This window comes from Silvania confinis (assembly GCF_025564085.1).
Taxonomy (GTDB): domain Bacteria; phylum Pseudomonadota; class Gammaproteobacteria; order Enterobacterales; family Enterobacteriaceae; genus Enterobacter; species Enterobacter confinis.
In genome coordinates this window covers 52,110-109,780 of sequence record NZ_JAMGZJ010000067.1, presented here as the reverse complement: position 1 = coordinate 109,780, position 57,671 = coordinate 52,110, and the positions used below count along the sequence as shown (strand labels likewise).

The 57,671-nt window shown below is 56.5% G+C and carries 49 protein-coding genes (2 of these 49 cut by a window edge); 28 read left to right on the top strand and 21 right to left on the bottom strand.

What is annotated here, in order from left to right:
* The 6 genes from asd to glgP all read left to right on the top strand — a co-directional run.
* Positions 1-348, top strand: the end of a protein-coding gene (gene asd, locus M8013_RS04295; RefSeq protein ID WP_271266575.1) for an aspartate-semialdehyde dehydrogenase. Its footprint begins 759 nt before the window's first position; only the last 348 of its 1,107 coding nucleotides appear in the window; its start codon lies off the left edge, out of view; its stop codon occupies positions 346-348.
* A gap of 252 nt (positions 349-600) precedes the next feature.
* Positions 601-2,787: a 1,4-alpha-glucan branching enzyme gene (gene glgB / locus M8013_RS04290; protein ID WP_271266574.1), complete on the top strand. Its 2,187-nt coding sequence runs from the start codon at positions 601-603 to the stop codon at positions 2,785-2,787.
* Positions 2,784-4,757 carry a glycogen debranching protein GlgX gene (glgX, locus tag M8013_RS04285; RefSeq protein WP_271266573.1) on the top strand — a complete coding sequence of 658 codons (1,974 nt, stop codon included), beginning with the start codon at positions 2,784-2,786 and terminating at the stop codon, positions 4,755-4,757. The genes glgB and glgX overlap by 4 nt, the downstream gene beginning before the upstream one ends.
* A gap of 18 nt (positions 4,758-4,775) precedes the next feature.
* On the top strand, positions 4,776-6,071 hold the full coding sequence (gene glgC, locus M8013_RS04280; protein WP_271266572.1) for a glucose-1-phosphate adenylyltransferase: 1,296 nt from the start codon (positions 4,776-4,778) through the stop codon (positions 6,069-6,071).
* Positions 6,071-7,504 (top strand): glycogen synthase GlgA, encoded by a 1,434-nt coding sequence (gene glgA / locus M8013_RS04275; protein ID WP_271266598.1) that lies wholly within the window; start codon positions 6,071-6,073, stop codon positions 7,502-7,504. The genes glgC and glgA overlap by 1 nt, the downstream gene beginning before the upstream one ends.
* Before the next feature lie 19 nt (positions 7,505-7,523).
* The gene (glgP, locus tag M8013_RS04270) at positions 7,524-9,971 is read left to right on the top strand and encodes a glycogen phosphorylase (protein ID WP_271266571.1); all 2,448 of its coding nucleotides are present in this window, start codon (positions 7,524-7,526) and stop codon (positions 9,969-9,971) included.
* A gap of 121 nt (positions 9,972-10,092) precedes the next feature.
* Here glgP and glpD read toward each other — a convergent pair whose 3' ends face one another.
* Positions 10,093-11,601 (bottom strand): glycerol-3-phosphate dehydrogenase, encoded by a 1,509-nt coding sequence (glpD, locus tag M8013_RS04265; protein ID WP_271266570.1) that lies wholly within the window; start codon positions 11,599-11,601, stop codon positions 10,093-10,095.
* A gap of 187 nt (positions 11,602-11,788) precedes the next feature.
* On the opposite strand from glpD, the gene glpE reads away from it, so the two are divergent.
* From glpE to M8013_RS04250, 3 genes are read left to right on the top strand one after another with little or no spacing between them, the layout of a single operon-like run.
* Positions 11,789-12,118 carry a thiosulfate sulfurtransferase GlpE gene (gene glpE, locus M8013_RS04260; protein ID WP_271266569.1) on the top strand — a complete coding sequence of 110 codons (330 nt, stop codon included), beginning with the start codon at positions 11,789-11,791 and terminating at the stop codon, positions 12,116-12,118.
* A 45-nt stretch (positions 12,119-12,163) separates the two neighbouring features.
* Entirely contained in the window at positions 12,164-12,994 is an 831-nt protein-coding gene (gene glpG / locus M8013_RS04255; protein WP_271266568.1) for a rhomboid family intramembrane serine protease GlpG, read from the top strand.
* An 18-nt stretch (positions 12,995-13,012) separates the two neighbouring features.
* A complete protein-coding gene (locus M8013_RS04250; protein WP_271266567.1) occupies positions 13,013-13,771 on the top strand; it encodes a DeoR/GlpR family transcriptional regulator in 759 nt (252 codons plus the stop codon).
* 64 nt (positions 13,772-13,835) lie between these two features.
* Here the strand turns inward: M8013_RS04250 and malT are convergent, their stop codons facing one another.
* Positions 13,836-16,541 carry an HTH-type transcriptional regulator MalT gene (malT, locus tag M8013_RS04245; protein ID WP_271266566.1) on the bottom strand — a complete coding sequence of 902 codons (2,706 nt, stop codon included), beginning with the start codon at positions 16,539-16,541 and terminating at the stop codon, positions 13,836-13,838.
* Between the two features lie 581 nt (positions 16,542-17,122).
* Between malT and malP the strand changes: the two genes are divergently transcribed.
* Together malP and malQ are read left to right on the top strand one after the other, a co-directional pair.
* Positions 17,123-19,516, top strand: coding sequence for a maltodextrin phosphorylase (malP, locus tag M8013_RS04240; RefSeq protein ID WP_271266565.1), 2,394 nt, complete (start codon positions 17,123-17,125; stop codon positions 19,514-19,516).
* Between the two features lie 9 nt (positions 19,517-19,525).
* Complete coding sequence (gene malQ, locus M8013_RS04235) at positions 19,526-21,613, top strand: 4-alpha-glucanotransferase (protein ID WP_271266564.1); 2,088 nt, start codon at positions 19,526-19,528, stop codon at positions 21,611-21,613.
* Between the two features lie 222 nt (positions 21,614-21,835).
* Here malQ and gntT read toward each other — a convergent pair whose 3' ends face one another.
* From gntT to gntX, 3 genes are all read right to left on the bottom strand, one after another.
* Positions 21,836-23,152 (bottom strand): gluconate transporter, encoded by a 1,317-nt coding sequence (gene gntT / locus M8013_RS04230; RefSeq protein WP_271266563.1) that lies wholly within the window; start codon positions 23,150-23,152, stop codon positions 21,836-21,838.
* Positions 23,153-23,456: 304 nt separating this feature from the next.
* The gene (gene nfuA / locus M8013_RS04225) at positions 23,457-24,032 is read right to left on the bottom strand and encodes a Fe-S biogenesis protein NfuA (RefSeq protein WP_271266562.1); all 576 of its coding nucleotides are present in this window, start codon (positions 24,030-24,032) and stop codon (positions 23,457-23,459) included.
* Positions 24,033-24,090: 58 nt separating this feature from the next.
* A complete protein-coding gene (gene gntX / locus M8013_RS04220) occupies positions 24,091-24,774 on the bottom strand; it encodes a DNA utilization protein GntX (RefSeq protein ID WP_271266561.1) in 684 nt (227 codons plus the stop codon).
* Between the two features lie 36 nt (positions 24,775-24,810).
* Here gntX and bioH point away from each other — a divergent pair, with 36 nt between their 5' ends.
* Both bioH and M8013_RS04210 read left to right on the top strand, forming a co-directional pair.
* Positions 24,811-25,584: a pimeloyl-ACP methyl ester esterase BioH gene (bioH, locus tag M8013_RS04215; protein WP_271266560.1), complete on the top strand. Its 774-nt coding sequence runs from the start codon at positions 24,811-24,813 to the stop codon at positions 25,582-25,584.
* 113 nt (positions 25,585-25,697) lie between these two features.
* Positions 25,698-25,967 (top strand): YdgH/BhsA/McbA-like domain containing protein, encoded by a 270-nt coding sequence (locus M8013_RS04210; RefSeq protein WP_106995218.1) that lies wholly within the window; start codon positions 25,698-25,700, stop codon positions 25,965-25,967.
* A gap of 40 nt (positions 25,968-26,007) precedes the next feature.
* Here the strand turns inward: M8013_RS04210 and feoC are convergent, their stop codons facing one another.
* The 5 genes from feoC to greB all read right to left on the bottom strand — a co-directional run bounded on the left by feoC (position 26,008) and on the right by greB (position 32,022).
* Positions 26,008-26,244, bottom strand: a complete 237-nt coding sequence (gene feoC, locus M8013_RS04205; protein ID WP_271266559.1) for a [Fe-S]-dependent transcriptional repressor FeoC — start codon at positions 26,242-26,244, stop codon at positions 26,008-26,010.
* A gap of 8 nt (positions 26,245-26,252) precedes the next feature.
* A complete protein-coding gene (feoB, locus tag M8013_RS04200) occupies positions 26,253-28,571 on the bottom strand; it encodes a Fe(2+) transporter permease subunit FeoB (RefSeq protein WP_271266558.1) in 2,319 nt (772 codons plus the stop codon).
* Positions 28,572-28,601: 30 nt separating this feature from the next.
* The gene (feoA, locus tag M8013_RS04195; RefSeq protein ID WP_271266557.1) at positions 28,602-28,829 is read right to left on the bottom strand and encodes a ferrous iron transporter A; all 228 of its coding nucleotides are present in this window, start codon (positions 28,827-28,829) and stop codon (positions 28,602-28,604) included.
* Positions 28,830-29,119: 290 nt separating this feature from the next.
* Entirely contained in the window at positions 29,120-31,447 is a 2,328-nt protein-coding gene (locus M8013_RS04190) for a Tex family protein (protein ID WP_271266556.1), read from the bottom strand.
* Between the two features lie 101 nt (positions 31,448-31,548).
* Positions 31,549-32,022, bottom strand: coding sequence for a transcription elongation factor GreB (gene greB, locus M8013_RS04185; protein ID WP_271266555.1), 474 nt, complete (start codon positions 32,020-32,022; stop codon positions 31,549-31,551).
* A 227-nt stretch (positions 32,023-32,249) separates the two neighbouring features.
* Here greB and ompR point away from each other — a divergent pair, with 227 nt between their 5' ends.
* Together ompR and envZ are read left to right on the top strand one after the other, a co-directional pair.
* Positions 32,250-32,969 (top strand): osmolarity response regulator transcription factor OmpR, encoded by a 720-nt coding sequence (ompR, locus tag M8013_RS04180; RefSeq protein WP_001157751.1) that lies wholly within the window; start codon positions 32,250-32,252, stop codon positions 32,967-32,969.
* A complete protein-coding gene (envZ, locus tag M8013_RS04175; RefSeq protein ID WP_271266554.1) occupies positions 32,966-34,315 on the top strand; it encodes a two-component system sensor histidine kinase EnvZ in 1,350 nt (449 codons plus the stop codon). The genes ompR and envZ overlap by 4 nt, the downstream gene beginning before the upstream one ends.
* Positions 34,316-34,382: 67 nt before the next feature.
* On the opposite strand, the gene pckA is transcribed toward envZ, so the two are convergent.
* The 5 genes from pckA to M8013_RS04150 all read right to left on the bottom strand — a co-directional run bounded on the left by pckA (position 34,383) and on the right by M8013_RS04150 (position 40,557).
* Positions 34,383-35,999, bottom strand: coding sequence for a phosphoenolpyruvate carboxykinase (ATP) (gene pckA / locus M8013_RS04170; protein ID WP_271266553.1), 1,617 nt, complete (start codon positions 35,997-35,999; stop codon positions 34,383-34,385).
* Positions 36,000-36,376: 377 nt separating this feature from the next.
* Positions 36,377-37,255: an Hsp33 family molecular chaperone HslO gene (gene hslO / locus M8013_RS04165; RefSeq protein ID WP_271266552.1), complete on the bottom strand. Its 879-nt coding sequence runs from the start codon at positions 37,253-37,255 to the stop codon at positions 36,377-36,379.
* A 23-nt stretch (positions 37,256-37,278) separates the two neighbouring features.
* Positions 37,279-37,680, bottom strand: coding sequence for a ribosome-associated heat shock protein Hsp15 (gene hslR / locus M8013_RS04160; RefSeq protein ID WP_271266551.1), 402 nt, complete (start codon positions 37,678-37,680; stop codon positions 37,279-37,281).
* Positions 37,677-38,357 carry a GMP/IMP nucleotidase gene (yrfG, locus tag M8013_RS04155; RefSeq protein WP_271266550.1) on the bottom strand — a complete coding sequence of 227 codons (681 nt, stop codon included), beginning with the start codon at positions 38,355-38,357 and terminating at the stop codon, positions 37,677-37,679. Before yrfG ends, hslR begins: the two co-directional genes overlap by 4 nt.
* A 64-nt stretch (positions 38,358-38,421) precedes the next feature.
* Complete coding sequence (locus M8013_RS04150) at positions 38,422-40,557, bottom strand: intracellular growth attenuator family protein (protein WP_271266549.1); 2,136 nt, start codon at positions 40,555-40,557, stop codon at positions 38,422-38,424.
* A 322-nt stretch (positions 40,558-40,879) separates the two neighbouring features.
* Here M8013_RS04150 and nudE point away from each other — a divergent pair, with 322 nt between their 5' ends.
* Positions 40,880-41,440: an ADP compounds hydrolase NudE gene (nudE, locus tag M8013_RS04145; protein ID WP_271266548.1), complete on the top strand. Its 561-nt coding sequence runs from the start codon at positions 40,880-40,882 to the stop codon at positions 41,438-41,440.
* A 42-nt stretch (positions 41,441-41,482) separates the two neighbouring features.
* On the opposite strand, the gene mrcA is transcribed toward nudE, so the two are convergent.
* The gene (gene mrcA, locus M8013_RS04140) at positions 41,483-44,035 is read right to left on the bottom strand and encodes a peptidoglycan glycosyltransferase/peptidoglycan DD-transpeptidase MrcA (RefSeq protein WP_271266547.1); all 2,553 of its coding nucleotides are present in this window, start codon (positions 44,033-44,035) and stop codon (positions 41,483-41,485) included.
* A gap of 120 nt (positions 44,036-44,155) precedes the next feature.
* Here mrcA and M8013_RS04135 point away from each other — a divergent pair, with 120 nt between their 5' ends.
* From M8013_RS04135 to trpS, 12 genes are all read left to right on the top strand, one after another.
* Positions 44,156-44,938 carry a type IV pilus biogenesis protein PilM gene (locus tag M8013_RS04135; protein ID WP_271266546.1) on the top strand — a complete coding sequence of 261 codons (783 nt, stop codon included), beginning with the start codon at positions 44,156-44,158 and terminating at the stop codon, positions 44,936-44,938.
* Entirely contained in the window at positions 44,935-45,474 is a 540-nt protein-coding gene (locus M8013_RS04130; RefSeq protein ID WP_271266545.1) for a PilN domain-containing protein, read from the top strand. Before M8013_RS04135 ends, M8013_RS04130 begins: the two co-directional genes overlap by 4 nt.
* A complete protein-coding gene (locus M8013_RS04125) occupies positions 45,458-45,919 on the top strand; it encodes a HofO family protein (protein WP_271266544.1) in 462 nt (153 codons plus the stop codon). The genes M8013_RS04130 and M8013_RS04125 overlap by 17 nt, the downstream gene beginning before the upstream one ends.
* The gene (locus tag M8013_RS04120; RefSeq protein WP_271266543.1) at positions 45,909-46,307 is read left to right on the top strand and encodes a HofP DNA utilization family protein; all 399 of its coding nucleotides are present in this window, start codon (positions 45,909-45,911) and stop codon (positions 46,305-46,307) included. The genes M8013_RS04125 and M8013_RS04120 overlap by 11 nt, the downstream gene beginning before the upstream one ends.
* The gene (hofQ, locus tag M8013_RS04115) at positions 46,222-47,457 is read left to right on the top strand and encodes a DNA uptake porin HofQ (RefSeq protein ID WP_271266542.1); all 1,236 of its coding nucleotides are present in this window, start codon (positions 46,222-46,224) and stop codon (positions 47,455-47,457) included. The genes M8013_RS04120 and hofQ overlap by 86 nt, the downstream gene beginning before the upstream one ends.
* Before the next feature lie 295 nt (positions 47,458-47,752).
* On the top strand, positions 47,753-48,274 hold the full coding sequence (gene aroK, locus M8013_RS04110) for a shikimate kinase AroK (RefSeq protein WP_006177873.1): 522 nt from the start codon (positions 47,753-47,755) through the stop codon (positions 48,272-48,274).
* Positions 48,275-48,331: 57 nt separating this feature from the next.
* Positions 48,332-49,420 carry a 3-dehydroquinate synthase gene (gene aroB, locus M8013_RS04105; RefSeq protein ID WP_271266541.1) on the top strand — a complete coding sequence of 363 codons (1,089 nt, stop codon included), beginning with the start codon at positions 48,332-48,334 and terminating at the stop codon, positions 49,418-49,420.
* 92 nt (positions 49,421-49,512) lie between these two features.
* Positions 49,513-50,820 carry a cell division protein DamX gene (damX, locus tag M8013_RS04100; protein WP_271266540.1) on the top strand — a complete coding sequence of 436 codons (1,308 nt, stop codon included), beginning with the start codon at positions 49,513-49,515 and terminating at the stop codon, positions 50,818-50,820.
* A 67-nt stretch (positions 50,821-50,887) separates the two neighbouring features.
* Positions 50,888-51,703 carry an adenine-specific DNA-methyltransferase gene (dam, locus tag M8013_RS04095; protein WP_271266539.1) on the top strand — a complete coding sequence of 272 codons (816 nt, stop codon included), beginning with the start codon at positions 50,888-50,890 and terminating at the stop codon, positions 51,701-51,703.
* A gap of 41 nt (positions 51,704-51,744) precedes the next feature.
* Positions 51,745-52,422: a ribulose-phosphate 3-epimerase gene (gene rpe / locus M8013_RS04090; protein WP_271266538.1), complete on the top strand. Its 678-nt coding sequence runs from the start codon at positions 51,745-51,747 to the stop codon at positions 52,420-52,422.
* Positions 52,415-53,176: a phosphoglycolate phosphatase gene (gene gph / locus M8013_RS04085; RefSeq protein ID WP_271266537.1), complete on the top strand. Its 762-nt coding sequence runs from the start codon at positions 52,415-52,417 to the stop codon at positions 53,174-53,176. The genes rpe and gph overlap by 8 nt, the downstream gene beginning before the upstream one ends.
* A complete protein-coding gene (trpS, locus tag M8013_RS04080) occupies positions 53,169-54,173 on the top strand; it encodes a tryptophan--tRNA ligase (RefSeq protein ID WP_271266536.1) in 1,005 nt (334 codons plus the stop codon). Before gph ends, trpS begins: the two co-directional genes overlap by 8 nt.
* A 59-nt stretch (positions 54,174-54,232) precedes the next feature.
* Here the strand turns inward: trpS and M8013_RS04075 are convergent, their stop codons facing one another.
* The 5 genes from M8013_RS04075 to nirB form a co-directional block, all read right to left on the bottom strand.
* A complete protein-coding gene (locus M8013_RS04075; protein WP_271266535.1) occupies positions 54,233-54,403 on the bottom strand; it encodes a YhfL family protein in 171 nt (56 codons plus the stop codon).
* Positions 54,404-54,537: 134 nt separating this feature from the next.
* Entirely contained in the window at positions 54,538-55,911 is a 1,374-nt protein-coding gene (gene cysG / locus M8013_RS04070) for a siroheme synthase CysG (protein ID WP_271266534.1), read from the bottom strand.
* Between the two features lie 11 nt (positions 55,912-55,922).
* The gene (nirC, locus tag M8013_RS04065) at positions 55,923-56,732 is read right to left on the bottom strand and encodes a nitrite transporter NirC (RefSeq protein ID WP_271266533.1); all 810 of its coding nucleotides are present in this window, start codon (positions 56,730-56,732) and stop codon (positions 55,923-55,925) included.
* A 78-nt stretch (positions 56,733-56,810) separates the two neighbouring features.
* Positions 56,811-57,137, bottom strand: a complete 327-nt coding sequence (gene nirD / locus M8013_RS04060; protein ID WP_271266532.1) for a nitrite reductase small subunit NirD — start codon at positions 57,135-57,137, stop codon at positions 56,811-56,813.
* Positions 57,134-57,671 carry the 3' end of a nitrite reductase large subunit NirB gene (gene nirB / locus M8013_RS04055; protein WP_271266531.1) on the bottom strand. Its footprint extends 2,006 nt past the window's final position, so only the last 538 of its 2,544 coding nucleotides appear in the window; its start codon lies off the right edge, out of view; it ends in the stop codon at positions 57,134-57,136. The genes nirD and nirB overlap by 4 nt, the downstream gene beginning before the upstream one ends.

Here is a 57,671-nt window from a genome sequence, read left to right as displayed (position 1 = left end):
CTGCGTACCGCCTCGCCAATCCCGGTTGATGGTCTGTGCGTGCGCGTGGGTGCGCTGCGCTGCCACAGCCAGGCATTCACTATTAAAATGAAAAAAGATGTATCCATACAAACTGTGGAGGAATTGCTCGCTTCGCACAATCAGTGGGCAAAAGTCGTCCCCAACGATCGCGACATCACGATGCGTGAACTGACCCCCGCCGCCGTCACCGGCACGCTAACCACCCCGGTTGGCCGCCTGCGCAAGCTGAATATGGGGCCGGAATATTTGTCCGCCTTCACCGTCGGCGACCAGCTTTTGTGGGGCGCCGCCGAGCCGCTACGCAGGATGCTGCGCCAGCTGGCGTAATAACTTGTTAATACTAAGGGGTGATTTGTCACCCCTTTTTTTGCGTAATAAAGGACTAAAACGCATTTGGTGGGTTTTTTTATCAGGAGTCATACACAGCGTTGGCTATGCTTTATGCGAGATGTCGTGCATCTCGTCTGGAAGTTGGATGGAACAGAGAGGATGCACATAGGTGCTGTTCCGTACAGGTCACATTAAAGCTGCACCCTGCGCGCGAAAGGGGGCGGCGAATAAAATAACAGGATGAACACCATGTCCGTTCGTATTGAGAGAGACGTGATTAATGCGCTTATCGCGGGTCATTTTGCCGATCCGTTTTCTGTACTTGGTATGCACCGCACAGAGGCAGGGCTGGAAGTCCGCGCATTGTTACCTGACGCGACGGAAGTCTGGGTGATTGAACCAAAAACCGGCCGCAAGGTGGGTCAACTTGAGTGTATCGACTCGCGCGGTTTCTTTGCTGGCGTGATGGCTCGTCGCAAAAACACATTCCGCTATCAGCTCGCCGTTTTCTGGCATGGTCAACAAAATCTGATCGACGATCCCTATAGCTTTGGTCCGCTGCTGAAGGAGATGGATGCCTGGCTGCTGTCTGAAGGGACGCACCTGCGCCCATATGAAACGCTGGGCGCCCATGCCGACACCATGGACGGCATCACCGGCACCCGCTTTACCGTCTGGGCACCCAATGCCCGACGCGTCTCAGTCGTGGGACAGTTCAACTACTGGGACGGTCGCCGCCATCCGATGCGCTTGCGTCGCGAAACCGGCATCTGGGAGCTGTTCATCCCCGGCGCGCAAAACGGTCAACTTTACAAATTCGAAATGATCGATGCGCATGGCAAACTGCGTATCAAAGCCGACCCGTATGCTTTTGAAGCGCAAATGCGCCCGGAAACCGCTTCGCTGATCTGCGGCCTGCCCGAGAAAGTCGCCCTGAGCGAGGAACGTATCCGCGCCAACCAGTTCGATATGCCGATTTCGATTTATGAAGTCCATCTCGGTTCCTGGCGTCGTCATACCGAGAACAATTTCTGGCTCAGCTACCGGGAGCTGGCCGATCAACTGGTGCCGTACGTTAAATGGATGGGCTTTACCCATCTTGAGCTGCTGCCGATTAACGAGCACCCTTTTGACGGCAGCTGGGGCTATCAGCCCACCGGCATGTACGCGCCGACCCGCCGTTTCGGTACCCGCGAAGACTTCCGCTACTTTATTAATGCCGCGCACGCCGCCGGTCTGAACGTGATCCTCGACTGGGTGCCGGGCCACTTCCCGTCCGATGATTTTGGCTTGTCGGAATTCGACGGCACCAACCTGTACGAGCACAGCGATCCGCGCGAAGGCTACCATCAGGACTGGAATACCCTGATCTACAACTACGGTCGTCGGGAAGTCACTAACTACCTGGTGGGTAACGCCCTGTACTGGATCGAACGTTTCGGTATTGATGCCCTGCGCGTGGATGCGGTGGCGTCGATGATTTACCGCGACTACAGCCGCAAAGAGGGGGAGTGGATCCCCAATGAATTCGGCGGGCGTGAAAACCTTGAAGCGATTGAGTTTTTACGCAGCACCAACCGTATTCTCGGTGAGCAAGTGCCCGGTGCGGTGACGATGGCGGAGGAGTCGACGGATTTCCCGGGTGTTTCTCGCCCGCCGTCGATGGGCGGTCTCGGTTTCTGGTACAAGTGGAACCTCGGCTGGATGCACGACACGCTGGACTACTTCAAGCTCGATCCGGTCTATCGCCAACATCACCACGACAAGCTGACCTTCGGCATGCTTTACAACAGCACCGAAAACTTTGTCCTGCCGCTCTCCCACGATGAAGTGGTGCACGGCAAAAAATCGATCCTCGATCGCATGCCGGGCGACGCGTGGCAGCGGTTTGCCAACCTGCGCGCCTATTACGGCTGGATGTTTGCCTTCCCGGGCAAAAAATTGCTGTTTATGGGTAACGAGTTTGCTCAGGGCCGCGAGTGGAACCACGACAGCAGCCTCGACTGGCATCTGCTGGAAGGCGGCGATAACTGGCACCACGGCGTCCAGCGTCTGGTCCGCGACCTCAACCAAACCTATCGTCACCACAAAGCGCTGCATGAGCTCGATTTTGACGACTACGGCTTCGAGTGGCTGGTGGTGGATGATAATGAGCGCTCGGTGCTGATCTTTGTCCGCCGCGACAAAGCGGGCAACGAAATCATCGTCGCCAGCAACTTTACCCCGGTGACCCGCCATCACTACCGCTTCGGTATCAATCAGCCGGGCAAATGGCGCGAGGCGCTGAACACCGACTCGATGCACTATCACGGTAGCAATGCGGGCAACGGCGGTTTAGTGCAGAGCGATGAGCAGGAGAGTCACGGGCGTGCAAACTCCCTGAGCGTGACCCTGCCGCCGCTGTCCACCATCTGGCTGGTTCGGGAGGGGGAATGACCCAACTCACGGCCGGTCAACCCGCCCCGCTCGGCGCAAGCTACGACGGCAAAGGGGTGAACTTTACCCTCTTTTCCGCCCATGCAGAGCGGGTTGAACTCTGCGTGTTTGACGGCAACGGCAATGAACATCGCTACGATCTTCCAGGTCGCAGCGGTGATATCTGGCACGGTTATCTGGAGAGTGCCCGGCCCGGCACGCACTACGGCTTTCGGGTTCACGGGCCCTGGGAGCCGGGCAACGGGCACCGTTTTAACCCGTCGAAGCTGCTGCTCGACCCCTGTGCGCAGGAGGTTGACGGGACGCTGAACGACGATGTGGTCCTGCACGGCGGTAAAGACACGCCGGATCACCGCGACAGCGCCCTGGCAGCAGCCAAAAGCGTGGTGGTGGGTGACCACTACGACTGGGAAGACGATGCACCGCCCAATACCCCCTGGGGCAAGACGGTGATCTATGAAGCGCATGTGAAGGGGCTGACGTATCTGCACCCGGGCCTGCCGGAAGCGATCCGCGGCACCTACAAAGCGCTCGGCCATCCGCTGATGATTGCCTATTTCAGGCAGCTCGGCATTACCGCTCTGGAGCTGCTACCGGTGGCCCATTTTGCCAGCGAGCCGCGCGTGCAGCGCCTTGGCCTCAGTAACTACTGGGGCTATAACCCGATGGCGATGTTTGCCCTTGCACCCTGCTATGCCGCCGATCCGGCGCGTGCCCGGGACGAGTTTCGTGATGCGGTTAAAGCGCTGCACGAAGCGGGTATTGAGGTGATCCTCGACATCGTCCTGAACCACAGCGCCGAGCTGGATCTGGAGGGGCCGACGTTCTCCCTGCGCGGAATCGATAACCGTAGCTATTATTGGTTAAGAGAGGACGGCGATTACCACAACTGGACCGGCTGCGGTAACACGCTCAATCTCAGCCATCCGGCGGTGACGCAATACGCGTATGAATGCCTGAAATACTGGGTTGAAACCTTCCATGTCGACGGATTTCGTTTCGACCTGGCGTCGGTTATTGGCCGCACGCCGGACTTTAACCCACAGTCGCCGCTGTTTGAAGCCATTAAAAACTGCCCACTGCTCTCACGCGTCAAGCTGATTGCCGAACCGTGGGATATTGGCCCTGGCGGCTATCAGGTCGGGAATTTCCCGCCGCTGTTTGCGGAGTGGAACGATCATTACCGTGATAGCGCGCGCCGCTTCTGGCTGGCGCACGATCTGTCGCTGGCGGAGTTCGCCGGGCGTTTTGCGGCATCCAGCGATCTGTTCAAACACAATGGACGGCTACCCTCGGCGTCAATCAACCTGCTGACGGCGCATGACGGTTTTACGTTGCGCGACTGTGTTTGTTTCAATCAGAAACACAACGAAGCCAACGGTGAAGAAAATCGTGACGGCACCTTCAACAACCACAGTTACAACCATGGTATTGAAGGGTTAAGTGGCAAGCTGGATGTGATTGAGCGACGCCGTGCCAGCGTGCACGCCTTGCTCACCACGCTGCTTTTATCGCAGGGAACGCCGATGTTGCTGGCAGGGGATGAACATGGACACAGCCAGCACGGCAACAACAACGCCTACTGCCAGGATAACCCATTAACCTGGCTTGACTGGCAGCAGGCAAACAGCGGATTAGTCGAGTTTACCGCTGCGCTAGTCCATTTGCGTCAACAGATCCCGGCGCTCATCCTGAATCAGTGGTGGGAAGAGGGTGATGGCAACGTGCGTTGGCTGAATAAAGCCGCGCAGCCGTTAGCGGCGGATGAGTGGCACAACAGCGTTCCCTGCCTGCAAATCCTGCTTTCGGATAGCTGGCTTATTACGTTTAACGCCACCCATGAAGTCGCTGACATTGTTTTACCTGAAGGAGAATGGCGGGCGATCCCGCCATTTGCCGGAGAAGATAATCCGGTCGTGATGACAGTCTGGCATGGACCTGCAAACGGTGTGTGCGTATTCCAGAGATGATAATAAAAGGAGTTGATCATGGTTAGGTTAGAGAAGAACGACCCATTAATGTTAGCGCGTCAGCTTCCATTAAAATCTGTTGCCCTGATTCTTGCTGGCGGCCGCGGTACCCGATTAAAAGATTTAACCATTAAGCGCGCCAAACCCGCCGTCCACTTCGGTGGTAAATTCCGTATTATCGATTTTGCCCTTTCTAACTGCCTTAACTCTGGCATCCGCCGCATCGGCGTGATCACCCAGTACCAGTCTCATACCCTGGTGCAGCACATCCAGCGCGGCTGGTCCTTCTTCAGCGAAGAGATGAATGAGTTTGTCGACCTTCTGCCCGCTCAGCAGCGCATGCACGGTGAAAACTGGTATCGCGGCACGGCGGATGCGGTGACGCAGAACCTCGATATTATTCGTCGCTATGACGCTGAATACGTGGTGATCCTCGCCGGGGATCATATCTACAAGCAAGACTATTCGCGGATGCTGATCGACCACGTCGAAAAAGGTGCACGCTGCACCGTCGCCTGCATGCCGGTGCCCATTGCCGAAGCGTCGGCGTTTGGTGTAATGGCGGTGGATGAAAACGACAAGGTAATCGAGTTTGTCGAAAAACCGGCTAACCCGCCAGCCATGCCGGGCGATGCGACCCGCTCTCTCGCCAGCATGGGCATCTATGTCTTTGATGCTGATTATCTTTATGAGCTGCTGGAAGAGGACGACAAGGAAGAGAATTCCAGCCATGACTTCGGCAAAGACATCATCCCGAAAATCACCAAGTCTGGCATGGCTTATGCACATCCTTTCCCATTGTCCTGTGTGCAGTCCGACCCAAACTCAGAACCGTACTGGCGCGACGTCGGAACGCTGGAAGCGTACTGGAAGGCCAATCTGGATTTAGCCTCGGTGACGCCGGAACTGGACATGTACGACCACAACTGGCCAATCCGTACCCACATGGAGTCGCTGCCGCCAGCGAAGTTTGTGCAGGATCGTACCGGTAGCCACGGCATGACGCTGAACTCGCTGGTCTCCGGCGGCTGCATCATTTCCGGCTCGGTGGTGGTGCAGTCGGTGCTGTTCCCGCGCGTGCGGGTGAATTCTTTCTGCAACATTGATTCGACAGTATTGTTGCCAGATGTATGGGTAGGACGCTCATGCCGTTTGCGTCGTTGCGTGATCGACCGCGCCTGCATCATCCCGGAGGGGATGGTTATCGGTGAGAACGCCGAAGAAGATGCGCGTCGCTTCTATCGCTCAGAAGAGGGCATCGTACTGGTTACGCGTGAAATGCTGCGCAAACTGCAGATCAAACAGGAGCGATGATGCAGGTTTTACACGTATGTTCTGAGATGTTCCCGCTGCTGAAAACCGGCGGGCTGGCGGATGTGATTGGTGCGTTACCGGCGGCGCAAATTGCCGGTGGTGTCGATACTCGCGTGCTGTTGCCCGCTTTTCCAGACATTCGTCGCGGCATACCTGATGCGCAGATTGTCAGCCGTCGCGATACGTTTGCCGGGCGCATCACATTACTGTTTGGTCATTACAACGGCGTGGGCATCTACCTGATTGACGCGCCGCACCTGTATGACCGTCCAGGGAGCCCGTACCACGACACCAACTTATTCGCCTATCCCGACAACGTGCTGCGTTTTGCACTGCTCGGCTGGGTGGGGGCGGAGATGGCCACCGGGCTGGATCCGTTCTGGCGCCCGGATGTGGTGCACGCCCACGACTGGCATGCCGGGTTAGCCCCGGCGTATCTGGCGGCGCGCGGCCATCCGGCGAAGTCGGTGTTTACGGTGCATAACCTGGCCTACCAGGGCCTGTATTTAGCCAAACACATGAATGACATCGATTTGCCATGGTCATTCTTTAACATGCACGGGCTGGAGTTTAACGGGCAGATTTCGTTCCTGAAAGCCGGGCTGTTCTATGCCGATCACATTACGGCAGTCAGCCCGACCTACGCGCGGGAGATAACCGAAGCGGAGTTTGGCTACGGGATGGAAGGCCTGCTGACCCAGCGCCATCGGGAAGGACGCCTGTCGGGCATTTTGAACGGTGTGGACGAAAAAATCTGGAGTCCGGAGTCCGATCTGCTGCTGACCGCGCGCTACAGCCGCGACTCGGTGGAAGATAAGGCCGATAACAAACGTCAGCTGCAAATCGCCATGGGGCTGAAGGTCAACGAGAAGGTGCCACTGTTTGCGGTGGTGAGCCGTCTGACCAGCCAGAAAGGGCTCGACCTGGTGCTCGAGGCGCTGCCGGGCCTGCTGGAGCAGGGCGGACAGCTGGCGCTGCTTGGCGCAGGCGATCCGGTTCTGCAGGAGGGATTCCTGGCGGCGGCGGCCGAACATCCGGGGCAGGTAGGGGTACAGATTGGCTACCACGAGGCATTTTCGCACCGCATTATGGCGGGCGCTGACGTTATCCTGGTGCCGAGTCGTTTTGAGCCGTGCGGTTTAACTCAGCTGTACGGTCTGAAGTACGGCACACTGCCACTGGTGCGCCGCACCGGTGGACTGGCGGATACCGTTTCCGACACGTCGCTGGAAAACCTGGCTGACGGTATCGCCAGTGGTTTTGTGTTTGAAGACAGTAATGCGTGGTCGCTACTGCGCGCGATCCGCCGTGCGTTCGTGTTGTGGTCGCGGCCGTCTTTATGGCGTTTTGTTCAGCGGCAGGCGATGGCCATGGATTTCAGCTGGCAAGTGGCGGCCCAATCCTACCGCGATCTTTATCAACGCTTGATGTAACAATGTTGGAATCATTGATATGAATGCACCATTTTCTTATGCGTCTCCCACATTGAGCATTGAGGCGTTAAAGCACTCAATTGCTTATAAGCTGATGTTCACCATCGGCAAAGATCCGGTGATTGCCAACAAACACGAGTGGCTGAACGCTACTCTGTTTGCAGTGCGCGATCGTCTGGTAGAACGCTGGCTGCGCTCGAACCGCGCCCAGCTCTCGCAGGAGACCCGGCAGGTTTACTATCTGTCGATGGAGTTTTTAATTGGCCGCACCCTTTCCAATGCGCTGTTGTCACTGGGTATCTATGACGACGTAAAAAACGCGCTGGAAGAGATGGGGTTAGATTTAGAAGAGCTGATTGATGAAGAGAACGATCCGGGTTTAGGCAACGGCGGCCTCGGGCGTCTGGCGGCCTGCTTCCTCGATTCGCTGGCGACGCTTGCCCTGCCGGGACGCGGCTACGGCATTCGCTACGATTACGGCATGTTCAAACAGAACATCGTTGACGGACGGCAGAAAGAGTCCCCGGACTACTGGCTGGAATACGGCAACCCGTGGGAGTTCAAGCGCCACAACACGCGCTACAAAGTGCGCTTCGGCGGGCGCGTGCAACAGGAAGGCAAGAAGACCCGCTGGGTCGAAACCGAAGAGATCCTGGCGGTGGCCTACGACCAGATCATTCCAGGCTACGACACTGACGCCACCAACACGCTGCGCCTGTGGAATGCCCAGGCCAGTAGCGAGATTAACCTCGGCAAATTTAACCAGGGCGACTACTTTGCGGCAGTGGAGGATAAAAACCACTCCGAGAACGTCTCCCGCGTGCTGTACCCGGATGACTCGACCTATTCCGGGCGCGAGCTGCGCCTGCGTCAGGAGTACTTCCTGGTCTCCTCGACCATCCAGGATATTCTAAGCCGTCACTATCAGCTGCATAAAACCTACGCCAACCTGGCGGCAAAAACCGCCATTCACCTGAACGACACCCATCCGGTGCTGTCGATCCCTGAACTGATGCGTCTGCTGATCGATGAGCATAAGTTCAGCTGGGATGAGGCGTTTGAGGTGACGTGCCAGGTGTTCTCCTACACCAACCACACGTTAATGAGCGAAGCGCTGGAAACCTGGCCGGTGGACATGCTGGGCAAAATTCTGCCGCGCCATCTGCAGATCATCTTTGAGATCAACGATTACTTCCTGAAAACCGTGCAGGAGCAGTATCCGCACGACACCGGTCTGCTGAGCCGCACCTCGATTATCGACGAGTCCAACGGCCGTCGGGTGCGCATGGCGTGGCTGGCGGTGGTGATCAGCCACAAGGTCAACGGCGTGTCCGAACTGCACTCCAACCTGATGGTGCAGTCGCTGTTTGCCGACTTCGCGAAGATCTTCCCGATGCGTTTCTGCAACGTGACCAACGGCGTTACGCCGCGTCGCTGGCTGGCGCTGGCCAACCAGCCGCTCTCAGAGGTGCTTGACGAAAATATCGGCCGCACCTGGCGTACCGATTTAAGCCAGCTGAGCGAGCTGGAACAGCACGCAGATTTCCCGACGGTAAACAAAGCGGTGCGCGATGCCAAGTTGCTGAATAAAAAGCGCCTGTCAGTATGGTTGGCGCTGCACCTGAACGTGGTTGCCAACCCAAAAGCGTTGTTCGACGTGCAGATCAAACGTATCCACGAGTACAAACGTCAGCTGATGAACGTGCTGCACGTGATTGTGCGCTACAACCGCATCAAGGCCGATCCGGATGCCGATTGGGTGCCGCGGGTGAATATCTTTGCCGGTAAGGCAGCCTCGGCCTACTACATGGCGAAGCACATTATTCATCTGATCAATGACGTGGCGAAAGTGGTCAACAACGATCCGCAGATTGGCGACAAACTGAAGATCGTCTTTATCCCGAACTACAGCGTGAGCCTGGCGCAGATGATCATTCCGGCCGCCGATCTCTCGGAACAGATCTCGCTGGCGGGTACTGAAGCCTCCGGCACCAGTAACATGAAGTTTGCTCTGAACGGCGCGCTGACCATCGGCACGCTGGACGGTGCTAACGTCGAGATGCTGGAGCACGTGGGTGAAGAGAACATCTTCATCTTCGGTAATACGGCGGAAGAGGTGGAGGAACTGCGTAAGCAGGGCTACAACCCGCGGGAATTTTACGAGCAGGATGAAGAGCTGCGCCAGGTGCTGACGCAGGTCGCCACCGGCTTGTTTAACCCGGACGAGCCTGGCCGCTACCGCGATCTGGTGGATTCGCTGATTAACTTTGGCGATCACTATCAGGTGCTGGCAGACTTCCGCAGCTATGTGGATTGTCAGGACAGGGTTGACGAGCTGTATCGTAAACAAGAAGAGTGGACCACCAAAGCGATGCACAACATCGCCAACATGGGCTACTTCTCGTCTGACCGCACCATCAAAGAGTATGCCGAAACCATCTGGCATATCGATCCAGTGCGGTTATAAAAGCAAAAAGGCAACGAAAGTTGCCTTTTTTAATGTGTTCTCCCTCTCCCCGTGGGAGAGGGCATCAGGCCGCACCGCCCTGTAATCGCCCGGTGGCGCTAGCGCTTACCGGGCCTACGTTTTACGACGCTAACGATAACTCTCGCTTTTGCGCGTACTGCTCCAGCCACTGTGCCACGCGAGACTGCTGCTCCGCATTCAGCCACATGCCCTCTTTGGTGCGACGCCACAGCGCATCGTCTGCGCGGCGTACCCACTCATGCTCAACCAGATAGCGCAGCTCGGCTTCATAAAACTCATGACCAAAGTTTTCACCCAGATCGCTGAGGCTTGTCACCTTATTCAGCAGCAGATCGCTGTTACTGCCGTAGGTGCGGGCGTAGTGACGGGCCATGGATTCGCTGATAAAGGGATAGCGGCGGCGCAGTTTTGCCGCGTAGTCATCGCGATTACCGTCGATATCGCCGCCAGGCAGCGTCGCGCCTTTGGTCCAGGCTGAACCGATGCCCTGATAGTACGGGGACAATTTCTCCAGCGCGTGTTCCGCCAGCTTGCGATAGGTGGTGAGCTTGCCGCCAAATACCGATAGCAGCGGCGCTTTACCCTGCTCATCGTGGATATCCAGCGTGTAGTCACGGGTGATCGCCTGCGGAGAATCGGATTCGTCATCGCACAGCGGACGCACCCCGGAGTAGGTCCAAACCACGTCATCGCGCGCCAGCGTTTTTTTGAAGTGCGCGTTATACACCTGCAGCAGGTAGCTAATCTCGCTTTCGTCGATACCGACGTTTTTCGGATCGCCTTTGTACTCCACATCGGTGGTGCCGACGATAGAAAACTCATCCATCCACGGGATCACAAACACGATGCGCTTGTCTTCGTTCTGCAGAATGTAAGCCTGCTTCTGGGTATGAACCCGCGGGACCACGATATGGCTGCCTTTGATCAGGCGGATGCCATACGGCGACGGCAGTTTCATCCCATCGTCAAAGAACTGTTTCACCCACGGGCCGGTGGCATTGACCAGACCGCGTGCCTGCCAGCTGAAGCGCTCGCCGGTATCAATATCTTCCGCTTCAACGATCCACAGGCCCTTTTCACGGCGAGCGGAGAGGGCGCGGGTGCGGGTTTTCACTTCACCGCCTTTGCGTTCAACCATTTGCGCGTTAGCGAGCACCAGACGGGCGTCGTCCACCCAGCAGTCGGAATATTCGAATCCGCGCACGATCTCTGGCTTGAGGACGGAGTCTGCGCCAAATCGCACACCGGCCGAGGCGGGCAGGCTGGTGCGTTTACCCAGATGATCGTACATAAACAGCCCGGTGCGGATCATCCACGCCGGACGCAGATGCGGGCGGTGCGGCAGACGAAAACGCATGGGGGTGGCGATGTGGGGAGCCATTTTCAGCAGCACTTCGCGCTCGGCCAGCGCCTCGCTGACCAGGCGGAATTCGTAATGTTCCAGGTAGCGCAGGCCGCCGTGGATAAGCTTGGAGCTGGCGGAGGAGGTGGCACAGGCGAGATCCTGTGCTTCCAGCATCAGGACGGATAAACCGCGTCCGGCGGCATCTGCCGCAATACCTGCCCCGTTGATACCGCCACCGATTACAATCAGATCTTTGGTTTCCATTGCATCCTCACGCACTTTCGTAAAAGCTCAAAAATGTTCGATATCGCTCATACTAGCAAAGGAACGCGCTTTTAGTAACATCAAAAAAACAATTTTGAGTGATACAGCTAACATAATGGCGTTTAACCGCCGCCAGGACGTACACTAGGCGGTAAAATGCCCCACTGAACGAACAACAGAGAGCACCATGGAACAGTTTGAATGTATTAACGTCGAAGAAGCGCACCAGAAAATGCACCAGGGAACGGCCGTGCTGGTGGACATCCGCGATCCGCAAAGTTTTGCCATTGGCCATACGCCGGGTGCCTTTCACCTGACGAATGCCTCACTGAGCACCTTTATGCAGGATAACGATTTTGATACCCCGGTGATGGTGATGTGCTATCACGGCAACAGCAGCAAGGGTGCGGCGCAATATCTACTGCAGCAGGGCTATGATGCGGTCTATAGCGTGGACGGCGGTTTCGACGCCTGGCATCGCCATTTCCCGGCAGAAGTCGAGCACCTCGACGTTTAGGGTATATACTGTCCCCTTTTGTGTGGAAATAAGCGACTGTCGCCGATGCTGATGATTACCTCTTTTACTAACCCGCGCGTCGCCCAGGCGTTTGTCGACTACATGGCGACGCAGGGCATTATCCTCACCCTTCAACAGCATACCCAGATTGACGTCTGGCTGGCGGATGAAAGCCAGGCCGAGCGGGTTAAGGCTGAACTGGCGCGTTTTCTGGAAAACCCGGCCGATCCGCGCTATCTGGCGGCGAGTTGGCAGTCGGGCCAGACTGACAGCGGCCTGCGCTATCAGCGCTTTCCTTTCCTTGCGACGTTGCGCGAACGCGCGGGGCCTTTCACGCTGTTCATCAGCGCCGCCTGTATTCTGGTGTTTATCATCATGAACGTGGTGGGCGATCAGCCCGTGATGATCATGCTTGCCTGGCCGTTTGACCCGTCCCTGAAATTCGAATTCTGGCGCTATTTCACCCACGCGCTGATGCACTTCTCTGTAATGCACATCCTCTTTAACCTGCTGTGGTGGTGGTATCTCGGCGGCGCGGTGGAAAAGCGGCTTGGCAGCGGCAAACTGGTGGTGATTACGCTGATCAGCGCGTTACTCAGCGGCTTTATCCAGCATCAGTTTAACGGACCGTGGTTTGGCGGGCTTTCCGGTGTGGTGTATGCGCTGATGGGCTACGTCTGGCTGCGCGGTGAGCGCGATCCGGACAGCGGGATCTATCTCGAGCGCGGGTTAATGGCCTTTGCTTTAATCTGGATTGTTGCCGGATGGTTTGATCTGTTTGGCATGGCGATTGCCAATGCCGCACACGTGGCCGGGCTGGCCGTTGGGCTGGCGATGGCGTTTGCCGATACGCTACATGCGCGAAAACGAACATAATTCTGGCAGGGAACTCTGATGAAACAAACACAACGCCATGACGCCATTATCGAACTGGTGAAGAAGCAGGGATATGTCAGCACCGAAGAGCTGGTGGAACAGTTTGCCGTCAGTCCGCAGACCATCCGCCGTGACCTGAACGATCTGGCCGATCAAAACCGCATTCTCCGCCACCACGGCGGGGCGGCGCTGCCGTCCAGTTCAGTGAACACGTCATGGCACGATCGCAAAGCGACCCAGACCTCAGAGAAAGAGCGGATTGCCCGCAAGGTCGCCAGTCAGATCCCCAACGGCGCGACGCTGTTTATCGACATCGGCACCACGCCGGAAGCGGTCGCCCACGCCCTGCTGAACCACGAAAACCTGCGCATAGTCACTAACAACCTGAACGTGGCGACCACTCTGATGCAGAAAGAAGACTTTCGTATCATTCTCGCCGGCGGCGAGTTGCGCAGTCGCGACGGCGGGATTATTGGCGAAGCGACGCTCGATTTTATCTCCCAGTTCCGCCTCGACTTCGGCATCCTCGGCATCAGCGGCATCGATACCGACGGATCGCTGCTGGAGTTTGATTACCACGAAGTGCGCACCAAGCGGGCGATCATCGACAACTCACGTCACGTGATGCTGGTGGTGGATCACTCGAAGTTTGGCCGTAATGCAATGGTGAACATGGGCAGCATCAGTATGGTGGATGCGGTCTATACCGACGTCTTACCGCCAGAAGGGGTGTTGCAGGTGATTCGCGATCATAAGTTGCAGTTAGAACTGTGCTGAGGGTTTGCGCCCTCTCCCGTGGGAGAGGGGTGGGGTGGGGTGAGGGCATCAGGCCGCACAAGACCTACACGCCGTAACCCATCATCTTCAACAGCTGCTGAGCATGCTGTACTGCGTCCTGACGGTGGGCGACGCCCAGCTTTTGATACAGATTGCGAATATGGGTTTTGATGGTCGTTGCGGCCACCGCCAGCTCCCCGGCAATCTGGTCGTTGCTGTATCCTGAATAGATCAACCCCAGAACCTGCCATTCACGCTGCGTCAGCGGGCTGGTGCGGATCAGTTCCGGCACTTCCGGATGCGTAAGCAGCCGCTCGACAAAGGTTTCGTCGAAGTGGGCGAACTTGTGGCGGTGATGCTGGTTAATCTCCCGCAGAATGCGCTGGGCGCGATGCTGATCCAGTTCCGGCAAAGTATTCAGCTGAATAAGCTGGCGCAGCTGCTGGGCCATCGTCTCGCCTTCAATCACAAAATGACTGATAAAGCCGGTGCGGTTCGCCAGCTGCAGCGCTTCCAGCAGCACCCGCTGGGCATCATTTTTGCGACCCGCCTGCCAGTAAAGCTGGTTTTGCAGCAGCAGGTTGCGGTTCAGATCGCTCATCAGACGCAGGCTGCGGGCATTTTCATTTAGCTCTTCCAGTACGATTTCTGCCGGTTCAAACTCACCTAACAGGATCTGCGCCCGGGCAATGTTGCGCCACTGGCTCTGCAGGAAGTGGTTATTGGCGAACTCCGGCTTCGGCGTCTGGCGCAGCCAGTTAGCCGCCGATTTTTTATCGTCAATCATCTGCCAGTAAATCACCCGTACTTTATCGGCGTTCGATACCCAGTCGCTGTGATACTGACCGTTGCCGAGCAGGTTCTCCAGACGGTTGAGGTGGTTGCGGGCGTTATCCAGATCGCCACGTGCCAGCGAGCACTGCACCAGCAGGCCCAGACACTGCAGCTGCTGTTGAGGCTGGAAGGCGGAGAGCACATCTACCCCATGACGGGCGGTGCTTTCGGCTTCGTCCAGTCGGGCCCATGCCCACAGCAGCTGGGCACGAATGCGCAGCAGGAACTCGTGCATCGGGAGCTGCTCCAGATGCTGATCGCGGATCAGGTTGAAGGCTTTTTCCTGCGTTTCCCAGGCGGCCTGCAGGAAGCCCTGGGCAAACAGAATTTCGCTCTGCTGAATCATGCTCCACAGGGCGTAATGCCAGACGTCATGGCGGCGCGCCATCTGTTCCGTCTGCTGCATCAGCGACAGGGAGCGGGTGAGATCGCCTTTACAGTGCAGCACTTCGCCGTGCACGGAAGTGGCGACGATACGACTGTAGAAGTGCGCCAGCGGCAGCTCTTCGAGTGCGCCCATTGCCAGGCGCTGGGCCTCGTCCGGGTTACCGTCGTTGATGGCGACCTGCGCACGCAGGGCGTTAAATTCGCCGTGCAGCGCCGCATCCATCTCACTTTTCATCTCCTGCTCAGCGCGGGCCAGCAGGGTGTTCACTTCGCTGTAGCGGTGCTGGCTCTGCATCAGCCAGGCCTGCAGCAGCACCAGACGCGGATTTTCCAGCAGGCTTTCCCACGGCAGGGCGCGCAGTGACTCTTCCAGCAGCGTGAGCTCGCTGTGGTTAAACAGGCTCCAGGCGTGATTGAGCAGAATATCGCGCAGCATATGGGCATCGCCCGCTGCCAGCGCGTGGTGAATGGCCTCGCTCGGGAAGCCCTGCGCCATCCAGCTTTCGGCGGCGGCGCGGTGAATGTCAGGCAGTTCGGATGCAAGTTCCCACTGACAGCGCTGGCGCAGAAAACTGCCAAACAGCGGGTGGTAACTAAACCATTCCCCGGAATCGTCCATGCGCTGCAGGAACAACCCCTGACGTTCGATCTCTTCCAGCCGCATCTGGCCGTTATCTTCTCCGGTCACACGCACGATCAGCGCGTCGTTCATCGATCGCAGCAGGGAGCTTTTCAGCAGGAACTGGCGGGTCGACTGATCGACGCTGTCGAGCACTTCATCGACCAGATAATCGGACAGATGGCTGGCATTGATCCCGGCCAGGCGGCGCGCGGACTGATGCGCCGGGCTATTGTTGTGTCGGGCAGAAAGCGCAATCAGCTGCAGGGCGGTGGCCCAGCCTGCGACGTCATCGCACAGGCGGCTGCTTTCGGCGACTTCAATCGGGGAAGTCAGGCGACAGTCAAAGAACTGCTTCGCTTCCTGATGGTTAAAGGAGAGCTGTTGGCTGCCCACTTCCAGTAGTTGATCGCGCACGCGCAGGTTGGCGATGCCGAGCTGCGGCAGGTTGCGCGACAGGATTACTAAGGTCAGGTTTTCCGGCTGGTGGCGCAGGAAAAAGCGCATCGACTCGTGGATCACCGGATTGGAGATCAGATGATAATCATCAATCACCAGATAGAGCGGGCGATGCCATTCGGCCAGCTCAATAAACAGTTGGGAAAACAGGGAAGAGAGGCTGGCATACTGCCGCTTTTGTACCATCACTTCGCTGGTCACGCAGTGCCCGTTAGTGGCCTGCTGGATAGCGGCGATCAAATAGCTGGCAAAGCGCTCCTGCTGATTATCGCCCTCATCGAGAGAGTACCAGCCGAGATCGCTTTTACCGGATGCCCACTGAGAAATGAGCGTCGTTTTGCCGTAGCCTGCAGGGCTCGTTACCAGCGCCAGTCGAAAATTGTTCGCGCCGGAAAGTTTCGCCAACAAGCGTTCGCGGACCACAGTATGGTCAAGACGAACCGGGCGACTTAATTTGGACGGAATCAACATATTGTTCACTTCACTGTGTGGAAATCGAGATTTGATTTTTTTTGCGCTTCGTAATTAATCTCTATAAGGTCGGTCAGAAACCCTTTTATTGCAAGTTATGTCCGGGTTTTCTGTCCCTTAATTTGCACTGTGTCACAAAAATATATTGCAGGCTAAGGGAACTTTTCCGATGGGCTTCTAAAGCGCATGGATACTGGAAAGCAGCATAGAAGCACGTTATGCATAAAAAGGTCAGGAGCAGCGTAAAGGCCATTAAAAGTTAATAAAATCTCTGCAGGTTATCGATGTAAAATAACGCACTAAGATAGAGCTTATTCTGACAGATATTATTTCAGGTAAGTAATTATTACCTTGTTTATATATTTCGTATGAAATAACACAGCTTTTTTCGCCCCTTCTGGCGCTTGTTTTATCGCCGTTTCTCGCGCAACCTGACGGCATAAAGTGGCCACGATCACAGTTTACTGCTCATCCCCGAGACTCCTCCCCGCCTAATCCCCCGCAGGAGGAGGAAGTGGCCCGAGGAGCCAGGCACACTAGCACCAACGTGTTAATTTCTTTCTACAGGATGCCGATTCCCTATGTCACAGCCTTCCTTTAACAAAGCTCAATTTCAGGCTGCCCTGACGCGTCAGTGGCAACGATTTGGATTACATGCCGCTGAGGACATGACCTCCCGCCAGTGGTGGCAGGCCGTCAGCGGTGCGCTCGCAGAGCTGTTGAGCGCCCAACCTGCGGTGAAGCCGGCGAAAGGCCAGCGCCACGTCAACTACATTTCGATGGAGTTTCTGATTGGCCGCCTGACCGGCAACAACCTGCTGAACCTCGGCTGGTATCAGGAGGTGAGTGATGTGCTGAGCACCCACAATATCCACCTGACCGACCTGCTGGAAGAAGAGACCGATCCGGCATTGGGTAACGGCGGCCTGGGTCGTCTGGCAGCCTGCTTCCTCGACTCGATGGCGACGGTGGGGCAATCGGCGACCGGTTACGGCCTGAACTATCAGTATGGCCTGTTCCGTCAGTCCTTTGCCGACGGCCATCAGATGGAAGCCCCGGATGACTGGCATCGCGGCAGTTACCCGTGGTTCCGCCACAATGAAGCGCTGGACGTTCAGGTTGGTATTGGCGGTAAAGTGACGAAAGACGGCCTTTGGCAGCCTGGCTTTACGATCGTGGGCCAGGCGTGGGATCTGCCGGTACTCGGTTACCGCAACGGCGTGGCGCAGCCTCTGCGCCTGTGGCAGGCGACACACGCGCATCCGTTTGACCTGACCAAATTCAACGACGGCGATTTCCTGCGTGCTGAGCAGCAGGGCATTGACGCCGACAAACTGACCAAAGTGCTCTACCCGAACGACAACCATCTGGCGGGCAAAAAGCTGCGTCTGATGCAGCAGTACTTCCAGTGCGCCTGTTCGGTGGCTGATATTCTGCGTCGTCATCACCTGGCGGGCCGCAAGCTGAGTGAGCTGGCAGAGTATGAAGTGATTCAGCTGAACGACACCCACCCTACCATCGCTATCCCTGAGCTGCTGCGCGTGCTGATCGACGAGCATCAGATGAGCTGGGACGACGCCTGGGCCATCACCAGCAAGACCTTCGCTTACACCAACCACACCCTGATGCCAGAAGCGCTGGAGTGCTGGGACGAGAAGCTGATTAAAAATCTGCTGCCGCGCCATATGCAGCTGATCAACGAAATTAACGCCCGCTTTAAAACGCTGGTGAAGAAAACCTGGCCGGGCAATGAAGCCGTCTGGGCGAAGCTGGCGGTGGTCTACGACAAGCAAGTTCGCATGGCCAACATGTGCGTGGTGAGCGGGTTTGCGGTGAACGGCGTGGCGGCACTGCACTCCGACCTGGTGGTGAAAGACCTGTTCCCGGAATATCACCAGCTGTGGCCGAATAAGTTCCACAACGTCACCAACGGCATTACGCCGCGTCGCTGGATAAAACAGTGCAACCCGGCCCTGGCCGCGCTGCTGGATAACACCCTTGAACACGAGTGGGCCAACGATCTCGACCAACTGATCAATCTGGAAAAACAGGCTGATGACGCGGCCTTCCGCGAGACCTATCGCAGCATCAAACTGGACAACAAAGTACGCCTGGCCGCGTTTGTCAAAACCCGCACCGGCATTGAAATTAACCCGAATGCGATTTTTGATATCCAGATTAAACGTCTGCACGAGTACAAACGTCAGCACCTGAACCTGCTGCACATTCTGGCGCTGTACAAAGAGATCCGCGAGAACCCGCAGGCCGATCGCGTGCCGCGCGTATTCCTGTTCGGAGCAAAAGCCGCTCCGGGCTACTACCTGGCCAAAAACATCATTCTCGCCATCAACAAAGTGGCGGCGGCGGTGAACAACGATCCGGCAGTGGGCGACAAGCTAAAAGTGGTGTTCCTGCCGGACTACTGCGTCTCGGCGGCTGAACTGTTGATCCCGGCGGCTGACGTCTCCGAGCAGATCTCCACCGCCGGTAAAGAGGCCTCCGGCACAGGCAACATGAAGCTGGCGCTGAATGGTGCGCTGACGGTCGGTACGCTGGACGGTGCTAACGTCGAGATCGCCGAGCAGGTTGGCGACGAAAACATCTTTATCTTCGGTAACACAGTTGAAGAGGTGAAAGCGCTTAAAGCCAAGGGCTACAACCCGGTGAAATGGCGTAAGAAAGACAAAGTGCTGGATGCGGTACTGAAAGAGCTGGAAAGCGGCAAATACAGCGATGGCGACAAGCACGCCTTTGATCAGATGCTGCACAGCATCGGTAAAGAGGGCGGTGACCCGTACCTGCTGATGGCTGACTTTGCCTCTTACGTCGAGGCCCAGAAGCAGATCGACGTGCTGTATCGCGATCAGGAAGCCTGGACCCGGGCCTGTATTCTGAACACCGCGCGCTGCGGTATGTTCAGCTCTGACCGCTCAATCCGTGACTATCAGGCTCGCATCTGGCAGGCAAAACGCTAAGGAAGCGCGATGGAAAGTAAACGTCTCGATAATGCCGCGCTGGCGGCGGGGATCAGCCCCAACTACATCAATGCTCATGGTAAACCGCAGTCGATTGGTGCTGAAACCAAGAGGCGTTTGCTGGATGCCATGCACAAAGCCAAACCCGTCGCGAAAGCTGCGGTCACCGCCGTACCGAACGTGATGGTCTACACCGCCGGTAAAAAAATGCCGCTGATGATTGAAGGCAGCGGCGAGTTTAGCTGGCAGCTGACGACTGAAGAGGGGCATCAGCATCAAGGCCACGCCACCGGCGGCAAAAATCTTAACCTTCCGACTAAACTGCCGGAGGGCTACCACACGCTGACGTTGACCCAGGACGACAGCCGCTGGCACTGCCGGGTGATTGTGGCACCAAAACGCTGTTACGAGCCGCAGGCGCTGAAAGAGGGTAAAAAGCTGTGGGGCGCCTGTGTCCAGCTTTACACCCTGCGTTCTGATGCGAACTGGGGTATCGGCGATTTTGGTGATCTGAAAAAGATGCTGGCGGATGTTGGCGATCGCGGCGGCGCGTTTATCGGTCTCAACCCGATCCATGCGCTCTATCCGGCGAACCCGGAGAGCGCCAGTCCGTACAGCCCGTCGTCGCGTCGCTGGCTGAACGTGATTTACATCGATGTGAATGCTTTAGACGATTTCCGCAACAGCAAAAAGGCGCAGGAGTGGTGGGCGATGAGCACCACTCAGCAGACGTTAAAGCGGGCGCGCGACGCCGAGTGGGTGGACTATGCCACCGTCACCGCGCTGAAAATGGCCGCCCTGCGCATGGCGTGGAAAGGCTTTGCCCAGCGTGACGACGAGCAGATGACCGCCTTCCGCCAGTTTGTGGCCCAGGAGGGCGAAAGCCTGTACTGGCAGGCGGCCTTCGATGCGCTGCATGCGTATCAGGTGAAAGAAGATGAAATGCGCTGGGGCTGGCCGGTTTGGCCTGAAGCGTATCAGTCCGTCAATTCGCCTGCGGTGAAAGCGTTTTGCGATCAGCACGCCGATGACGTTGATTTCTACCTCTGGCTGCAGTGGCTGGCGTACAGTCAGTTTGCGGCCTGCTGGCAGGTCAGCCAGGGCTACAACATGCCGATTGGCCTCTATCGCGACCTGGCGGTTGGGGTGGCAGAAGGCGGGGCAGAGACATGGTGCGATCGTGAACTGTACTGTCTGAAAGCCTCGGTCGGTGCGCCACCGGATATTCTGGGCCCGCTAGGCCAGAACTGGGGCCTGCCGCCGATGGATCCGCACATTATTGTGGCACGCGCTTACGAGCCATTTATCGAGCTGCTGCGTGCCAATATGCAGAACTGTGGAGCGCTGCGTATCGACCACGTGATGTCGGTGCTGCGCCTGTGGTGGATCCCGTATGGCGAAACCGCCGATCACGGGGCCTATGTTCACTATCCGGTTGACGACCTGCTCTCTATCCTTGCGCTGGAGAGTAAACGTCATAACTGCATGGTGATTGGAGAAGATCTCGGCACCGTCCCGGTCGAAATCGTCAGTAAGCTGCGTGACAGCGGCGTTTACTCGTATAAGGTGCTCTACTTTGAAAACGACCGTGAGAAGAACTTCCGCGCGCCGCAAGCGTATCCTGAGCAATCAATGGCAGTCGCGACGACGCATGACCTTCCTACGCTTCGCGGCTGGTGGGATAGCGGCGACCTGACGCTCGGCAAAACCCTGGGGCTTTACCCTGACGAGGTGATGCTGCGCGGCCTGTACCAGGATCGCGAACTATCGAAGCAGGGGCTGCTGGATGCGCTGCACGCGCACGGCTGTCTGCCGAAACGCGCCGGGCACAAGGCCTCTCTGATGTCGATGACCCCGACGCTCAACCGCGCGATGCAACGTTATATTGCCGACAGCCACAGCGCACTGTTAGGGCTGCAGCCGGAAGACTGGCTGGACATGCCTGAGCCGGTCAACATTCCTGGCACCAGCTATCAGTACAAAAACTGGCGTCGTAAATTGTCCACCTCCCTTGAAGCAATGTTCGCTGATGACGGGGTGAACCGGCTGATTAAAGATCTGGATAAGCGGCGCAAAGCCGCTGCGAAAAAGACCTAAAAACAAAGAACCCGCCGAACGGCGGGTTCTTTTTTGCCCGGCGTCGCTGCGCCACCCTGGCACGTTCACCGGTTCAGGTTTATCAGAGAAACAAGAAACATGAGGTGAACGGAACCCCCACCTCTGCTGCATGTTTCTTCTTCCTGGCTTGAAGAGGAAGCACAAAAAAAAACGGTAACCCCAGGGTTACCGTTTTCACGAATATCTTGTTGTTGTTTTACATCAGACAACCGTACCCAGCAGCAGACAACCGATCAGGCCGCAGACCGAGATGATGGTTTCCAGCATCGACCAGGACTTAATGGTCTCACCGATGGTCAGGTTGAAGTACTCTTTGAACAGCCAGAAGCCCGGATCGTTCACGTGAGAGAAAATCACGCTACCGGAACCGACTGCGATAACCATCAGCTCAGGGCTGACGCCGGTAGTGGCAATCAGCGGGGCAACAATACCGCCGGCTGTGATGGCTGCAACGGTCGCTGAACCCAGTGCGATACGCAGCACGGCGGCAATTGACCAGGCCATCAGGATTGGGGAGATGTTGGTGTCATGCATCATGGAGGCGATGTACTTATCCACGCCACTATCAACCAAAACCTGCTTGAACGCACCGCCACCGCCGATGATCAGCAGCATCATAGCGATGATTTTGATCGAAGAGCTCAGGGTATCGTTAATCTGGTCCATTGAGCGACCACGGTTCAGACCGAAGGTGAAGAGCGCAATCAGGACCGCAATCAGCGTGGCCATGACCGGATCACCCAGGAATTCTGCTACGCCAAGTAATGCGTGGCCTTTCGGCAGAACCATTTCAGCGACCGCGCGCAGCGCCATCAGCACCACCGGTACCAGAGAGGTCCAGACGCTGACGCCAAAGCTTGGCATTTCTGCTTCGGTGAAGGTTTTCGCGCTGTACAGACCTTCCGGGATTGGCTTGTCGATCCCTTTCAGCGTACGGGCAAATACCGGGCCTGCCAGGATAACGGTCGGGATGGCCAGAATCGTACCAAACAGCAGGGTTTTACCCATGTCAGCGTGGAAGATGGTGGCGATAGCGGTTGGGCCCGGGTGCGGTGGCAGGAAGCCGTGAGTTACGGATAGCGCAGCAGCCATCGGCACACCGACATACAGCAGCGGAATGCTGGCAGAGGCGGCAATGGTGAAGACCAGCGGCAGCATCAGCACGAAGCCCACTTCGTAGAACAGGGCAAAACCAACGGTAAAGCCGGTTAATACCACCGCCCACTGGATATGCTCTTTGCCGAATTTTGCAATCAGCGTAGTTGCGATGCGCTGTGCGCCACCGCAGTCAGCAAGCAATTTACCAAGCATGGCACCAAAGCCCATGATCAGCGCCAGGCTACCGAGCGTACCGCCCACACCGGCTTTGATAGAGCTGATAACTTTTACCAGCGGCATACCCTGCATCAGACCGACGGCAAGTGCCACCAGAACCAATGCGATGAAGCCGTTCATTTTGAAACGGATCATCAAGAGCAGTAATAAGATGACACCGATAGCGACGATGACTAATGGCATGATTAACCTGGCCTTAAAATTGTTATGGGTAACGTCATTGTTTCAACGACAAATTCAAGTTGCCCCAACTGGGAACAGAGTATTAACGGCACTATGACTGACGACCTTCTGAATTAATCAGTTTAGTCGGCTGGAGTAAGGTTGGTAGTGCCCGCGAGAATGATACGGGTAACATGGGCGGCTTGAGAATCACCCTGGCGGTCAAAATGTGAATAATGAGACGCAGGTCATATTATGAGGTGGGTGGGGAAGGGGGATGTCGGCCCGGCAGGTGCAGGATCACCGGGCCAATACGGACGGGAACTTAGAAGTAAGAGTGCTCGCCGCGCTGGTGCTCGGTAAGGTCGCGCACGCCTTTCAGCTCAGGGAATTCGGTCAGCAGCTGCTTCTCAATCCCTTCTTTCAGGGTGACGTCAACCATGGAACAGCCGTTACAGCCGCCACCAAACTGCAGGATGGCCAGACCGTCGTCGGTGATTTCCATCAGTGAAACGCGACCACCGTGGCCGGCCAGCTGCGGGTTGATCTGCGACTGCAGCAGATACTCCACGCGCTCCATCAGCGGGGCATCGTCGGTCACTTTGCGCATTTTGGCATTAGGCGCTTTCAGGGTTAACTGCGAACCCAGCTGGTCGGTAACAAAATCGATATCCGCATCGTCAAGATACGGCGCGCTCAGCTCATCGACATACGCCGTGAGGAGCTCAAATTTCAGGGCGGTGTCAGTTGCTTCCACTGCATCCGGTGGGCAATAAGAGACGCCGCATTCTGCGTTCGGGGTACCTGGATTGATCACGAATACGCGGATCTGGGTCCCTTCTTCCTGATTTGCCAGCAGTTTGGCAAAGTGCGCTTGTGCAGAATCGGAAATACGGATCATAGCATTGGCCTAATAGTTGACTAAAATACCTGGTTATAATACGCCCAACCTGAGGGCGCTACAAGGTTCGACACAGACACCATACCTGAACCGACTCCGCGCCGCTTCGCAAAAGCAGGCGGGAGAATTCCGCGACGGTGCTGCCGGTTGTGACGACATCATCCACCAGAGCGATATGGCGGCCGGCAACCGGTAATTCAAGCGCAAAAGCGTGCTGTAGATTGCGTTTTCGCAATCTGGCGCTGAGGTGATGCTGGGCAGGCGTGGCGCGCGTTCGCCTGAGCGCTGTGGGAACATAGCGGCAGTTCAGCCAATGGGCCAGCGGACGACAGAGCAGGTCGCTTTGGTTAAAACCGCGCCGCCAGTGACGCCGGGACCACAGCGGTACCGACATCAGCAGATCGACATCGGGTAGCTCGCGGCTGCGCCTGGCCTGCAGAATGGCCAGCAGCAGCAACCTCGCCAGCGGCAATGCCAGCTGGCTCTGGTGGGAAAATTTTAGCTGATGCAGCATTGGACTCACCGGTGGCGTGTAATCGCCAACCGCCACCAGCGCCTGCCACGGTGGCGGTTTACGCAGGCATCGTCCGCAGGGCAGGCGCGGATGCATCGCCGGAAGGCCGCATCGGGGACAGACACTCACCGGCGCGGCTATCGCCCTTCTGCACACCGAACACACCCCCCAATGGCTGAGCGCAAGCGGCATCTGGCATAGCCAGCACAAGCCGGGCACTGTTAGCATAGACCCCTCCCTGTGGAAAAAAGAGAACAGTAATCGATGAACAACCTTTGGTGGCAGACCGTTGGGACAGGAAATTCTCATCTTGTGCTGCTGCACGGATGGGGGCTGAATGCCGAAGTCTGGAGTTGCATTAGCGAGGAACTCGCCTCGCAATTCACCCTGCACCTGGTGGATCTGCCGGGGTTTGGCCGCAGCCGTAACTATGGTGCGATGCCGCTGGCGCAGATGGCTGAAGAGGTTCTGCAGCAGGCCCCGGACCGGGCTATCTGGCTGGGCTGGAGTCTGGGCGGGCTGGTGGCCAGCCAGATTGCACTCACCCGACCAGAACGGGTGCAGGCGCTGGTGACCGTCGCGTCATCCCCGTGTTTCAGCGCCCAGAGCGACTGGCCGGGGATCAAGCCGGAGGTGCTGAGCAGTTTCCAGCAGCAGCTTAGCGACGATTTTCAACGCACGGTTGAGCGTTTTCTGGCCCTGCAAACGATGGGAACGGAAACCGCGCGCCAGGATGCCCGCATACTGAAAAAAACCGTGCTGTCGTTGCCGATGCCTGACGTTGAGGTGTTGAATGGTGGGCTGGAGATCCTGAAAACGGCTGATTTACGCACGCCGCTGGCATCGCTGACGCTGCCGCATCTGCGTATTTATGGTTATCTCGACGGGCTGGTGCCACGCAAGATCGTGCCGCTGCTCGATGAGCAATGGCCGCAGAGCGAAGCCTTGATCATTGCCAAAGCCGCGCATGCGCCGTTTATCTCTCATCCCGCTGAGTTTTGCGCGGCGTTGATGGCCTTAAGTCAGCGTTTAAACTGATTATTTTTCATTCTTTCTGGCAAAAGTGACGTACCGCAACAATACTTAATTTATCGTTGCGGGCATCCCGCCTTCGATAATCAAAACTACAATCCTCTTTGGGAGTCATGGCTATGAAACTTGTTACAGGTATTGTTGCTTCTCTGGTTATTGGATCACTTTCATTTGGCGTTATGGCGGCAGAAGAGATCCAGAAAGATAAAGTGAAAGAGATGAATTTGACGAAAGTTGGCGATATCTCTACGTCTGATACCACCGCGCCAATGGATGCGAGAAAAGAGCTTTCTAAGAAAGCCGATGAGCTGGGCGGCAAATATTATGTCGTCACCAGCGCCAACAAAGATCAGAAAGACATCCGCGCCACCGCAGACGTCTACAAATAATCGATTAAAGCCGGGCAGACTTGCCCGGCTTTATTCACGATTAACGCACTACCCACCACTCTTTCAGACAGGCTTTCCCTTCGGGACAGCTTTTACAGCTGCCGGATAAGCAGCCGTCCGCATCCTCCTGGATCCGCTTCGCTTTACCCATGGCCTCCAGACGTTCAAGCATGGCATCGACCAGCGCCCGCGGCGCATGCAGCACCTGACTTAGCTGGGCGGCTTCCATGCGCCCTTGCAGTGCCAGTAAATCGCGTACCTGAATTAACGATGCCATGGTGCCTCCTAATGACAGTCGTTGGCCGGGCTGTTGCAGCAGGCCGCTGCGCTTTTGCTGTTGGCGAGCAGATTGACGTCGACGCGGCTGCGTGCACGGCGTAGCAGGCCCATCACCACCACGTTAAACAGCACGACCGCCAGAATGCACACCAGGCTGTAGCGTGGATGCTGACTGAAGTTGACCGTCTGGTAGTACACCGTCGCCAGCGAGTAAGCAATATTCAGCCCCCACAGGACAGAGAAGCCCATCCAGCCACGGCTCGATTCACGGGCAATGGCCCCCATCACCGAAATGCACGGAATGTACAGCAGGACGAAGATCAGGTAGCTGTAGGCCGCTGATGCGCTGCCAAACTTCTCGCTCATCACCCCCATCGCGCCGGTCGCCATTTCCCCGTCGCCTTTACTGGCTTCAATGGGGTTCGCCAGTACGCTCAGGCTGAAGGTATCTTTCAGGCTCTGCCAGGTCTCTTCAACCGCGCCCAGCAGTTCATCGCCCAGGCTAAATTCAGCCGGGTTGAACGCCTCTTCCTGAATATTCTCGGCGGTGTAGAGGGTGTTTAGCGTACCCACCACCACCTCTTTCGCCATCGCGCCGGTAAACAGCCCGACGGCGGCCTGCCAGTTATCTTCGTGCACACCGATCGGTTTCAGCAGCGGAGTCAGTTCGCGGCTGACCGAGGCCAACGCCGAATCGTTGATGTTATCGACCGCCTGGCCGCTCAGCGAGAAGCTGTTCAGCGCGCTGAGGAAGATGCTGACAATGACGATCACTTTACCCGCGCGCAGGACAAAGCCTTTCAGGCGTTGCCAGGTCTGAATAAACAGGCTTTTCAGGTGCGGGACGTGGTAAACCGGCAGTTCCATCACGAACGGCGTGGCTTCGCCACGCATGATGGTGTGTTTAAGCATCAGGCCGGTGAGAATGGCCATCACAATACCGAGCACGTACAGCGAGAACACCGCCAGCGCACCCTGCTGTCCGAAGAAGGCCGCCGCAAAGACCGCGAAGATGGCCAGACGCGCGCCGCAGGACATAAACGGCGCCATCATGATGGTCATCAGGCGTTCACGCGGGGCGTCCAGCGTGCGGGCACCCATCACCGACGGCACGTTACAGCCGAAGCCCACAATCAATGGGACAAACGATTTGCCCGGCAGACCGAGCGCCTGCATCAGGCGGTCCATTACGAAGGCCGCGCGGGCCATGTAGCCGGAGTCCTCGAGGAATGAGAGGAACAGGTACATCATGCCGATCTGCGGCACCAGTGGCAGCACGGTGTTGATCCCGCCGCCCAGCCCCTGGGCCAGGAAAATGGTCAGCCATTCCGGCAGATGCAGGGTGTAACCCAGCCATTGAATCCCGTGAATAAAGATGGCCACTGAGCCGACATCAAACAGCGGCTGCAGCGCGCCGCCGATGTTGATCGCCAGCAGGAACATCAGATACATCACCAGCAGAAACACCGGCAGGCCGAGAAAACGATTGAGGATCACGCTGTCCACTGCCCGGGTAAAGCGGCTCGGTTCGGCGGTGAGAGCATTACTGACCACGTCGCAGATCGCGGCGATGCTTTGATAGCGGGCATCGGCAATATGCAGGGCGGGGTCGTCCATTTCGGCATTCAGACGCGCCAGAGCGCCCTCAAGATTTTGTGCGGCCTCACCCGCATAGGCGCGGCTATAGATATCCCCTTCCAGCATCTGCAGGCCAAGCCAGTGACGCTGCTTGAGCGGCATATTCTGCGCCATCTCCTGTGCCAGGATCCCGGCTTCACTCTGCAGCGGCCTGGCGTAATGCACCAGCTCCACATCGGTGTTGCGGCTGTGGCGGTCAAGGGCGAGCTTAAGGGCATCGATCCCACGTGCGCGGGTGGAGACCAGCGGCACCACCGGGCAGCCCAGGCGGGCGGAGAGGGCGTCGATGTCGATGCGGATCTGCTGCTTCTCGGCAATATCGAGCATGTTCAGCGCCACCACACAAGGGATGCCCAGCTCCAGCAGCTGCAACGTCAGGTACAGGTTCCTCTCCAGGTTGGAGGCATCCACCACGTTGATCAGCAGGTCGGCGTCGCCACTCAGAATGTAGTGGCAGGCGATCTGCTCATCGAGCGAGGTCTGAGAAGAGATGGTGGTTAACGAGTAGGTGCCCGGCAGATCGACCAGCGTAACCTGGTGGTCGGTGGTGGCGAACTGGCCCTCTTTCCGCTCGACCGTGACGCCTGCCCAGTTTCCCACCCGCTGACGCGCGCCAGTAAGCTGGTTAAATAAGGTGGTTTTGCCGGAATTGGGATTACCAATTAAGCCAATGGTTAATTTTTTCATTGTAATAGACTCGCTACCAGAGCTGGCGTGTTATTGGGACAGGGCTTCAACTTCTATTAATGCGAGATCTTTTTTACGCAGAACCAGATTCACACGTCGGGTTTCAATATGCACCGGATCCCCCATCGGGGCGACGCGCACGACCTGGAAAGAGGAGCCGGGCAGCATCCCTAAAGAGAGCAGCTTCTGGCGATAGGCCGGGCTGATTTCGTGCGTAAAGCCGGTAATTTTCCACGCACTGTCTGGAGTGAATTGCATAGCGCCTACTTAACGGAAGGTTAAATAATCAACAGGCACAATGGTAATGAGAATGGTTTCTCTCATCAATAATTAATATGTAGCGGAATGTTGATACGGCTATTAATTTGCGCGCTGATTGACTTTGCGCAATATTTTAGCGAGTTGGTCAGGTGGCATTAAAAGCGTATTTGTTAATGAAATGCTGATATTCAGTTTTATATTCACTGCTAATGATTAAATAAAGAAATAATGAGTGATAAAAGGTTACGCGGAGCGTGTCCCCCCTCCGGTGAGAGGGGACAACGGGATTAACGCTTCTTACCCATCGCTGCGGCCAGCGCATCCATCATGGCGCTGTTACCGCCGGATTGCGTCTCGCGTCCGCGTGGCTTGGCCGCAGGGCGCTGCTGTTGTTCGCGCGCGCCACCGTTACCATTGCCGCGACGGGCGTTGGTCTCGCCAGGCTGCTCGTCCAGACGCATGGTCAGCGCGATACGCTTGCGCTGCAGATCCACTTCCAGCACTTTCACCTTCACGATGTCACCCGCTTTCACCACGGTGTGCGGATCCTGCACGAACTTATCGGCCAGAGAGGAGATATGCACCAGACCATCCTGATGCACGCCGATATCCACGAACGCGCCAAAGTTAGTGACGTTGGTGACGGCGCCTTCCAGCACCATGCCCGGCAGCAGGTCGTTCATTGTCTCGACGCCTTCGGCGAACTGCGCGGTTTTAAATTCAGGGCGCGGGTCGCGACCGGGTTTTTCCAGCTCTTTGATGATGTCGGAGACCGTCGGCACACCGAATTTGTCGTCGGTGAAATCCACCGCTTTCAGGGATTTAAGCTCGCTGCTGTTGCCCATCAGTACTTGCAGCGCCTGCTGGGTAGCGGCCAGAATGCGCTCGACAACCGGATAGGCTTCCGGGTGAACGGTAGAGGCGTCCAGCGGGTTGTCGCCATGGTTAATACGCAGGAAGCCCGCGCACTGTTCAAAGGCTTTTGGCCCCAGACGGCTCACTTTCAGCAACTGCTGGCGATTCTGGAATTGGCCGTTCTCATCACGCCAGGCCACAATGTTTTGCGCCATCATGCGGGTTAACCCGGCCACGCGGGTCAGCAACGCCACTGAGGCGGTATTCAGATCCACCCCCACGGCGTTTACGCAGTCTTCGACCACCGCGTCCAGCTTGCGCGCCAGCTGAGACTGGCTAACGTCGTGCTGATACTGGCCCACACCAATGGATTTCGGGTCGATTTTTACCAGCTCGGCCAGCGGATCCTGCAGACGACGGGCGATAGATACTGCGCCACGAATGGAAACATCCAGATCCGGGAACTCGAGTGCTGCCAGTTCAGATGCGGAGTACACCGACGCGCCCGCTTCGCTGACGATCACCTTCTGGGCGGTCACTTTCGGGAACTGTTTTTGCAAATCGATAAAGAAGCGCTCGGTTTCGCGCGAGGCGGTGCCGTTGCCAATCGCCACCAGCTCAACGTTATGCTTCTCACACAGGGCTGCCACCGCCACCGCGGCTTTGGCGGCCTGTCCGGTGTGGGGATAAATCGTATCGGTCGCCACCAGCTTGCCGGTGCCGTCAACCACGGCTACCTTCACGCCGGTACGCAGACCCGGATCAAGGCCCATCGTCGCGCGCAGGCCCGCCGGGGCGGCCATCAGCAGGTCGTGCAGGTTACGGGCGAAGACGTTGATTGCCTCTTCTTCGGCGCGTTCGCGCACGGTGCCCATCAGCTCGGTTTCGAGGTGCATTAACACCTTGATGCGCCAGGTCCAGCTCACCACCCCTTTGCGCCAGCTGTCCGCCGGGGCGTTGTTCAGGCGTAAGTCGAGATGGCTGGTGATGATTTGCTCGCCGTAACTCTCTTTCGGCGGTTCGTCGAACTGCGGATCGGCATTCAGCGACAGCTGCAGCACGCCCTCGTTGCGGCCACGGAACATCGCCAGCGCGCGGTGAGAGGGGGTGGTGGCGATCGGTTCGTGATGGTCAAAGTAGTCGCGGAATTTCGCCCCTTCGTCCTCTTTGCCGCTCACGACGCTGGCAACGATGTGTGCATTCTTCCACAGATAATCGCGCACTTTGGCCAGCAGCGCGGCGTCTTCGGCGAAGCGCTCCATCAAAATGTAGCGTGCGCCATCCAGCACGGCTTTGGTATCGGCGACGCCTTTATCCGCATCGATAAATTTCGCCGCTTCGGTTTCCGGATCGTGAGACGGAGTATCCCACAGCAGCTCGGCCAGCGGCTCCAGGCCTGCTTCAATGGCGATTTGCCCGCGCGTGCGACGTTTTTGCTTGTACGGCAGATAGAGGTCTTCGAGTTCGGTTTTGCTCAGCGTACCATTGATGGCTTTTTCCAGTACGTCGGTCAGTTTGCCCTGCTCGCCGATCGATTTCAGGATCGTCTGGCGTCTGTCTTCCAGCTCACGCAGATAACCGAGGCGATTTTCCAGATTACGCAGCTGCGTGTCATCCAGGCCGCCCGTGACTTCCTTACGATAACGTGCAATAAACGGCACGGTGTTCCCTTCATCAAGCAGGCGAACGGCAGCTTCTACCTGTTCAGCCCTTGCCTGAAGTTCACCCGCAATAATGCGGCAGAGCGAATCTTTCATCATGGCTATTTCATCTTGTGGGTCGAAAAATCAGGGGATAGTTATACGGACTGACACAGTAAAATGCCAGTCGGTGCGCAAGGCTCTCGGATTGTTCCGGCGGGTTATTTCACATAGTCGATGGCGTTCACATACCAGCTCGCTTCGCCTGCTGGAGTGAGAACCAGAGCGATATCACCCACTTCCTTTTTCAGCAGCGCCCGGGCCATCGGCGAATCAATCGAGATGTAATCCTTACGACCAAAAATTTCATCGTAGCCGACAATGCGAAAGCGCTTGAGGCAGCCATTGTCGTTTTCGATCTCCACCCACGCGCCGAAGAAAACTTTGCCCTCCTGCTGCGGGGAGTAATCAACAATTTTCAGATTCTCAAGGCACTTCGACAGGTAGCGCACCCGGCGGTCAATTTCGCGCAGTCGCTTTTTGTTGTACTGGTAGTCCGCATTCTCACTGCGATCGCCCAGACTGGCGGCCCAGGTCACTTTTTTGGTCACTTCCGGGCGCTCTTCCCGCCACAGCGTGTCCATTTCTTTCTTGAGGTTCTCGTACCCTTCGCGGGTGATCAGCGGCGTTTTCATTCTTTGGCCTTACAACTTAGGTTGCATACTGTGCGCACATTACGTATCACTTAGCGTAACAGACAAGATTAATAATGTGTTTTGTGACGAAATGTACAGATAAGCTCCTGTTAAATATGCTTTGTAACAATTTCGACTAGAATTTATACCAGAATTAGCTGGTCGTGGCCGCGCACTTTTTTAGAATACGCTGTTCAAGATTATCCGAACCTTTGGGAGTACTGACAATGCAAGAGAATTATAAGATTCTGGTGGTGGATGACGACATGCGCCTGCGTGCGCTGCTCGAGCGTTATCTGACCGAGCAGGGCTTCCAGGTTCGTAGCGTGGCCAACGCCGAACAGATGGACAGGCTGCTGACCCGTGAGTCCTTCCACCTGATGGTGCTGGACCTGATGCTACCGGGCGAGGATGGTCTTTCTATCTGCCGTCGTCTGCGTAGCCAGAGTAACCCGATGCCGATCATTATGGTAACGGCGAAAGGTGAAGAAGTTGACCGTATCGTAGGCCTCGAAATTGGTGCCGACGACTACATTCCAAAACCGTTCAACCCGCGTGAGCTGCTGGCGCGTATCCGCGCCGTGCTGCGCCGTCAGGCTAACGAACTGCCTGGCGCACCGTCCCAGGAAGAGGCGGTGATCGCTTTCGGTAAGTTTAAGCTGAACCTCGGCACCCGTGAGATGTTCCGTGAAGATGAGCCTATGCCGCTGACCAGCGGTGAATTTGCGGTGCTGAAAGCGTTAGTCAGCCACCCGCGTGAGCCGCTCTCGCGCGATAAGCTGATGAACCTGGCCCGTGGTCGTGAATACTCCGCGATGGAGCGTTCTATCGACGTTCAAATCTCCCGCCTGCGCCGCATGGTGGAAGAAGATCCTGCGCATCCGCGCTATATCCAGACCGTGTGGGGTCTGGGCTACGTGTTCGTCCCGGACGGTTCTAAAGCATGAGGCGAATGCGTTTCTCGCCGCGTAGCTCGTTTGCCCGCACCCTGTTGCTGATCGTCACCCTGCTGTTTGTCAGCCTGGTGACGACCTATCTGGTGGTGCTGAACTTTGCGATCCTGCCGAGCCTCCAGCAGTTTAATAAGGTCCTCGCGTACGAAGTACGTATGCTGATGACCGATAAGCTGCAGCTGGAGGACGGTACGCAGTTGGTGGTGCCACCGGCGTTTCGCCGGGAGATCTATCGCGAGCTGGGGATATCGCTTTATTCCAACGAAGCGGCGGAAGACGCAGGCCTGCGCTGGGCGCAACATTATGAATTCCTTAGCCAGCAAATGGCGCAGCAGCTGGGCGGCCCGACGGAAGTGCGCGTCGAGGTCAACAAAAGCTCGCCGGTCGTCTGGCTGAAAACCTGGCTGTCACCCAATATCTGGGTGCGCGTGCCGCTAACCGAAATTCATCAGGGCGATTTCTCGCCACTCTTCCGCTATACCCTGGCGATCATGCTGATGGCGATAGGCGGTGCGTGGCTGTTTATCCGCATCCAGAACCGACCTCTGGTCGACCTGGAGCATGCGGCGCTCCAGGTCGGTAAAGGTATTATCCCACCACCGCTGCGCGAGTATGGCGCGTCGGAGGTGCGCTCCGTGACCCGCGCCTTCAACCATATGGCAGCCGGTGTAAAACAGCTGGCCGATGACCGAACCCTGCTGATGGCCGGGGTCAGTCACGATCTGCGCACCCCGCTGACCCGTATTCGTCTGGCGACCGAAATGATGGGCGAAGAGGACGGGTATCTGGCGGAGTCCATTAACAAGGACATCGAAGAGTGTAACGCCATCATCGAGCAGTTTATCGACTACCTGCGCACCGGGCAGGAGATGCCGATGGAGATGGCGGATCTGAACGGTGTGCTAGGTGAAGTGGTGGCGGCAGAGAGTGGTTACGAACGCGAAATCGAAACCGATCTGCTGCCGGGCGAAATCCAGGTGCGGATGCACCCGCTGTCGATCAAGCGTGCGGTGGCGAATATGGTGGTGAATGCCGCCCGTTACGGTAATGGCTGGATCAAGGTCAGCAGCGGATCTGAACTGAGTCGCGTCTGGTTCCAGGTAGAAGACGATGGTCCGGGGATTAAGCCCGAGCAGCGTAAGCACCTGTTCCAGCCGTTCGTCCGGGGAGACAGCGCGCGCAGTACCAGCGGCACTGGCTTAGGCCTGGCGATTGTTCAGCGTATCGTGGATAACCATAACGGTCTGCTGGAGATTGGCACCAGCGAGCGGGGCGGATTGTGTATCCGCGCGTGGCTCCCGGTGCCGTTTCCGCGCGGGCAGCAGGTAAAAGAGAGTTAACTCAACCCTCTCCCACGGGGAGAGGGAAAAAACATTAAAAAAGGCAACTTGCGTTGCCTTTTTTCTTTTACCTTGGTCCCGCACTCACCAACGCCGCACCGGCTGGCGTATCGGTGTACTTCTCAAAGTTTTCCACAAACAGCTTCGCAAGCAGTGCGGCTTTTTCCTGCCACTGTTCCGGGGATCCGTAGGTATTGCGTGGATCGAGGATATGCGTGTCGACGCCAGGCAGTGTTGTCGGGATCGCCAGATCGAACATCGGCAGGGTGAAGGTTTCCGCATCATCCAGCGAACCATCCAGAATGGCATCGATAATGGCGCGCGTATCTTTAATGGAGATACGTTTGCCGGTGCCGTTCCAGCCAGTGTTGACCAGATACGCCTGCGCGCCCGCAGCCTGCATGCGTTTCACCAGCACTTCAGCATACTGCGTCGGGTGCAGTGACAGGAAGGCTGCGCCGAAGCAGGCGGAGAAGGTCGGGGTGGGTTCCGTCACACCGCGTTCGGTACCGGCCAGCTTGGCGGTAAAACCAGACAGGAAGTGATACTGCGTCTGGCTGGCGGTCAGCCGTGAAACCGGCGGTAACACGCCAAACGCATCGGCGGTGAGGAAAATCACTTTGGTGGCGTGGCCCGCTTTCGATACCGGCTTCACGATATTATCGATGTGATAAATCGGATAGCTGACGCGGGTGTTTTCGGTTTTTGACGCATCGTCAAAATCGACGCTGCCATCGGCGCGAACCGTGACGTTTTCCAGCAGCGCATCGCGACGGATCGCCTGGTAGATATCCGGTTCGGCCTGCGCCGACAGGCGAATAGTCTTGGCGTAGCAGCCGCCTTCGAAGTTAAACACGCCATCGTCATCCCAGCCGTGCTCGTCATCGCCAATCAGACGGCGTTTCGGGTCGGTGGAGAGGGTGGTTTTGCCGGTGCCGGACAGGCCAAAGAACACCGCGACGTCCTCTTTCTCGCCGACGTTCGCCGAGCAGTGCATGGAAGCAATGCCCTGCAGCGGCAGCAGGTAGTTCATCACCGAGAACATCCCTTTCTTCATTTCACCGCCGTACCATGTCCCGCCGATCAGCTGGATACGTTCCGTCAGGTTAAAGGCGACAAAGTTTTCGGAGTTCAGACCCTGCTCTTTCCAGTTTGGATTGGTGCATTTCGCGCCGTTCATCACAATAAAGTCAGGCTCGAAGCTTTGCAGCTCTTCATCGGTTGGGCGAATAAACATGTTCTTCACGAAATGCGCCTGCCAGGCGACTTCAGTGATAAAACGCACGGAAAGGCGGGTGTCGGCGTTGGCGCCGCAGAAAGCATCAATGATGAACAGACGCTTGCCGGAAAGTTGTTGGGTGACGAGGGATTTCAGATGCTGCCAGGTTTCCGGGGAGATCGCTTTGTTGTCGTTCTTCCCTTTGCCATTGTCCGACCACCAGAGGGTGTCGCGAGTGGTGTCGTCACGAACAATGTATTTATCCTTCGGCGAACGGCCGGTAAAGATACCGGTGTCTACAGCGATTGCGCCCGTGTTCGTCAATATACCGCGCTCGTATCCTTCCAGTGCTGGATTGAGCTCCTCCTGATACAGCGTAGCGTAATCGGGGTTATAGACGATGTCATGAGCGTCGTTGATACCATAAGCCTTGAGATCTTGCGGGGTTAAACCATTAACACGCATATCACTGCTCCTTAGCCAATATATACTGCCTGAAATTGTAGGGTTTTTCTTCGAATGTTAACCGCGACGGGGCTCATAGATTTGCGTATCTGGTCAAAAACCCTTATATAACGGAAAACTCTGTGACTCCTGTCACTCGCGGAACAGATTATGGCAGGATTCAATTTTGGGTTAGGGAAAATGTTCTTAAAAGGTTAATAGCTGGTAAATTAAACCGTTGGAATGTGAGTGTAAGCGCATACATGTAAGAAAATTACGAAAGCCTTACAACACTGATAACGATTCAGCCGCTGCGGGAAATCATTAATAAAATGAAAGAGTAGAAGGGCGAGGGGAAAGGTCAACTGCCCCGGCATGAGGGCAGTTAACGGTGCTGCTTAGTGAACCTGCGGATCGGCTGGAGAAGCGTTGTTACGGATCTCGGCGATATCCATCGCGTTGAACACGTAATGGGAGTTGCAGTAGTCGCAGTGCATATCGATCTCGCCTTCTTCGGCCATGATGCTGTCGATCTCTTCATCCGGCAGCGTTTTCAGCGCGCCTGCGCAGCGTTCGCGGGAACAAGTGCACTTAAACTCCACATCCTGCGGATCGTAAAGTGTCACTTCTTCTTCGTGATACAGACGCCACAGCACGTCGTTCGCCGGTAAGGTGAACAGCTCTTCCGCTTTGATGGTTTCGGTCAGCGTGGCCAGGTGGTCGAAGTCATCGCCCTGGGCATTCTGCGCCGGCAGCACCTGCAGCAGCATCCCGCCTGCAGCCAACTGGCCGTCCACTTCGCCGGTACGAATGAACAGACGGGTCGGCAGCTGTTCGGAACGCAGGAAGTAATCTTCCAGGCAGGCCGCCAGGCTTTCGCCCTCCAGACCGACTACGCCCTGATAACGCTCGCCTTCTTCCGGGGTGATGGTGATTACCAGGAAGCCGTTACCGACCAGCGTTTTCAGGTCTGCGCCTTCCGGGATCTCACCCTGCACGCGCGCCACACCGCGCATCTGCTGCTGGTTATTGCCGTTGATCACCGCCAGATTCATTGGGCCATCGCCCTGCAGCTGCACGGTGATGTCGCCAGCAAATTTCAGCGTCGCGGTCAGCAGGCTAGTGGCAACCAGCAGCTCACCCAACACGGTTTTAACCGGCTGCGGATAGTTGTGGTTTTCCAGGATCTGTTTCCAGGTTTCGGATACCGTCACCAGCTCGCCGCGCACGGCAAATTTTTCAAACAGATAGCGGTGTAATTGGTCGTGTTGGGCCATAGTCATCTCTCGTTCAGCAAGAATCACTCATTCTCGCCATATTTAAATTTAATCAGGTTGCGACGCTCTTTCTTATCCGGTCGCCTGTCGGGATGCGGCATGGTCAGGGCATTCAGCTTACGCGCCTGTGCCACTTTCTCGCGCTTCACAACGCTTTCTGCCGTCTCTTCGTACAGCGTGCTGGCTTCCGTGGCCGGGCGACGTTGTTCAGTGACGTTTTTGACGATCACCGTCCGTTCGTCGTTGCCCTGACGCAGGGTCAGGGTGGCATTCAGCTCGACGAGTTTGCTCGGCTTGCTGCGCTGCCCGTTGTAATGCACTTTACCGCCATCAACCATTTCGCGGGCGAGGGCGCGCGTTTTGTAAAAGCGTGCAGCCCACAGCCATTTATCCAGTCTTACCCCTTCAGGGGGCTTCTCTTTCATGGCTTCTCCTTGCTGAGGGAGGGGATCATCCGGCGGTAGTCGTTCATGCCCGGATGGCGCAGATAGCTTTTGTCGGCCAGTCCAGAATCAGGATTGGTCACGCCCAGGCAGTAACGAATGCCGAAGGTTGCCGCCGCATCCAGAATCGGTTCGCTGTCATCAATGAACAGCGTGCGTTCCGGCTGCAGGCCGGTCTCTTCTGCCACTGCCTGCCACAGTCGCTGATCCTCTTTCGGATAACCAAATGTGTGGGTAGAAAGTAATAAATCAAGGTGTGAGGCCAGACCGGTATGTTCCAGCTTCACCGCCAGATTATGTGGATGCGCGTTGGTCAGCAGAATGCGGCGCTTACCGCTCGCCTGCAGCGCGTCCAGGAAAGGCACAGTATCTTCACGCAGGATCGCATGCGGGCCCTGGGCGGTGGTCATGGCGCAAATATCCAGACCGAGGCGCTCGCTCCAGTAGTCCAGGCAGTACCAGTTTAGCGTATGTTGTACGGCGCTATACTGCTGGCGGATGAATTCCTGCGCTTGTGCCGGGGAGATCCCCTGCCGCTCGCCGTAGGTTTCGGGCACCAGTTTTTGCCAGAAGTAGTTATCAAACGCGAGATCGAGCAGCGTGCCGTCCATATCCAGCAGGACGGTATCGACGTCCTGCCAGGCAATATCAAGATGCATGGGGGAAAACTCCAGCCAGAAGAAACGTGCGCGACAGGGTAGCATACCTTGCCGCGCGGGGGCGTTATCCGATCAGGCTTTCAGGCGCCGGGATAAGCTTCGGGTTGAGGCAACTTTCATAATATTGCTGGATGTCAGCCAGGCGGGTGCGTGAGCGCTGATAGCGGCGCAGCGCCATAAAACCGTTCCAGATAATGCAGCCCAGCATCGCCAGCATCAGCAGCGAGGTACCGATGTAGCGCCAGAGTCCGGCGCTGTCCGGCATGCTGTGCAGATCGATATGGCGAGTGCCGTTGGCGTCGGTAAAGATGCCGGTCACAATCCCTTCGGCGCTGAACGGCGTGCGCATCAGCATCTGCGCCAGACGCTGAAACTCGCCCCACTGTTCCTGGGCCGGATAGTCATACAACGCCACCGGCGGGTAGGGCTGATCGACCAGGTCGCTGCCTTCATCGCTGATGATAATAAAGCCGCCTGGTGCCGGGCTGTTAATCGCCTGTGCCGCGCGCGAGGTTTCGCGGATGACGAAAGGCGCGGTCGATGTTGCGACCAGATTTTCCAGCGACTCGGCGCTGACCGGGCGCAGCAGAACGTTCACACCGTCGAGACGACCGGCATCGGCGCGTTTGACCAGCGCCTCCCAGTCTTTGCTGTTGCCAAGGTTGACCAGCGCATTTTTCAGCCTGACGCACTCATCTTTATCTGCACATAAATCCTGGGTTTTCAGCACGATGTCGCCAAAATCATCCAGCAGCACCATTCCCGATTTTTGAATGGCGGAGCGTAACGCTGGGCTAACGCGTGAATCATCATCCGGTTTGGGATGCAGTTGGCTCGACAGGGCCTGCTTTAGCGCCGTGGCTTTATTGACGATGTCAGATTCCGGCAGCGGCAGAGGAGGTGCGTCATTCCAGATCACCTGTGAGCAGTCAAACGGCGTAAATGGCGAGTTCTGGCGGGTGTTCCAGTTGCTCTGTGCCTGAATGCTACACATCCCGCTTCCATTCAGATGCAGCGTGTCACCAATGCGAACCCCAGCCGTTTCCAGCTGATTGACGCTGGTGGCCTCGATGGTTTGCGCCCCTTTAATCCACGACAGGGTAAATTTAATCGGCATATCCAGCGGGACGAGGAAAACCAGCATGGCTAACACCACTGCGCTGCCTGCGGCGATCACCGTGCTACGCAACCAGTGCTGGAGCGGGAAGTTTTTCACCTCGTCGTGCAGGGATAAAAAACGCCCCTGACGCACAACATGCCGGTCCAGATAGATATCAATATCGGTTTTTTGCCCTAAATCCTGAGCCAGCCACGGCTGCCAGTGACGCGGGTAGATCAGGTCAATAATGCCCAGTGAAATCGTGTTGACGTGATCCTGATCGTTTTCGCCAAACAGACCCCAGCGTTTTGGTGTGCCGCGCAGGCAGTGGATCTCGCGCAGTGAATTTTTGGCTGGTGCGGCGAACAATCCCCAAAGACCGGCCGCCAGCAGCAGTATCGCACCGCCACCCAGCCACGGAGCAAAGACATCCGGGCTTATCAGGCAGAAGAAGAACAGCAGGAAGGAGACGACAATCAGCAGCGCCTCACGGATGCCGTCCGGGCGGCTGAGGGCGTACTCTTCGTGCGTCTCCTGGCGAATATTCAGCAGCTCAATCTGCTCGGTCTCTTCGCCACGAATCGATGCCTGGGTGGCGCTGACGTGCTCCAGTGCAAAGCGCGGCGCTTCCAGCATGTACTCCGCGATGGAGTGACCATTCAGGGCAATCACCAACGGGATGGAATCGGTGTGGATCAGCTCAACGCTGTTTTCATCATTGATGTACTGTTCCCAGAACGGCGGCAGATGTACCTCGACGGAATCGAGATAATAACGCCACTTATTGGGATCGTCGGTGGTAATGCCATAGCGGGTAATCGAGCGTGTCAGGCACAGCACGGTATTGCTCTGGGCATTCAGCTTTAACGAGATCGGTGCCGCGCTGGCACCTGTTGCAGGCGTCAGCTGGATGCGGTTGAATGACTCTAGATATTGCTCAATAGCGCTGCGTTCTTCTACGCTGAGTTTACGCGTGCTCGCACCGGCAAAGGCATTGAGAAAGGGCAACCGATAACGATGTTGTGCCCGACGCCGTAAAAACCACCCTGCAATCAGCGCGCAGGCCAGCATAGCAGCGATAAAAATCAAAATGGTGCTCATGCTTTCCCCATCTTACGTGTCTTACAGGTGTAGTCAGTAGCACCTTTTACAATGAATGCGTGTCTATGGTTGGCTATCGGCATGTAAGGCGTTGAACTTGAGCAATTTGAAGCGCATCCCAGTGACTGCTGATAGTAGCAAAGCCCATCATAACCAGATATCAGCAAATTCCTGGAATTATTTCAACCTATTGACTTTTTAATTGAAATGAGGAATGAATCTACATAGGTTGCATAAATGTAAATAAAGTACGTTTGACATTGCCCAAACCGTGCGGCCTGTCGCACAATGACCTCAGTTCACCTGGCAAAGACCCATCGATATGAGCAAACCCTTACAAAAACCCACCATTCTGAATGTTGAAACCGTGGCCAAATCGCGCCTGTTTAATATTGAAAGCGTGGACCTGGAGTTCAGTAACGGCGTGCGTCGCGTATATGAACGTATGCGCCCGTCCACGCGCGAAGCTGTGATGATCGTGCCAATTGTCGACGAGCATCTGATTCTGATCCACGAGTATGCCGTGGGCAGTGAATCCTACGAGCTGGGGTTTTCTAAAGGGTTGATTGATCCGGGTGAGTCGGTGTTTGAAGCCGCGAATCGCGAACTGAAAGAAGAAGTTGGCTTTGGTGCAAACGATCTCACCTTCCTGAAAAAACTCAGCATGGCTCCGTCCTATTTTTCCAGCAAAATGAATATTGTTCTGGCTGAAGATCTCTATCCAGAATCGCTGGAAGGGGATGAGCCTGAGCCGTTGCCACAGGTGCGCTGGCCGTTGGCGCATTTGATGGATCTGCTGGAAGAGCCCGATTTTAACGAAGCCCGTAACGTGAGCGCGCTGTTTCTGGTGCGGGAGTGGCTGAAAGGGCAGGGACGTTTGTAGCAGAAAGCCGCCCTCTCCCAGCGGGAGAGGGCGAGAGCTCACTTAAAACAGCTCGTGTGTTTCACCATTATCAATCAGCGTTGTTCCCACCTCATGCACCGCCTGTTGCGTAGGCTGCGTGCCCTCGATGAAAAATTCTGCCCGACTGTTGCCGCCGTTGGCCAACTGCCCGGTACTGCGATCGATATTGATCGTCACTACGCCTGGCGGTGGTGTCAGCGGTTGTTCCGGTACACCGTCGAGAGCCACCTTCATAAAGGCATCCCATGCGGGCTGAGCGCTCTTGGCGCCACCTTCGTAACCGGAGATCTGATCTTTGATCGCCCCGGAGGCGGAGGTGCGGCCTAAATCCCGACGGTGATCGTCAAAGCCAATCCACACTGATGTGACTGCACCCGGACCATAGCCGGAGAACCACGCATCTTTCGAGCTGTTGGTGGTGCCGGTTTTGCCGCCGATATCCTGGCGCTGCAAATCACGGCCCGCACGCCAGCCGGTGCCCTGCCAGCCTGGCTCACCGAAGATATTGGTGTTCAGGGCGCTCTTAATCAGGAAGGCCAGCGGGGTGTTGATCACATGCGGGGCATATTCCTGCGCACCGGTCTGAGAGACCAGCGCCTGGTTAGCCTGCTCGAGCTGCGGCTTTGGCACGGCCAAGTTTTGCTGCTCCTGCGAAATGGAGACATCTTCCATGTCCTGGTTATTGAGCGCTTCCGATTTTGGCGTATCGCCATAAATCACCGGAATATCACACTCTGCACAGGCCACTTTCGGCTTCGCGTCAAATATCACGCCGCCCTGATCGGTCTCGATTTTGCTGATGAAGAACGGATCGACCAGGAAGCCGCCATTCGCCATCACCGCATAGCCGCGCGCGACCTGCAGCGGCGTAAAGGAGGCAGAGCCCAGCGCCAGCGATTCGGTATGCACAATGTTCTGTGCCGGGAAGCCAAAGCGCTGCAGATACTCGGCCGCGTAATCGACGCCCATGGCGCGCATGGCGCGAACCATCACCACGTTCTTCGACTGACCCAGACCCTGACGCAGACGAATCGGCCCGGAATACTCTGGCGGTGAGTTTTTCGGACGCCAGTCGGAACCCGCTCCGGCATCCCAACGGGAAATCGGTACGTCATTGAGCATACTGGCGAGCGTCAGCCCTTTATCCATCGCGGCGGTGTAGAGGAACGGTTTGATATTGGAACCGACCTGGCGCAACGCCTGGGTGGCACGGTTAAATTTGCTCTGGTTGAAGTCGAAACCGCCTACCAGCGCCAGCACGGCACCGTTGTGCGGATCGATGGAAACCAGCGCCGAGTTAACGTCCGGGATCTGTCCCAGCCACCAGGCGTCGTTGACCTGGCGAACCCAGATTTGCTGACCAGCCTGAACGGCATCGGTGATTTTGCGCGGCGTTGCGCCCTGCTGCGTATCGGAACGATACGGACGGGCCCAACGCATACCTTCCATGCGCAGTGCAACCGAGGTGCCGTCGGCGAGCATCGCCGTCGCTTCCTGCGGATCGGTACGGGTGACCACGGCCGCCACGAACGGTCCGTACGCTGGCAGCGGTTTCAGCGTGTCGGTGATTTTTTTGCTGTCCCAGGCAGATTCGCCCACTTTCCACAGCACATTTGACGGGCCGCGGTAACCGTGGCGCATGTCGTAATCAATCACGTTATTACGCACCGCCTGCTGCGCGCCCTGCTGGACGGTGCGGCTGATGGTGGTGTAGATGCGATAACCGTCTTCGTAGGCCTGCTCACCGTAGCGGGAGAACATCTCCTGGCGCACCATCTCGCTCAGATACGGGGCGGAGAAGGCAATTTCCGGCGCATGGTAATTCGCGTCAATCGCCTCACTGCGCGCCTGATCGTACTGCGTCTGGCTGATATAGCCTTCACTTAACATACGCGACAGCACCACGTTACGACGTGAGGTGGCACGATCCAGCGAGTAGAGCGGGTTAAAGGTGGAAGGCGCTTTAGGCAGACCGGCGATGGTGGCGATCTCGCTCAGCGTCAGCTGATCCACGGATTTACCGAAATAGACCTGCGCCGCAGCCCCCACGCCATACGCGCGGTAGCCCAGATAGATCTTGTTCAGGTAAAGTTCGAGGATCTCGTCTTTATTCAGCAACTGCTCAATGCGGATCGCCAGGAACACTTCCTTGACCTTACGCGTCAGCGTCTTTTCCGGGCTCAGGAAGAAATTACGCGCCAGCTGCTGGGTAATCGTACTCGCCCCTTGAGAGGCGTGACCGGAGAACATCGCCACGCTGGCAGCACGGAAAATCCCCACCGGGTCGACGCCGTGATGCTCGTAAAAGCGGCTGTCTTCCGTGGCGATAAACGCTTTCACCATTTCTGGCGGGATTTGGTTGAGAGTCAACGGGATACGACGCTTTTCACCGTACTGGGCGATAAGCTCGCCATCGGCGCTGTAAACCTGCATCGGGATCTGGAGTCGCACATCGCGAAGCGTGGCAACATCAGGTAGCTGCGGCTCAATATATTTGTACAAACCAAAAATCGAGCCTGCTCCAAGCAGAATGCAACAGACTGCAAGGATCAATAAATACTTTACGAACTTCACTGGAGATTTCCCATTTAGTTTGAACTGGGCAGTTTATAAACAATTGCGCGGTAGTATAAAGGCAAGCCTGAATCATTGATAGAGCCGTCATCCCCAGGGACGATAAGGAGATCGTGAAACATGGCATTTAAAATCTGGCATACAGGCGTTCATATTCAACAGGATAAGATTCTGGCCGTCGCGCTGGTGCGTGAGAAAACGGGGTGGGGTCTGCGTCGCTGGTGGCAGCTTCCGCTGGCAGTGGGCACCGTTAGCGAGGGGCAAATTCTCAAGCCTGAACAACTGACTGCGGCACTGGCTGAATGGCGGAAGATGCTGCCACTCCACCATCGAATATTCCTCGCTTTTCCGGCGTCCCGCACCTTGCAAAGGACGCTTCCACGCCCGGCAATGACCCTGCGTGACAGTGAACAGGTTGCCTGGATCACCTCGGCGATGAACCGTGAGCTCGATATGGCTCACGATGCGCTGCGTTTCGACTTCGCGGAGGACACCTTTAGCCAGACGTTTCATGTCACCGCTGCGCAGAATAAAGAGATTTCCACGCTGCTGGAACTGGCAAAAGCGCTGCGACTACGGCTGGCGGCGATCACACCTGATGCCGGGGCGCTGACGCATTTTCTCCCCTTCCTGGCGACGCCTGTCCAGTGTATTGCCTGGCGTGATAAGGACCAGTGGTTATGGGCGATGCGTCATCAGTGGGGGCGACGCGGGCTGGCAGAAGCGCCCGACGTTGAGCAACTGGCCGCACTGCTGGCGCTGGGTGTCGAAGAGATCGTCTGCTGTGAAGCTGGCCGCTTCGACCCCTGGAGTCTACTGACCCGCAGCCAGCCGCCTTTGCCTGAGAACGGAGCGGATTTCAGCGTCGCGCTGGCGCTGGCAATGGGAGATGCCGCTTCATGAGAACCGCCAATTTTCTGCCGTGGCGTCAGCGGCAAAGACTAGGCTGTCTGCGCTTTTGGGGACTGCTGTTTACCGGCTCGCTGCTGCTGGCCTTGATGCTTTTCGTCAGCAGTCGGGTCAGTATGCCACTGACCCTGCAGGTATCCAGTCTGTGGCAGGTTAGCGATCGGGCGTTGTATCAGGCGCTTGAACTGCGCCACAATCAGGCGACAGCGTTGCATGCCCAGCGCCAGCAACAGCAGCACTGGGCGCAAAAAAAGGCCGTTACTCAGGCATGGGAACCGACACTGATCGCCTTAAGCGGCGCGATACCGGAGCGGGCATGGCTGGCAACGCTGCGTTTTCAACAGGCTACCCTCCATCTGAAGGGATATGCCGCCACGCTACCGGCCGTTACGGCGTTCGAAACGGCGCTGCGCCAGTTCCCGGGCTTTACGCTCGGTGCGCCGGGCGAGATGCGCCAGGATGCACAGGGGCGGTGGCAGTTTGCCTATTCCCTTACCCGCAAGGAGCAGGCCGATGCGGATCCCTCCTGATAGCTGGTGGGCGATGGCCCCGCGCTGGCGCTGTCTGTGCTGGATCCTGTTCTCGGCGCTGCTGCTGATCGGCGTGTTGGTTACGCAGATGCGCGAACGAGATCAACAGACCGCAGCGTTCCAGGCGCAACAGGCCAGGGATGCGTCCGCCAACGCGCGGCTATGGGCTGCGATACGTAAGCTTTCTCCCGCCACTGAGCCGGTCTCCGTCGGCGTGGTTCGGCTTTTTTCACCACTGGAATTCGACGCGCCTGATCTGCGTCTGGTTCGCTGGCAGCCCGGTAGTGCAGGCGGAGAGCTGGTGGTTGAAGCCGCCTGGGCGCAAATCCCCACGCTCTTTGTCACCCTCGCACAGCGTGATGTGGCGGTGGGGCGCTTTAGCATTCAGTCAGAACAAGAAACGCTGCAGGTGGTGATACAGCTGGAGCGACAGGATGCGGGGTAAACAGGGCTGGCTGTGGCTACTGCTGCCGCTGATTCTCGGTATGCGCGATCCGTTTAAGGCACCGGAATCACGTTGCCCCAATGCTGCACTTAGCCAGTGGCGCTATGCCGGTTTTGTCATGGGGCCGGTCCCGGTAGGCATTGTCAGGGACGAACAGGCACGTTGGCTGCGCGTACGCCACGGCGAATCACTGCCGACAGGCGGACGCGTGGTTGTGCTGAATGAAAATGAACTGGTCATCGACACGCTCGGCCGATGTGAACCGGCGCGATGGCGATGGCAACGACAAGGAATGACACAAAATGAAGACAGGGATCGTCGCACTGCTACTCATCACCAGCCAAACGCTGGCAGCCCCTCACGCAGCCGTGACGCTGGTGGTAGATGATGTGCCGGTTGCCCAGCTTCTGCAGGCACTGGCGGAGCAGGAGAACCACAACATGATTATTGCGCCGGACGTGGGTGGCAACGTCTCCCTTCGCCTGACGCGCGTTCCCTGGCAGCAGGCGCTACGAACGGTGGTCGCCAGCGCAGGGCTGGTTATGCGCCAGCAGGAGGGTATTTTTTATATCCACTCTGCCGCCTGGCAGCAACAACAGCAGGTCAGGAAAGAGGCCGAGCAGGTAAAGAGGCAGCTCAATGCCCCGCTGGAGGCGCGCAGCTTTCCTTTCTCTTATGCTGATGCTGGTGACTTGCTGCCTGCGGCAGAAAAGCTCCTGAGCCCCAAGGGTAGCCTCGCGGTGGACAAACGCACCAACCGGCTGCTGGTTCGGGACAACCGCGCGGCGCTGGATGCGTTGCAGCATTGGGTTTCGCAGATGGATTTACCCGTCGCACAAGTGGAATTGGCTGCGCACATTGTCACCATGAGTGAGAAAAGCCTGCGCGAGCTGGGGGTGAAATGGAATCTGGCACAGGCGGACAATCCCGGTAGCCCTGGGCAGGTGACCACGCTGAGTAGCAATCTCGCCGTGAGCAATGCCACCACCCAGGTCGGTTTTAATATTGGCCGCATTAATGGCCGCTTACTGGATCTCGAGCTTTCCGCGTTGGAGCAAAAGCAGCAGGTCGATATCATCGCCAGCCCGCGGCTGCTGGCGTCGCACATGCAGCCTGCCAGCATTAAACAAGGTACGGAAATCCCCTATCAGGTCTCCAGCGGTGAAAGCGGCGCCACATCGGTAGAGTTTAAAGAGGCGGTACTGGGGATGGAGGTGACGCCAGTGGTACTGGACAAAGGGCGCGTGCGTCTGAAGCTGCGGATCAGCGAAAATACGCCGGGCGAGGTGCTGAAGCAGGCCGATGGCGAAACCATGGCCATTGATAAGCAGGAGATCGAGACGCAGGTCGAGGTCAAAAGTGGCGAAACGCTGGCTTTAGGCGGAATTTTTTCTCAGAAGCACAAAACTAAAAATGAAAGTGTACCAGGATTAAGTCGCCTCCCCTTGCTGGGGCAGTTGTTCCGCCACCAGGGGAAAGATAACGAACGGCGTGAACTGGTGGTTTTTATCACCCCTCGCCTGGTTGCTACGCCATAAGCAGCAAGATTGCTTGCCTGATTTTGCATTCAGTTTGTTGCAGATGTTTGACGTGAGGCATGAATTAGCATACAAGGAGTACCGATTTGAGAATCAGCTTACCAAATCTTGCACCCTGAATGTCTTAAGCGGCAGGTCTGGTGATTTAATCTATTGCCAAACAAGCCGGAGTGCTGAGATAATTTTTAGTCTGACTCTCGCTCTATCGCATATGAGGTTTCAGTTCATGTCCTGTTCGCCAGGTATCGGCGAAGCGGGTTTATCATTAACGAATAGTCTTAGTAGTACCGAAAAAATGGCAGAGAAACGTAATATCTTTCTGGTTGGGCCTATGGGTGCCGGCAAAAGCACTATTGGGCGTCAGTTAGCTCAACAACTCAATATGGAATTTTACGATTCTGATCAAGAGATTGAGAAACGCACCGGAGCTGATGTGGGCTGGGTCTTCGATGTAGAAGGCGAAGAGGGTTTCCGTGACCGAGAAGAAAAAGTCATTAATGAACTTACGGAAAAACAGGGCATTGTGCTGGCTACTGGCGGCGGCTCTGTAAAATCTCGCGAAACTCGCAACCGTCTCTCCGCCCGCGGTGTGGTGGTCTATCTCGAAACGACCATCGAAAAACAGCTGGCGCGTACGCAGCGTGATAAGAAACGCCCGTTGCTGCAGGTTGAGACGCCTCCACGTGAAGTTCTGGAAGCCCTGGCTGGGGAACGCAATCCGCTGTACGAAGAGATTGCTGACGTCACCATTCGCACCGATGACCAGAGCGCTAAAGTGGTCGCAAACCAGATTATTAATATGCTGGAAAGCAACTGATTCTGGCTTTATATACACTCGCCTGCGGGTAAAAGCATTTAAGGTGGATGTCGCGCTATGGAGAGGATTACAGTTACTCTCGGGGAACGGAGTTACCCTATCACTATCGCGGCTGGTTTGTTTAACGACCCAGCTTCCTTCTTACCACTGAAAGCGGGTGATCAGGCTATGCTGGTCACCAATGAGACGCTGGCTCCGCTTTATCTCGACCGCGTACGTCAGCAGCTTGAACGGGCTGGCGTGAAGGTCGACAGTGTGATTCTGCCTGATGGCGAGCAGTATAAAAGCCTGACGGTACTGGATACCGTCTTTACCGCATTACTGCAAAAACCGCACGGTCGCGACACTACACTGCTTGCTTTAGGCGGCGGTGTTGTTGGCGATCTTACGGGCTTTGCTGCGGCAAGTTATCAACGTGGCGTGCGCTTTATTCAGATCCCAACCACGTTGTTGTCGCAGGTCGACTCTTCTGTTGGCGGCAAAACTGCCGTCAATCATCCGCTTGGCAAAAATATGATAGGTGCCTTCTACCAGCCCGCTTCGGTGGTGGTGGATCTCGACTGTCTTAAAACGTTGCCTCAGCGTGAGCTGGCCTCCGGGCTGGCGGAAGTGATCAAATACGGCATTATTCTGGACGGCGAGTTCTTTAGCTGGCTCGAAGAGAATATGGATGCCTTGTTGCGTCTTGATGGTCAGGCGATGGCGTACTGTATTCGCCGTTGCTGTGAGCTGAAAGCAGAAGTCGTTGCCGCAGACGAGCGCGAAACCGGCTTACGTGCTTTACTGAATCTGGGGCACACCTACGGCCACGCTATTGAAGCCGAAATGGGCTATGGCAACTGGTTGCATGGTGAAGCTGTCGCGGCGGGCATGGTGATGGCCGCACGTACTGCGGAGCGCCTGGGTCAGTTCACAGCGGCTGAGACACAACGCATTATCACGCTGCTTGAGCGCGCCGGGTTACCGGTGACAGGGCCGCGAGAAATGTCTGCGCAAGCCTATTTGCCGCATATGATGCGCGATAAAAAAGTATTGGCAGGCGAGATGCGACTGGTACTCCCGCTTGCAGTAGGTAAGAGTGAAGTGCGTGGCGGTGTACCGCACGATGTCGTACTTGGCGCAATTGCTGATTGCCAGCAAGCGTAAAAATTAGAAAGGTCTGGCTGCGATAAAACGTGGCCATTTAGCTTCAGGTGAAATGCAAAGTCGTAGGCATAAGCCTTTGAGTGGGGTGTTAAATGGATGAATTCAAACCAGAAGACGAGCTGAAACCCGATCCCAGCGATCGTCGTACTGGTGGTCGTACTCGTCAGTCTTCTGAACGTGATAACGAACCGCAAATCAACTTTGATGAAGTTGATCTGGATACCGATGACCAGCGTCCATCGCGTAGCCGCCCTGTTCGTGAAGAGCGCCCTGTTCGTGAAGAAGATGACTATGAGTCCGACGATGAGTTAGTGGACGAAGAGGCCGTTGAGCGTCGTCCACGTAAGCGTAAAGCCGCTGCGGCAAAGCCCGCCTCGCGTCAGTACATCATGATGGGTCTTGGCATACTGGTTCTGCTGTTGCTGATTATCGGCATTGGCTCCGCGCTTAAAGCACCGTCAGCACCAGCCGATCAAACCGCCTCCGGCGAGAAGAGTATCAACCTTTCTGGTGATACTGCCGATCAGGCAAATGGAAGTACTCAGCCAGCGCCAGGCACCACATCTGCCGAGAATACTGCCGGGAATACCCAGCAGGATATCTCCTTGCCGCCAGTGGCGTCCACGCCGACTGAGGGCCAGGCCCCTGTAACTCCGCAGGGCCAGCAGCGTGTTGAAGTTCAGGGCGATCTGAATAATGCGCTGACCCAGCCGCAGAATCAGGAGCAGGTCAACAACGTGGTGGTCAACTCTACGCTGCCGACCGAACCTGCGACCGTTGCGCCAATCCGTGGTGCTGCCAGCCAGCAGCATGCGGCGGCAACAACAGAATCTACGCCGCGTCAGACCAAGCCTGCCGCACAGCAGGAACGTAAGCAGACGGTTATTGAGCCGAAGCGTGAAGTGAAGCCGCAGCCAGTCGCGAAAGCGGAGGAGCCAAAAGCGGTTACTCAGCCGAAACACACTGAAACTGTTACTCGCGCACCGACCACCGCACCTGCTGCAACAGCCACTGCGCCAAAAGCGACAGCGACTACAGCGCCAGCCGCGACGGCAACGGCTTCGACTCCGGCGGCATCCAAGCCGACAGCCGCTGCCAGCACCGGTAAATCCGCGGGCAATGTGGGTTCGTTGAAATCTGCTCCTTCCAGCAACTACACGCTGCAGTTGAGCAGTTCTTCCAGCTATGACAATCTGAACAGCTGGGCGAATAAATCGAATCTGAAAAACTTCGTGGTTTACGAGACAACCCGTAACGGTCAGCCGTGGTACGTGCTGGTGAGCGGTGTGTATGGCTCGAAAGACGAAGCGAAACGCGCTGTTGCCACACTGCCAGCCGATGTTCAGGCAAAAAACCCGTGGGCGAAACCGATCCGTCAGGTTCAGTCCGATTTGAAGTAATCTGTGAAGCGCAGGATGCTGTCGGAGCTTTCTCCACAGCCGGAGAAGGTGTAATTAGTTAGTCAGCATGAAAAAAAATCGCGCTTTTCTGAAATGGGCAGGGGGGAAATACCCCCTGCTCGATGATATTCAAAAACACCTGCCGCCAGGCGAGTGCCTTGTAGAGCCGTTTGTTGGCGCGGGATCGGTATTTCTGAATACCGATTATTCCCGTTATATCCTTGCGGATATCAACATCGACCTGATCAGCCTCTATACCATCGTTAAAGAGCGTACCGACGAGTACGTTCAGGAAGCGCGTAAACTCTTTACGCCTGAAACTAACGATCCGGTATTGTATTACCAGTTCCGTCAGGAATTTAATCAGAGTACCGATCTGTTCCGACGCGCAGTGCTGTTCCTGTATCTCAATCGCCATGGCTACAACGGTCTGTGCCGGTACAACCTGCGTGGGGAATTCAACGTGCCGTTTGGCCGCTATAAGCGCCCCTACTTCCCGGAGAACGAGTTGTATCATTTTGCGCAAAAGGCGCAGAATGCCCAATTCTTCTGCGAGTCGTATGCCGACAGCATGGCTCGTGCAAAACAGGATTCGGTTGTCTACTGCGATCCGCCCTATGCGCCGCTTTCAGCGACGGCAAACTTTACGGCGTATCACACCAACAGTTTTAATATGGAACAGCAGGCCCATCTGGCGCAAATCGCCGAAGGCCTGGTGAACCAGCAGATCCCGGTATTGATTTCAAACCACGACACGGCATTGACCCGCGAGTGGTACCACCTGGCGACCGAACGGCATGTCGTCAAAGTCCGGCGCAGCATCAGCAGCAACGGCGGTACACGTAAAAAGGTGGACGAACTGCTGGCTCTCTATCGACCCTGAGCCGTTTCGCCCGCCGTTAAACACAGTTCAAGGAGATGCGGATGAAACAGTATTTGATTGCACCCTCAATTCTGTCGGCTGATTTTGCCCGTCTGGGCGAAGACACCGCGAAAGCACTGGCTGCCGGTGCGGATGTCGTTCATTTCGACGTTATGGATAACCACTATGTGCCTAACCTGACCATCGGACCGATGGTGCTGAAGGCACTGCGCAAGTATGGCGTAACCGCGCCGATTGATGTGCACCTGATGGTCAAACCGGTTGATCGCATTGTGCCGGATTTTGCCGCCGCAGGGGCCAGCATCATTACCTTCCATCCTGAAGCCTCTGAACACGTCGATCGCACCTTGCAGCTTATCAAAGAGCACGGCTGTAAGGCCGGCCTGGTGTTTAACCCGGCGACACCGCTGAGCTATCTCGATTACGTGATGGACAAGCTGGACGTGATCCTGCTGATGTCCGTAAACCCGGGCTTTGGCGGTCAGTCATTCATCCCACAGACGCTGGATAAGCTGCGTGAAGTGCGTCGTCGTATCGACGAATCCGGTTACGATATTCGTCTGGAAGTGGATGGCGGCGTGAAGGTGAACAATATTGGCGAAATCGCCGCAGCCGGTGCGGATATGTTCGTGGCGGGGTCGGCGATTTTCGATCAGCCGGACTACAAAAAAGTCATTGATGAGATGCGCAGTGAACTGGCGAAGGTAAGTCATGGATAATTTGCAGGCAATTCGGGGCGTTGCGTTTGACCTCGACGGTACGCTGGTTGACAGCGCGCCGGGCTTAACCAGCGCAGTTGATCAGGCGCTGTATGCGCTGGAGCTGCCGGTTGCGGGCGAAGATCGCGTGGTGACGTGGATTGGCAACGGTGCAGATGTACTGATGGAGCGCGCCTTAAGCTGGTCGCGTCAGGAACGTGCCATCCAGCGTGCGGCGCAGGGCAAAGCGGGCGTCGATCATGCGGATATCCCACAGGAAGAGCAGGTTCGCGTGTTGCGTAAGCTGTTTAACCGTTTCTATGAGCAGACGGTAGAAGAAGGTAGCTTCCTGTTCCCTGACGTAGCCGGTACGCTGAGCGCGCTGCACAGCAGCGGCATGCCGCTGGCGCTGGTCACTAACAAACCGACGGCGTTTGTTGCGCCGCTGCTGGAAGCACTGGATATCGCGAAGTACTTCTCCGTGATTGTGGGTGGCGATGACGTGCAGAACAAGAAGCCGCATCCGGAACCGCTGCTGCTGGTGGCAGGAAAATTATCCTTAACCCCTGACGCGCTGCTCTTTGTTGGCGATTCGCGCAATGATATTCTGGCGGCCAGGGCTGCAGGTTGCCCGTCCGTGGGCCTGACCTATGGCTACAACTACGGTGAGTCTATTACGCTGAGTGAGCCGGATTTTATCTTCGACCACTTCAAAGATTTACTGCCCGTGCTCGGGCTTTCGCACAGTGAAAATCAGGAATTGAAAAATGACTAAGCCCATCGTTTTTAGTGGCGCACAGCCCTCAGGTGAACTGACCATTGGCAACTATATGGGTGCGCTGCGTCAGTGGGTGGGCATGCAGGACGACTACCACTGCATCTACTGCATCGTGGACTTACACGCGATCACCGCCCGTCAGGATCCGGAAAAACTGCGCAAAGCGACGCTGGACACCCTGGCGCTGTATCTGGCCTGCGGTATCGACCCTGAGAAAAGCACCATTTTCGTTCAGTCTCACGTACCGGAGCATGCGCAGCTGGGCTGGGCACTGAACTGCTATACCTATTTCGGCGAACTGAGCCGCATGACCCAGTTCAAAGACAAATCCGCCCGCTATGCTGAAAACATCAACGCCGGTCTGTTTGATTACCCGGTACTGATGGCAGCCGACATTCTACTGTACCAGACCAACCAGGTCCCCGTGGGTGAAGACCAGAAACAGCATCTGGAGTTGAGCCGCGATATCGCCCAGCGCTTTAATGCGATTTACGGCGACGTCTTCAAGGTGCCAGAGCCGTTCATTCCGAAGTCCGGCGCTCGCGTGATGTCCCTGCTGGATCCGACCAAGAAGATGTCCAAGTCGGACGATAATCGTAACAACGTGATCGGCCTGCTGGAAGATCCAAAAGCGGTCGTGAAGAAGCTCAAGCGTGCGGTCACCGATTCTGACGAGCCGGCTGTGGTGCGTTACGATGTGCAGAACAAAGCGGGTGTTTCTAACCTGCTGGATATCCTCTCCGGCGTTACTGGGCAGAGCATTCCTGAGCTGGAGAAGCACTTCGAAGGCAAAATGTATGGTCATCTGAAAGGTGAAGTGGCTGATGCAGTCTCCGGCATGCTTACCGAGTTGCAGGCGCGCTATAACCAGTACCGTAATGACGAAGCCTTCCTGCAGAAAGTGATGAAAGACGGTGCTGAGAAAGCCAGCGCGCGCGCCTCTGAAACCCTGAAAGCGGTGTACGAAGCTATTGGGTTTGTGGTGAAGCCATAAGTCTAAGCCAGACGTAAAAAAACCGGGAAATTCCCGGTTTTTTTATGCCTGAAAAAAGCTTACTGATTAGCTGCCGGGCCACAGCCGCCGATGATCTTCGAAATGGAGATCGCCGGGTGCAGTAGGTAATCGTAGCTGCAATTATTTTTGGTATTTTGCACATGGCCGGTGCAAGCGGTCAGGGTGGTCAGAATGCCTGCAATGAGGGCAATCTTTGCCAGTTTGAACATAACGCTTCCTTGTCTGTAACGTGAGGGAATATATAGAAAATGTGCTTTCGCGGAGGGGATTTTATCGATCACGGTAAGAGAGGAGTAGTCCATAACAGGACTACTCTTTTAGCGGGGAATATGTTCAGTCTGGCTTAGTGATTAGAGAACCAGTTGAGTTTGTCGCGCAGCGCCACCACGCGGCCGACCACAATCAGCGCCGGGCTTTCAACCTGCTGGGCCAGTTCACCGAGCTGGGTCAGGACGCCGCTCACCACGCGCTGCTTGATGGAGGTGCCATTTTCAACCAGCGCCACCGGCATCTCTGCATCCATGCCATGTTCGAGCAGTTTGGCCTGAATGGTGGCGGCCTGGTTCAGACCCATGTAGAACACCAGCGTCTGCTTTTCAGCGGCCAGATTATGCCAGTCCAGCTCAGCGCCGGTTTTCAGGTGTCCGGTAACCAGGCGCACGCTTTGGGCGTAGTCACGGTGGGTCAGCGGAATACCGGAATAGGCAGAACAACCCGATGCAGCCGTAATGCCAGGCACCACCGAGAACGGAATGCCCGCATTACACAGCGTTTCAAGCTCTTCACCACCTCGCCCGAAGATAAACGGATCGCCGCCTTTAAGACGCACCACGCGTTTTCCTTTTTGCGCTTCACGCAGCAGGATCTGGTTAATCTCTTCCTGAGGCACACAGTGATATCCCGCGCGCTTGCCGACAAACACCCGATCCGCATCGCGGCGAACCAGATTCATGATGTCATCAGAGACCAGGCGGTCATACACCACCACATCTGCCTGCTGGATCTGCTGCAGGCCCTTCAGCGTTAACAGACCCGCATCGCCCGGACCTGCGCCCACCAGCACCACTTCACCGCGGTGATCGAGCGGGGCAGCCAGCAGTTGCTCGGTGGTGTCATCCACCGCTTTTTGATCTTCATTTGCCAGCGACTGGGCTAGCCGGTCGTTAACAAAGAACTTTTCCCAGAAGCGTCGACGTTCGCCAACGGTTGCGAACTGCTGCTTCACCCGGGGACGTAATGTCCCGGCATAGTGAGCCACTTTGCCCAGGTGCTGCGGCAGGATCGCCTCCAGTTTTTCGCGCAGCAGACGCGCCAGCACCGGCGATGTTCCGCCGGAGGAGACGGCCACCATCAACGGCGAGCGGTCGATAATCGACGGCATGATAAAGCTCGCCTCTTTCGGGGCATCTACCACGTTGCAGAAGATACGCCGCACTTCACAGGCGTCGCTGACGCGCTGGTTGACCGCATCGTCGTCGGTGGCGGCAATGGTCAGCCAGCAGGTATCGAGCAGGGATTCGGTGAACTCACCCTCGACAAGGGTGAGCATGCCTTCCTGTGCCCATGCAGTAAACTGCGGGGCAAAGTCGAGAGCATTGACGGTGAGTCGGGCACCTGCCTCTAACAGCAGGCGGGCTTTGCGTTCAGCCACATCGCCACCCCCTACGAGCAGGCAGTCGCGATGACGTAATTGACAGAATATTGGCAGGTGATCCACGACATTACCTCTTACTGGTTGGCTTTCGCCTGAACGGTTGCGATGGTTGCAGGAGTCGGACGCTCCGCTTTCGGGGTAGCATACCAGTAACCCCAGCCCATAAATACAACACCAGAAAGGGTATTGCCAAGCGTTACCCACAGCAGGTTATGACCAATGCCTGACAGCGTGTACGCTTCGCTGTGATGGCCGAACCAGGAGAGCGCAAACAGAGTCATGTTGGCAACGGAGTGCTCGTAGCCGGAGGCGATGAAGGCCAGCAGACACCACCAGATAGCGATAAATTTCGCTGCGCCTTCAGTACGGACTGCCATCCAGATTGCCAGACACACCAGCCAGTTACAGAGCGCGCCTTTAAAGAACAGAACCATGGCCGGAGCGGTGGTTTTTGCCAGCGCGGCGGTGTGAATGAGGCTGGTATCCACCGGCAGCAGGCTACCGCCACCCCAGCTGTACAGCAGGGCAACGAACACCGAGCCGACCAGATTACCGAGCCAGGTTTGCGGCAGAATCGCCCACATCTGACCCTGGGTGATCGTGCCCGCTTTAACACCGAATGTCAGGAACATGGTGTGACCGGTGAACAGCTCAGAACCGGCGATGATCACCAGGGTTAACGCGATGCCAAAGGTCGCTCCCATCACCAGCGGACGCACGGAGGGATCGAGCAGGTTACCGAGGGTGAAAATTAAAATAATCCCCAGACCGACATAGGCCCCCGCCATCGCGGAACTGACCCAAAAGCCGAGAGGACTCTCTTTACTGAGACGTGCGATACGCGCAGCATTAGCCGCACACTTATTAATAGTGTCTGTAAACATATGATTATCCTGATTAATAGAAATAAAACAAAAACGAAATAAAAATAAAATAGCGGGGGCATTGCACCCCCGTTTCAATTAGCCTCGCAGCTGCACCTTGCCGTCTTTCACACGAACGTCATAGTGCTTAACAGAGTGGCTTTCATCTTCCATACAGTGGCCGTCGCTCAGACGAAAGCGCTGCTTTTTCAGCGGGCTGGCAACCCACAGCTCACCCTGATGTTCGGCGATAAGGCCGCGTGACAGGACGCTGGCCTCAAAGAACGGGTCGATATTGCTGATCGCAAAAACCTGTTCATCCTGGCGCGGACGGAAAATGGCGACCTGCTCATGACCCAGCAGCGCACACACGCCGGTAGCGGGCAGGATGTCGTCGATTTTGCAGATGTTTACCCACTGGCTCATGCGTTTTCCTCCACCAGAGTGACCGGAATACGTTCATACGGCGTGGCCGGGCGATGTTGCTCGCGCTCTGGCACAATCTGAACGCTCGGATCGCGCTGGGTGCTGTTGATAAAGTGTTTGAAGCGAACCTGTGCCGCCGGGGTGTTGACGGTTTCAGTCCATTCGCAAATCACGGCGTCACGCAGGCGCGCCATCTCTTCTTCCAGCGTCGCGTTCAGGCCGAGTTTGTCATCGATGATGACCGACTTCAGGTAGTCGATGCCGCCTTCCAGGTTATCAAGCCACGGTGCGGTACGGGTCAGTTTGTCGGCGGTACGGATGTAGAACATCATGAAACGGTCGAGATAGTTAAGCAGTGTTTCACGGTCAAGATCCGCGGCCAGCAGATCCGCGTGGCGTGGTTTCATCCCACCGTTACCGCACACGTACAGGTTCCAGCCTTTTTCGGTGGCGATGATACCCACATCTTTACCCTGTGCTTCGGCACATTCACGGGTACAGCCAGAGACACCGAACTTCATTTTGTGCGGGGTA

Coding starts and splice junctions, on each gene's coding strand:
- glgB (WP_271266574.1), top strand. CDS start 601: ATGTCCGTTCGTATTGAGAGAGACGTGATTAATGCGCTTATCGCGGGT.
- glgX (WP_271266573.1), top strand. CDS start 2,784: ATGACCCAACTCACGGCCGGTCAACCCGCCCCGCTCGGCGCAAGCTAC.
- glgC (WP_271266572.1), top strand. CDS start 4,776: ATGGTTAGGTTAGAGAAGAACGACCCATTAATGTTAGCGCGTCAGCTT.
- glgA (WP_271266598.1), top strand. CDS start 6,071: ATGCAGGTTTTACACGTATGTTCTGAGATGTTCCCGCTGCTGAAAACC.
- glgP (WP_271266571.1), top strand. CDS start 7,524: ATGAATGCACCATTTTCTTATGCGTCTCCCACATTGAGCATTGAGGCG.
- glpD (WP_271266570.1), bottom strand. CDS start 11,601: ATGGAAACCAAAGATCTGATTGTAATCGGTGGCGGTATCAACGGGGCA.
- glpE (WP_271266569.1), top strand. CDS start 11,789: ATGGAACAGTTTGAATGTATTAACGTCGAAGAAGCGCACCAGAAAATG.
- glpG (WP_271266568.1), top strand. CDS start 12,164: ATGCTGATGATTACCTCTTTTACTAACCCGCGCGTCGCCCAGGCGTTT.
- M8013_RS04250 (WP_271266567.1), top strand. CDS start 13,013: ATGAAACAAACACAACGCCATGACGCCATTATCGAACTGGTGAAGAAG.
- malT (WP_271266566.1), bottom strand. CDS start 16,541: ATGTTGATTCCGTCCAAATTAAGTCGCCCGGTTCGTCTTGACCATACT.
- malP (WP_271266565.1), top strand. CDS start 17,123: ATGTCACAGCCTTCCTTTAACAAAGCTCAATTTCAGGCTGCCCTGACG.
- malQ (WP_271266564.1), top strand. CDS start 19,526: ATGGAAAGTAAACGTCTCGATAATGCCGCGCTGGCGGCGGGGATCAGC.
- gntT (WP_271266563.1), bottom strand. CDS start 23,152: ATGCCATTAGTCATCGTCGCTATCGGTGTCATCTTATTACTGCTCTTG.
- nfuA (WP_271266562.1), bottom strand. CDS start 24,032: ATGATCCGTATTTCCGATTCTGCACAAGCGCACTTTGCCAAACTGCTG.
- gntX (WP_271266561.1), bottom strand. CDS start 24,774: ATGCTAACAGTGCCCGGCTTGTGCTGGCTATGCCAGATGCCGCTTGCG.
- bioH (WP_271266560.1), top strand. CDS start 24,811: ATGAACAACCTTTGGTGGCAGACCGTTGGGACAGGAAATTCTCATCTT.
- M8013_RS04210 (WP_106995218.1), top strand. CDS start 25,698: ATGAAACTTGTTACAGGTATTGTTGCTTCTCTGGTTATTGGATCACTT.
- feoC (WP_271266559.1), bottom strand. CDS start 26,244: ATGGCATCGTTAATTCAGGTACGCGATTTACTGGCACTGCAAGGGCGC.
- feoB (WP_271266558.1), bottom strand. CDS start 28,571: ATGAAAAAATTAACCATTGGCTTAATTGGTAATCCCAATTCCGGCAAA.
- feoA (WP_271266557.1), bottom strand. CDS start 28,829: ATGCAATTCACTCCAGACAGTGCGTGGAAAATTACCGGCTTTACGCAC.
- M8013_RS04190 (WP_271266556.1), bottom strand. CDS start 31,447: ATGATGAAAGATTCGCTCTGCCGCATTATTGCGGGTGAACTTCAGGCA.
- greB (WP_271266555.1), bottom strand. CDS start 32,022: ATGAAAACGCCGCTGATCACCCGCGAAGGGTACGAGAACCTCAAGAAA.
- ompR (WP_001157751.1), top strand. CDS start 32,250: ATGCAAGAGAATTATAAGATTCTGGTGGTGGATGACGACATGCGCCTG.
- envZ (WP_271266554.1), top strand. CDS start 32,966: ATGAGGCGAATGCGTTTCTCGCCGCGTAGCTCGTTTGCCCGCACCCTG.
- pckA (WP_271266553.1), bottom strand. CDS start 35,999: ATGCGTGTTAATGGTTTAACCCCGCAAGATCTCAAGGCTTATGGTATC.
- hslO (WP_271266552.1), bottom strand. CDS start 37,255: ATGGCCCAACACGACCAATTACACCGCTATCTGTTTGAAAAATTTGCC.
- hslR (WP_271266551.1), bottom strand. CDS start 37,680: ATGAAAGAGAAGCCCCCTGAAGGGGTAAGACTGGATAAATGGCTGTGG.
- yrfG (WP_271266550.1), bottom strand. CDS start 38,357: ATGCATCTTGATATTGCCTGGCAGGACGTCGATACCGTCCTGCTGGAT.
- M8013_RS04150 (WP_271266549.1), bottom strand. CDS start 40,557: ATGAGCACCATTTTGATTTTTATCGCTGCTATGCTGGCCTGCGCGCTG.
- nudE (WP_271266548.1), top strand. CDS start 40,880: ATGAGCAAACCCTTACAAAAACCCACCATTCTGAATGTTGAAACCGTG.
- M8013_RS04135 (WP_271266546.1), top strand. CDS start 44,156: ATGGCATTTAAAATCTGGCATACAGGCGTTCATATTCAACAGGATAAG.
- M8013_RS04130 (WP_271266545.1), top strand. CDS start 44,935: ATGAGAACCGCCAATTTTCTGCCGTGGCGTCAGCGGCAAAGACTAGGC.
- M8013_RS04125 (WP_271266544.1), top strand. CDS start 45,458: ATGCGGATCCCTCCTGATAGCTGGTGGGCGATGGCCCCGCGCTGGCGC.
- M8013_RS04120 (WP_271266543.1), top strand. CDS start 45,909: ATGCGGGGTAAACAGGGCTGGCTGTGGCTACTGCTGCCGCTGATTCTC.
- hofQ (WP_271266542.1), top strand. CDS start 46,222: ATGAAGACAGGGATCGTCGCACTGCTACTCATCACCAGCCAAACGCTG.
- aroK (WP_006177873.1), top strand. CDS start 47,753: ATGGCAGAGAAACGTAATATCTTTCTGGTTGGGCCTATGGGTGCCGGC.
- aroB (WP_271266541.1), top strand. CDS start 48,332: ATGGAGAGGATTACAGTTACTCTCGGGGAACGGAGTTACCCTATCACT.
- damX (WP_271266540.1), top strand. CDS start 49,513: ATGGATGAATTCAAACCAGAAGACGAGCTGAAACCCGATCCCAGCGAT.
- dam (WP_271266539.1), top strand. CDS start 50,888: ATGAAAAAAAATCGCGCTTTTCTGAAATGGGCAGGGGGGAAATACCCC.
- rpe (WP_271266538.1), top strand. CDS start 51,745: ATGAAACAGTATTTGATTGCACCCTCAATTCTGTCGGCTGATTTTGCC.
- gph (WP_271266537.1), top strand. CDS start 52,415: ATGGATAATTTGCAGGCAATTCGGGGCGTTGCGTTTGACCTCGACGGT.
- trpS (WP_271266536.1), top strand. CDS start 53,169: ATGACTAAGCCCATCGTTTTTAGTGGCGCACAGCCCTCAGGTGAACTG.
- M8013_RS04075 (WP_271266535.1), bottom strand. CDS start 54,403: ATGTTCAAACTGGCAAAGATTGCCCTCATTGCAGGCATTCTGACCACC.
- nirC (WP_271266533.1), bottom strand. CDS start 56,732: ATGTTTACAGACACTATTAATAAGTGTGCGGCTAATGCTGCGCGTATC.
- nirD (WP_271266532.1), bottom strand. CDS start 57,137: ATGAGCCAGTGGGTAAACATCTGCAAAATCGACGACATCCTGCCCGCT.